Origin of the sequence: Arthrobacter sp. 9AX, from assembly GCF_902506095.1 — a bacterium.
Lineage (GTDB): Bacteria > Actinomycetota > Actinomycetes > Actinomycetales > Micrococcaceae > Arthrobacter.
Genome location: NZ_LR733293.1, coordinates 1416664 through 1473768, shown reverse-complemented (window position 1 = coordinate 1473768; position 57105 = coordinate 1416664). Strand labels below are relative to the sequence as shown.

The 57105-nt window shown below is 65.6% G+C and carries 48 protein-coding genes, 3 pseudogenes and 1 riboswitch (2 of these 52 cut by a window edge); of the genes and pseudogenes, 26 read left to right on the top strand and 25 right to left on the bottom strand.

All coding sequences use genetic code 11. The features are described from left to right. Positions 1–625: the 5' portion of an amidohydrolase gene (locus BACI348_RS06785; protein ID WP_159824525.1), read on the bottom strand. It extends 575 nt beyond the left edge of the window; 625 of the gene's 1200 nt are visible here — the first part of the coding sequence; its start codon is at positions 623–625; the stop codon falls past the left edge of the window. Between the two features lie 75 nt (positions 626–700). Continuing rightward, complete coding sequence (locus tag BACI348_RS06780; protein WP_159824524.1) at positions 701–1834, bottom strand: mannose-1-phosphate guanylyltransferase; 1134 nt, start codon at positions 1832–1834, stop codon at positions 701–703. Between the two features lie 264 nt (positions 1835–2098). On the opposite strand from BACI348_RS06780, the gene sdhC reads away from it, so the two are divergent. From sdhC to BACI348_RS06755, 5 genes are all read left to right on the top strand, one after another. After that, on the top strand, positions 2099–2479 hold the full coding sequence (sdhC, locus tag BACI348_RS06775) for a succinate dehydrogenase, cytochrome b556 subunit (protein ID WP_015936418.1): 381 nt from the start codon (positions 2099–2101) through the stop codon (positions 2477–2479). Between the two features lie 3 nt (positions 2480–2482). Next, complete coding sequence (locus tag BACI348_RS06770; RefSeq protein ID WP_159824523.1) at positions 2483–2944, top strand: succinate dehydrogenase hydrophobic membrane anchor subunit; 462 nt, start codon at positions 2483–2485, stop codon at positions 2942–2944. A 108-nt stretch (positions 2945–3052) separates the two neighbouring features. Further along, positions 3053–4852, top strand: coding sequence for a succinate dehydrogenase flavoprotein subunit (gene sdhA, locus BACI348_RS06765; RefSeq protein WP_159824522.1), 1800 nt, complete (start codon positions 3053–3055; stop codon positions 4850–4852). Between the two features lies 1 nt (position 4853). Beyond that, entirely contained in the window at positions 4854–5636 is a 783-nt protein-coding gene (locus tag BACI348_RS06760; RefSeq protein WP_159824521.1) for a succinate dehydrogenase iron-sulfur subunit, read from the top strand. 165 nt (positions 5637–5801) lie between these two features. Next, positions 5802–6572, top strand: coding sequence for an alpha/beta hydrolase family protein (locus BACI348_RS06755; RefSeq protein WP_159824520.1), 771 nt, complete (start codon positions 5802–5804; stop codon positions 6570–6572). A 21-nt stretch (positions 6573–6593) separates the two neighbouring features. Here the strand turns inward: BACI348_RS06755 and BACI348_RS06750 are convergent, their stop codons facing one another. From BACI348_RS06750 to glyA, 10 genes and pseudogenes are all read right to left on the bottom strand, one after another. After that, the gene (locus tag BACI348_RS06750) at positions 6594–7568 is read right to left on the bottom strand and encodes a YihY/virulence factor BrkB family protein (protein ID WP_159824519.1); all 975 of its coding nucleotides are present in this window, start codon (positions 7566–7568) and stop codon (positions 6594–6596) included. 58 nt (positions 7569–7626) lie between these two features. Further along, positions 7627–8328 (bottom strand): 2'-5' RNA ligase family protein, encoded by a 702-nt coding sequence (locus BACI348_RS06745; RefSeq protein ID WP_159824518.1) that lies wholly within the window; start codon positions 8326–8328, stop codon positions 7627–7629. 4 nt (positions 8329–8332) lie between these two features. Next, positions 8333–9376: a tryptophan--tRNA ligase gene (gene trpS / locus BACI348_RS06740; protein ID WP_159824517.1), complete on the bottom strand. Its 1044-nt coding sequence runs from the start codon at positions 9374–9376 to the stop codon at positions 8333–8335. A gap of 20 nt (positions 9377–9396) precedes the next feature. Further along, positions 9397–10230: an exodeoxyribonuclease III gene (locus tag BACI348_RS06735; protein WP_159824516.1), complete on the bottom strand. Its 834-nt coding sequence runs from the start codon at positions 10228–10230 to the stop codon at positions 9397–9399. 10 nt (positions 10231–10240) lie between these two features. Further along, the gene (locus tag BACI348_RS06730) at positions 10241–10798 is read right to left on the bottom strand and encodes a hypothetical protein (RefSeq protein ID WP_159824515.1); all 558 of its coding nucleotides are present in this window, start codon (positions 10796–10798) and stop codon (positions 10241–10243) included. Positions 10799–10939: 141 nt separating this feature from the next. Further along, entirely contained in the window at positions 10940–11773 is an 834-nt protein-coding gene (locus BACI348_RS06725; RefSeq protein WP_159824514.1) for an ABC transporter permease, read from the bottom strand. Then, a pseudogene (locus tag BACI348_RS06720) lies at positions 11770–12521 on the bottom strand (ABC transporter permease). The gene BACI348_RS06725 and the pseudogene BACI348_RS06720 overlap by 4 nt, the downstream one beginning before the upstream one ends. A gap of 97 nt (positions 12522–12618) precedes the next feature. Then, a complete protein-coding gene (locus BACI348_RS06715) occupies positions 12619–13536 on the bottom strand; it encodes an ABC transporter ATP-binding protein (protein WP_201298495.1) in 918 nt (305 codons plus the stop codon). A gap of 191 nt (positions 13537–13727) precedes the next feature. Continuing rightward, positions 13728–14627: a bifunctional methylenetetrahydrofolate dehydrogenase/methenyltetrahydrofolate cyclohydrolase gene (locus BACI348_RS06710; protein ID WP_159824512.1), complete on the bottom strand. Its 900-nt coding sequence runs from the start codon at positions 14625–14627 to the stop codon at positions 13728–13730. 3 nt (positions 14628–14630) lie between these two features. Then, positions 14631–15929: a serine hydroxymethyltransferase gene (glyA, locus tag BACI348_RS06705; protein WP_159824511.1), complete on the bottom strand. Its 1299-nt coding sequence runs from the start codon at positions 15927–15929 to the stop codon at positions 14631–14633. A gap of 149 nt (positions 15930–16078) precedes the next feature. Continuing rightward, positions 16079–16164: riboswitch (ZMP/ZTP riboswitch) on the bottom strand. A gap of 43 nt (positions 16165–16207) precedes the next feature. Between glyA and purU the strand changes: the two genes are divergently transcribed. The 3 genes from purU to BACI348_RS06690 are packed head-to-tail and all read left to right on the top strand — an operon-like array spanning position 16208 to position 18302. After that, on the top strand, positions 16208–17068 hold the full coding sequence (purU, locus tag BACI348_RS06700) for a formyltetrahydrofolate deformylase (protein ID WP_159824510.1): 861 nt from the start codon (positions 16208–16210) through the stop codon (positions 17066–17068). Positions 17069–17111: 43 nt separating this feature from the next. After that, positions 17112–17774, top strand: a complete 663-nt coding sequence (locus tag BACI348_RS06695) for a class I SAM-dependent methyltransferase (protein WP_159824509.1) — start codon at positions 17112–17114, stop codon at positions 17772–17774. Between the two features lie 9 nt (positions 17775–17783). Then, positions 17784–18302, top strand: a complete 519-nt coding sequence (locus BACI348_RS06690) for a gamma carbonic anhydrase family protein (RefSeq protein WP_159824508.1) — start codon at positions 17784–17786, stop codon at positions 18300–18302. 31 nt (positions 18303–18333) lie between these two features. On the opposite strand, the gene BACI348_RS06685 is transcribed toward BACI348_RS06690, so the two are convergent. Together BACI348_RS06685 and BACI348_RS06680 are read right to left on the bottom strand one after the other, a co-directional pair. After that, entirely contained in the window at positions 18334–20070 is a 1737-nt protein-coding gene (locus tag BACI348_RS06685) for a flavin monoamine oxidase family protein (protein ID WP_201298390.1), read from the bottom strand. After that, positions 20067–21606: pseudogene (locus tag BACI348_RS06680) on the bottom strand (amino acid permease). The gene BACI348_RS06685 and the pseudogene BACI348_RS06680 overlap by 4 nt, the downstream one beginning before the upstream one ends. A gap of 108 nt (positions 21607–21714) precedes the next feature. Between BACI348_RS06680 and BACI348_RS06675 the strand changes: the two are divergent. Further along, positions 21715–23358, top strand: coding sequence for a PucR family transcriptional regulator (locus BACI348_RS06675; RefSeq protein ID WP_159824507.1), 1644 nt, complete (start codon positions 21715–21717; stop codon positions 23356–23358). Here BACI348_RS06675 and BACI348_RS06670 read toward each other — a convergent pair. Further along, positions 23337–24179: a nitrilase-related carbon-nitrogen hydrolase gene (locus tag BACI348_RS06670; protein WP_159824506.1), complete on the bottom strand. Its 843-nt coding sequence runs from the start codon at positions 24177–24179 to the stop codon at positions 23337–23339. The two genes, BACI348_RS06675 and BACI348_RS06670, sit on opposite strands and share 22 nt — an antisense overlap. Positions 24180–24339: 160 nt before the next feature. Between BACI348_RS06670 and BACI348_RS06665 the strand changes: the two genes are divergently transcribed. The 11 genes from BACI348_RS06665 to BACI348_RS06615 all read left to right on the top strand — a co-directional run bounded on the left by BACI348_RS06665 (position 24340) and on the right by BACI348_RS06615 (position 38081). Next, on the top strand, positions 24340–25530 hold the full coding sequence (locus BACI348_RS06665) for an ROK family transcriptional regulator (RefSeq protein WP_159824505.1): 1191 nt from the start codon (positions 24340–24342) through the stop codon (positions 25528–25530). A gap of 132 nt (positions 25531–25662) precedes the next feature. After that, entirely contained in the window at positions 25663–27219 is a 1557-nt protein-coding gene (gene mmsA / locus BACI348_RS06660) for a multiple monosaccharide ABC transporter ATP-binding protein (protein ID WP_159824504.1), read from the top strand. Positions 27220–27264: 45 nt separating this feature from the next. Then, complete coding sequence (gene mmsB, locus BACI348_RS06655) at positions 27265–28548, top strand: multiple monosaccharide ABC transporter permease (RefSeq protein ID WP_159824503.1); 1284 nt, start codon at positions 27265–27267, stop codon at positions 28546–28548. Between the two features lie 51 nt (positions 28549–28599). Continuing rightward, positions 28600–29697, top strand: coding sequence for a substrate-binding domain-containing protein (locus BACI348_RS06650; RefSeq protein WP_159824502.1), 1098 nt, complete (start codon positions 28600–28602; stop codon positions 29695–29697). Positions 29698–29948: 251 nt separating this feature from the next. After that, positions 29949–31415 carry an ABC transporter permease gene (locus BACI348_RS06645; RefSeq protein ID WP_159824501.1) on the top strand — a complete coding sequence of 489 codons (1467 nt, stop codon included), beginning with the start codon at positions 29949–29951 and terminating at the stop codon, positions 31413–31415. Between the two features lie 2 nt (positions 31416–31417). Continuing rightward, a complete protein-coding gene (locus tag BACI348_RS06640; RefSeq protein ID WP_159824500.1) occupies positions 31418–32122 on the top strand; it encodes an ABC transporter ATP-binding protein in 705 nt (234 codons plus the stop codon). Between the two features lie 84 nt (positions 32123–32206). Then, positions 32207–33286 (top strand): Gfo/Idh/MocA family protein, encoded by a 1080-nt coding sequence (locus tag BACI348_RS06635; RefSeq protein WP_159824499.1) that lies wholly within the window; start codon positions 32207–32209, stop codon positions 33284–33286. A 184-nt stretch (positions 33287–33470) separates the two neighbouring features. Further along, entirely contained in the window at positions 33471–34406 is a 936-nt protein-coding gene (locus BACI348_RS06630; protein WP_159824498.1) for a hypothetical protein, read from the top strand. Positions 34407–34494: 88 nt separating this feature from the next. Then, complete coding sequence (locus tag BACI348_RS06625) at positions 34495–36066, top strand: LPXTG cell wall anchor domain-containing protein (RefSeq protein WP_159824497.1); 1572 nt, start codon at positions 34495–34497, stop codon at positions 36064–36066. Between the two features lie 294 nt (positions 36067–36360). Next, positions 36361–37578 (top strand): serine/threonine-protein kinase, encoded by a 1218-nt coding sequence (locus tag BACI348_RS06620; RefSeq protein ID WP_159824496.1) that lies wholly within the window; start codon positions 36361–36363, stop codon positions 37576–37578. Between the two features lie 5 nt (positions 37579–37583). Then, a complete protein-coding gene (locus BACI348_RS06615) occupies positions 37584–38081 on the top strand; it encodes a hypothetical protein (RefSeq protein ID WP_159829871.1) in 498 nt (165 codons plus the stop codon). Positions 38082–38222: 141 nt separating this feature from the next. Here the strand turns inward: BACI348_RS06615 and BACI348_RS06610 are convergent, their stop codons facing one another. Continuing rightward, positions 38223–40442 (bottom strand): NADP-dependent isocitrate dehydrogenase, encoded by a 2220-nt coding sequence (locus tag BACI348_RS06610; protein WP_159824495.1) that lies wholly within the window; start codon positions 40440–40442, stop codon positions 38223–38225. A gap of 627 nt (positions 40443–41069) precedes the next feature. On the opposite strand from BACI348_RS06610, the gene BACI348_RS06605 reads away from it, so the two are divergent. Together BACI348_RS06605 and BACI348_RS06600 are read left to right on the top strand one after the other, a co-directional pair. Beyond that, complete coding sequence (locus tag BACI348_RS06605; protein ID WP_159824494.1) at positions 41070–42047, top strand: trypsin-like serine peptidase; 978 nt, start codon at positions 41070–41072, stop codon at positions 42045–42047. After that, positions 42025–42204, top strand: a complete 180-nt coding sequence (locus tag BACI348_RS06600) for a hypothetical protein (RefSeq protein WP_159824493.1) — start codon at positions 42025–42027, stop codon at positions 42202–42204. The genes BACI348_RS06605 and BACI348_RS06600 overlap by 23 nt, the downstream gene beginning before the upstream one ends. 87 nt (positions 42205–42291) lie before the next feature. On the opposite strand, the gene purH is transcribed toward BACI348_RS06600, so the two are convergent. Further along, positions 42292–43977, bottom strand: coding sequence for a bifunctional phosphoribosylaminoimidazolecarboxamide formyltransferase/IMP cyclohydrolase (gene purH, locus BACI348_RS06595; RefSeq protein WP_159824492.1), 1686 nt, complete (start codon positions 43975–43977; stop codon positions 42292–42294). Between the two features lie 141 nt (positions 43978–44118). On the opposite strand from purH, the gene BACI348_RS06590 reads away from it, so the two are divergent. Next, on the top strand, positions 44119–45471 hold the full coding sequence (locus BACI348_RS06590) for an MFS transporter (RefSeq protein WP_159824491.1): 1353 nt from the start codon (positions 44119–44121) through the stop codon (positions 45469–45471). A 134-nt stretch (positions 45472–45605) separates the two neighbouring features. Here BACI348_RS06590 and purN read toward each other — a convergent pair whose 3' ends face one another. Next, positions 45606–46196 carry a phosphoribosylglycinamide formyltransferase gene (gene purN, locus BACI348_RS06585; RefSeq protein WP_159824490.1) on the bottom strand — a complete coding sequence of 197 codons (591 nt, stop codon included), beginning with the start codon at positions 46194–46196 and terminating at the stop codon, positions 45606–45608. Between the two features lie 39 nt (positions 46197–46235). Here purN and BACI348_RS06580 point away from each other — a divergent pair, with 39 nt between their 5' ends. Further along, the gene (locus tag BACI348_RS06580; protein ID WP_159824489.1) at positions 46236–46667 is read left to right on the top strand and encodes a hypothetical protein; all 432 of its coding nucleotides are present in this window, start codon (positions 46236–46238) and stop codon (positions 46665–46667) included. 10 nt (positions 46668–46677) lie between these two features. Here the strand turns inward: BACI348_RS06580 and BACI348_RS06575 are convergent, their stop codons facing one another. Next, a complete protein-coding gene (locus BACI348_RS06575) occupies positions 46678–47991 on the bottom strand; it encodes a cell division protein PerM (RefSeq protein ID WP_159824488.1) in 1314 nt (437 codons plus the stop codon). Between the two features lie 142 nt (positions 47992–48133). On the opposite strand from BACI348_RS06575, the gene BACI348_RS06570 reads away from it, so the two are divergent. Further along, positions 48134–48595 carry a DUF4383 domain-containing protein gene (locus BACI348_RS06570; protein ID WP_159824487.1) on the top strand — a complete coding sequence of 154 codons (462 nt, stop codon included), beginning with the start codon at positions 48134–48136 and terminating at the stop codon, positions 48593–48595. Between the two features lie 270 nt (positions 48596–48865). On the opposite strand, the gene BACI348_RS06565 is transcribed toward BACI348_RS06570, so the two are convergent. The 6 genes from BACI348_RS06565 to BACI348_RS06540 form a co-directional block, all read right to left on the bottom strand. Next, complete coding sequence (locus BACI348_RS06565; RefSeq protein ID WP_159824485.1) at positions 48866–49708, bottom strand: PRC and DUF2382 domain-containing protein; 843 nt, start codon at positions 49706–49708, stop codon at positions 48866–48868. A gap of 223 nt (positions 49709–49931) precedes the next feature. Next, complete coding sequence (locus BACI348_RS06560; RefSeq protein ID WP_159824484.1) at positions 49932–51389, bottom strand: L-fucose/L-arabinose isomerase family protein; 1458 nt, start codon at positions 51387–51389, stop codon at positions 49932–49934. Between the two features lie 85 nt (positions 51390–51474). After that, positions 51475–52533, bottom strand: a complete 1059-nt coding sequence (gene rhaS, locus BACI348_RS06555; protein ID WP_159824483.1) for a rhamnose ABC transporter substrate-binding protein — start codon at positions 52531–52533, stop codon at positions 51475–51477. Positions 52534–52605: 72 nt separating this feature from the next. Continuing rightward, the gene (locus BACI348_RS06550; protein WP_159824482.1) at positions 52606–53706 is read right to left on the bottom strand and encodes an ABC transporter permease; all 1101 of its coding nucleotides are present in this window, start codon (positions 53704–53706) and stop codon (positions 52606–52608) included. Further along, positions 53699–54748 (bottom strand): ABC transporter permease, encoded by a 1050-nt coding sequence (locus tag BACI348_RS06545; protein ID WP_159824481.1) that lies wholly within the window; start codon positions 54746–54748, stop codon positions 53699–53701. Before BACI348_RS06545 ends, BACI348_RS06550 begins: the two co-directional genes overlap by 8 nt. Then, positions 54745–56289, bottom strand: coding sequence for a sugar ABC transporter ATP-binding protein (locus BACI348_RS06540; protein ID WP_159824480.1), 1545 nt, complete (start codon positions 56287–56289; stop codon positions 54745–54747). Before BACI348_RS06540 ends, BACI348_RS06545 begins: the two co-directional genes overlap by 4 nt. A 235-nt stretch (positions 56290–56524) precedes the next feature. On the opposite strand from BACI348_RS06540, the pseudogene BACI348_RS06535 reads away from it, so the two are divergent. Continuing rightward, a pseudogene (locus tag BACI348_RS06535) lies at positions 56525–57105 on the top strand (glycosyltransferase family 4 protein) (it continues 594 nt past the right edge of the window).

Genomic DNA, 57105 nt, shown 5'->3' with positions numbered 1-57105 from the left:
GCGAGGTGTGGCCGCCGCGGCCGGAAAGTTCGATCCGGATGGTGTCCGAGGCAGAGGTGATGGCGCCGATGCGCGTACCGATCTTGCCCACTTCAATGCGGGGATCGCAGTGCAGGGCCAGGATGCGGGGAACGCCGTCCAGTACGCCCTGCTCGATGCAGGAGTGTGCACCGCCGGGCATGGTTTCCTCGGCGGGCTGGAAGATGATGCGGATGCTGGCGCCGAGCGGTTCCTCCTGGTGCATGCGGTGCAGCACCAGGGCGATGCCCAGCATGGTGGTGGTGTGGACGTCGTGCCCGCAGGCGTGCGTTACACCGTGGTTTTTCGAGGCGAACGGCAGGCCGGTCTCTTCGATGATGGGCAGCGCATCGATGTCGCCGCGCAGGGCGGTGGCGATGGGCCCCTCCCCCACGTCCACGGTGAGCCCGGTGCCTTCCAGGCGCCGGGGCATGAGGCCTGCGGCTTCGAGGCGCTCTGCCAGCTTGTCAGTGGTGCGGAATTCCTTGAAGGACAGTTCCGGGTGCGCATGCAGGTCCCGGCGGAATTCGATCAGTTCCGGCAGGAGCGGTTCAAGCCAGGGTGCCACCAGTGCGGTGGGCTCGGCTTCCGTAGTGTAATTGCGCACTGCTTCACTCTAGCGAGGGTCGCGGTATTACGGGCATCGCGGTCCCCGCGTTACATCGGCGGGGACCGGTCCGGCCTAGAGAACGTCCGTGTCTCCGCTGGCCTTCAGGGCGTCGACGGCGGCCTTGACCCGCTGCGAGTTGGCCATGGTGGTCACCAGCAGGGCATCAGGGGTATCGACGATCACAACGTCCTGGATCCCGATCAGGGCGATCACCCGTTTGGTGTCGGTGACCACCACGCCGCTGGAGTTCTCCGTGAACACCCGCGCCCCTTCGCCGAGCACGGTGACGTCGTCCACTTCCTTGGCACTGTTGAGCCGGCCCACGGAAGCGAAGTCACCGACGTCATCCCAGCGGAAGGAGCCAGGTACGACGGCGACGTCCCCGGCTTCGGCGGCAGGCTCGGCCACCGCGTAGTCGATGGCAATCTTGGGCAGGGTGGGCCAGACGCGGGCCGTGACCTCGTCGCGGGCGGGGGTGTCCCAGGCGCGGGCGATTTCCTGAAGGCCCTGAAACAGTTCGGGCTGGTTGGCCTCGAGGTGCTTGAGCAGGAGGGCAACGGGGGCGACGAACATGCCGGCGTTCCACACGTAGTTCCCGCTATCCACGTACTGCTGAGCCACTTCCTCGTTCGGCTTTTCAACGAACTCCACCACATCCTGGGCGCTGGGCGCACCATCGATGCGCAGGCCCTGGCCCGAACGGATGTACCCGAACCCGGTGGAGGGGTGGGTGGGCTTGATGCCGATGGTGACGATCTTGCCGGCAGCGGCGGTATAAATGGCCTCGCGAACCGCCTCCTGGAAGAGGCTGTCCGGGCTGATCACATGGTCCGCGGCGAAGGAACCCATGATGGTGTCCGGGTCGCGTTCGTGCAGGATGGCTGCGGCAAGGCCGATGGCCGCGCCGGAGTCCTTGGGCTCGGATTCGAGGACCAAGTCCGCGTCCGAGACTTCCGGAAGCTGCCGGCACACAGCTTCACGGTGGGCCTGCCCGGTAACCACCAGGACCCGCGTGCCGGCCAGCGGCTGCAGGCGGTCATAGGTGGCGCGCAGCAATGTGCTGCCCGAGCCGGTGAGGTCATGAAGGAACTTGGGAGCTGCGGCTCGCGACAGGGGCCAAAGGCGGGTCCCCACTCCGCCGGCCGGGATCACCGCAATGAAGCGGTCAAGGGGTGAAACCGGGCTTGTCACTTTGTCTGTACTCATCAAGGCCTACTTTAGCCGACCACCCGCAGCAGCCCCCTTTCGGCCCCTTTCCGGAGCAACCAGACTTCATCAGGGCGCGCGATTGTGGCGTTTGTCTCATTAATCAATGAAATCCTTGCCGTTGCTGGGCACCAAGGAGTTCCTAAATTGAATAAGCTGTGAGCGGAGCCTAGATTTAGGCCTGAGCTACGAGTGCTCTCGCAGCAGGCGTTCCCCCCGCGTGGATCTCATGCCAGCGCCGCTGTGTTGCAGGGAGGTTTATCAGTGCCGACAAAACCAGCTGGCACCTTGTACCGCGGCCGTGAAGGCATGTGGTCCTGGGTAGGACACCGTATTACCGGTGTAGTGATCTTTTTCTTCTTGTTGGTCCACGTTTTGGACACCTCCTTGGTGCGTGTGTCTCCCGAGGCCTACACCGCGGTGATCGGTGCTTACAAGAACCCCCTCATGGCCCTGGGTGAGACCGGCCTTGTTGCGGCCATCGTCTTCCACGCCTTCAACGGTCTGCGCATTATTGCGGTGGACTTCTGGAAGAAGGGCGCAAAGTACCAGCGCCAGATGCTCTGGGCAGTCCTGGGCCTCTGGGTGGTCACCATGGTCGCCTTCTCCATCCGCCACCTGTCCCTCGCGCTCGGAGGTCACTAAGCCATGTCCGCAACGATTGAGAGCCCGCGCAGCGGGCGGATCGCGCCCCAGTACCGCCGCAACGGCGGCAGCCGTGGCAACTTCGAAATGATCGCCTGGTTGTTCATGCGGTTGTCCGGCGTGGTGCTTGTGGTCCTGATCTTCGGCCACCTCTTTGTAAACCTCATGGTGGGCGAAGGCATCCACGCCATCGACTTTGGTTTCGTGGCCGGCAAGTGGGCCGACCCGTTCTGGCAGTTCTGGGACCTCGCCATGCTGTGGCTGGCCATGCTGCACGGCACCAACGGCGTCCGCACCATCATCAACGACTACGCCGAGAAGGACTCAACCCGCCGCTGGCTGAAGACCGTCCTGTACTCGGCTACGGTCGTCATCATTGTCCTGGGCACCCTGGTGATCTTCACCTTCAACCCCTGCCCGGTGGTGGACGGCGTTCCCCTGCCCGGCGGCTTCTGCCCTGCCTAGCACCGGCAACTTCCCGGGCCCGCGGGTACAACCGCGGGCCTTGTTTTGCGGAGCAGGCAACGCCCGCCCGTTGTTTTATTGCGAATTTTGAGAGAAAGAGCGTCTGGTATGCAGGTCCATAAGTACGACGTCGTCATCGTCGGTGCCGGTGGCGCTGGCATGCGCGCGGCGATCGAATCCGGTCAACGCGCCCGCACAGCAGTACTGACCAAGCTCTACCCCACCCGCTCGCACACCGGTGCGGCACAGGGTGGCATGTGTGCAGCACTCGCCAATGTCGAGGAAGACAACTGGGAGTGGCACACGTTCGACACCGTCAAGGGCGGCGACTACCTGGTTGACCAGGACGCCGCGGAGGTGATGGCCAAAGAGGCCATCGACGCCGTGCTGGACCTTGAGAAGATGGGCCTGCCGTTCAACCGCACGCCCGAGGGCCGCATCGACCAGCGCCGTTTCGGCGGCCACACCCGCGACCACGGCAAGGCACCTGTCCGCCGCGCCTGCTACGCAGCTGACCGCACGGGACACATGATCCTGCAGACGCTGTACCAAAACTGCGTCAAGCACAACGTTGAGTTCTACAACGAGTACTACGTGCTGGACCTCCTTACGGTCGAGGAAGACGCCGTCCGCGAAGACGGCACGCCGTACAAGCAGAAGCGCGTGGCCGGCGTCGTGTCCTATGACCTCGCTTCGGGCGAACTGCACGTCTTCCAGGCAAAGTCCGTGGTGTTCGCCTCCGGCGGCGCCGGCAAGGTCTTCAAGACCACCTCCAACGCCCACACCCTCACCGGTGACGGCATGGGCATCGCCTTCCGCCGGGGCATCCCGCTGGAGGACATGGAGTTCTTCCAGTTCCACCCGACCGGCCTCGCCGGCCTGGGCATCCTCCTCTCCGAAGCCGCCCGCGGCGAAGGCGCCATCCTGCGCAACTCGGAGGGTGAGCGGTTCATGGAACGCTACGCGCCCACCATCAAGGACCTGGCGCCGCGTGACATCGTGGCCCGCTCCATGGCCAACGAGGTCCGTGAAGGCCGCGGCTGCGGCCCGAACAAGGACTACGTCCTCCTGGACCTCACCCACCTGGAGCCGGCGCACATCGACGCCAAGCTCCCGGACATCACCGAGTTCGCCCGTACCTACCTCGGCGTGGAGCCCTACACCGAACCCGTTCCCGTGTTCCCCACCGCGCACTACGCCATGGGCGGCATCCCCACCAACATCACCACCGAGGTCCTGCAGGACAACGACACCGTGGTCCCCGGGCTGTATGCAGCCGGTGAGGTTGCCTGCGTGTCCGTCCACGGTTCCAACCGTCTGGGCACCAACTCCCTGCTGGACATCAACGTGTTCGGCAAGCGCGCCGGCATCGCTGCAGCCGAGTACGCCAAGACTGCCGACTACGTGGAACTGCCGGAGAACCCCCTGGCGTACACCACCGAACTGCTGGACATTGCCCGCAACGGCACAGGCGACGAAAAGGTGGCCCAGATCCGCAAGGAACTGCAGGACACCATGGACGCCAACATGCAGGTGTTCCGCACCGCGGACACCCTGAACCAGGTCCTGCGCGACATCGCCTCCTTCGAGGAGCGGTACAAGCGCATCAATGTCCAGGACAAGGGGAAGCGCTTCAACCTTGACCTGCTCGAGGCCGTTGAACTCGGCTTCCTGCTGGAGCTGGCCAAGGTCATGACCGTAGCAGCCCTGCACCGTGAGGAATCCCGCGGAGGACACTTCCGCGAGGACTTCCCGGACCGCGACGACGAAAAATTCATGAAGCACTCCATGGCGTACAAGGACGACCACGCCCCGGCGGACGGATCGGCAGAAGCAATTGCCGGAATCCGTCTGGCCACGAAGCCGGTTGTCTTTACCCGCTACGAGCCGATGGTGAGGAAGTACTAAGATGACCGCTGAAATCGCTGAGCCAGCCTCAAAGGTTGAACTTCCTGCCAGCGTTGGCGGGGGCGGGGAAATCCCCACGTTTGATGTGCACATGCGCGTCCGCCGCTACAACCCGGAAGTTTCGGGCGAGGCCACCTGGGACGACTACCACCTGACCATGTACGGCACGGACCGCGTGCTGGATGCCCTGCACAAGGTCAAGTGGGAGATCGACGGCAGCCTCTCCTTCCGCCGTTCCTGCGCCCACGGTGTGTGCGGCTCCGATGCCATGCGCATCAACGGCCGTAACCGCCTCGCCTGCAAGACCCTCCTGAAGGACCTGGACACCTCCAAGCCCATCACGGTGGAACCCATCAAGGGCCTTCCTGTGGAGAAGGACCTGATCGTGGACATGGAACCGTTCTTCCAGTCCTACCGGGAGGTCATGCCGTTCCTGATCAACAAGGGCCACGAGCCCACCCGGGAACGCCTGCAGTCCCCCGAGGACCGTGAGCGCTTCGATGACACCACCAAGTGCATCCTCTGCGCTGCCTGCACATCCTCCTGCCCGGTGTTCTGGACCGACGGCCAGTACTTCGGCCCTGCCGCGATCGTCAACGCGCACCGCTTCATCTTCGACTCACGCGATGACGCCGGCGACATGCGCCTGGAGATCCTCAACGACAAGGAAGGCGTGTGGCGCTGCCGCACCACCTTCAACTGCTCCGAAGCTTGCCCCCGCGGTATCCAGGTGACCCAGGCGATCGCCGAGGTCAAGCAGGCCATCCTCTCCCGCAAGATCTGACCAAGGATCAAGCAGACGACGGCGCCGTCCCCACCTGAGGGGGATCGGCGCCGTCGTTGTTTCACCAGTTGAGCACCTCCGCACGAGCTGTCACCCTTGGTCCCAACCCACCGGTTTCGGGAACCAAAAATGGCAGGGCATCCGCATCAAACGAAAGGGGACAACGTGTCCCGCTCCGAAAAGGTCTCGTTCGCCGGGTCGACCGGCGAAATGCTCTCCGGCATCATCGACGTTCCGGAAGGCCCGGTCAAGGGCTGGGGCGTCTTCTCGCACGGATTCACGCTGGGCAAGGACGCACCCTCGGCCTCACGGATGTGCAAGGCGCTGGCGGACAGCGGCGTGGGCATGCTGCGGTTCGACAACCTGGGCCTTGGCGGGTCCGCGGGCGAGTGGTCCGCGGGCTCCTTCAGCCACAAGGTGGCGGACACCGTCAAGGCGGCCGAGTTCATGCGCGCCCAGGGGAAAGCGATCTCACTGCTGGTGGGCCACTCCTTCGGCGGCGCAGCCGTGCTGGCCGCCGCGCGGGAGATCCCCGAGCTCGACGCCGTCGCCACGGTGGGGGCGCCTTTTTCACCCAAGCACGTGGCGCATGTGTTTGACGCGGCCCTGGACAAGATCCTGAGCGAAGGCAGCGCGGAGGTGGACCTGGGCGGGAAGCGCGTGGAGATCCGCAAGCACTTTGTGGAGGACCTGGAAAACGCGGACCTGACGGACTGCATCAAGCAGCTGCACAAGCCGCTGATGGTGCTCCACTCCCCCACCGACAACACCGTGGGGATCGAAAACGCCAGCACCATTTTCCAGACCGCACGGCATCCGCGGAACTTCGTCTCCCTCGAAGGCAGCGACCACCTCCTCACCGGCAAGGGCCAGGCGGCGCGGGCTGCCAGGATCATCGCGGCCTGGGCCGACCAGTACCTCGACGCCGGGCAGTAGCGGGAGCCCCTGTTCGCCCGGTCAGGTATGCGGCGTGGTGCGGCGCGAGCCGAGGATTGTTTTGTGCGGGGTCTCGCCGCCCTTCAGGTCCGCCTCCCGGATGGCGGCCCAGCCCGCAGAGACGAGGTAGACCTGGCTGACCAGGTTGAACCAGATCAGCAGGCCGATGATGATGGCGAACGGCGCCAGGATGGGATTACGGCCCGCGCCGGCGAGCAGTTCGGTGCTGAAGATCTGCAGGATGGTGGTGCCCAGTGCCGCCAGGATGGTGCTTTCGAGCAGCGCACGGCGGGACAGCTTCAGCCCGGCGGCCAGCCGGAACATAATGAGCGCGGTCACCCAGCTCAGGACCAGCGGGACCGCAATCTTGATGGACGTGGTCAGCGGACCCGCCACGGCGTCGTTGAGCCGCAGTGCGTCCGCCACCCAGCCGGCGGCGGTACCAAACACCAGGGAAGCTCCGGCGCTGATCACCAGGGCGACGCCCAGCAGGAGGAGGGTGCCGGCGTCGCGCAGCTTCATCAGGACAGGGTTGACCACCAGCGGCGGCAGCTGCATCACTCCGCGCACCCCGTCCCGCAAACCGGCAATCCAGCCCAGCGATGTGATGACCGTGACCACGGCGGCGACGAGGGCCGTCAGACCCAGGCCGTCCGGGTTGAGCAGGTCCTGCGGGTCCACCAGGCCTTCGCCGCCGTTCACCTTCAGCAGCCCGGGCGCGCTTTGTGCCACGCTGGCGACGATGGTGTCCAGAAGCGCCGGCTGGCCGCGCAGCACCAGGCCGGCGATGGAAAAGCCGGTGGCCAGCAGGCCCGTGATGGAGAAGAACATGTTGAAGCCGATGCCGGCACTCATCAGCGGGCCGTGCTGGAGCGTGTAGTGCTTGAAGGCGCGCATGGGCCGGAAGGCATTAAGCCTGGCGAGCAGCCATTGGACCGTGGCCATCACGGTGGCGAAGAAGCCCCCGCCTGACCGGCGCACCTTGCCCAGCTCCATCCGCTTCTGGATGACGGCAAGCTTGAGCCGGGCTTGTTCCGTGGGAAGTGGCTGCTGTTCAGCCTGCTTCGGATGCTGTGTCCGCGCCGGCGTCCGTGAATCGGGTGCCGGCGTCGTTGTCAGTTTCGGTCCCAAAGTCCAGCTCTTCCCGTAGCTGCCAGATGCCGTCCGCATCGTGCTCGTAGAGTCCCATGCTAACCACGGGGAAGGTGGCTCTGTAGTTTCTGAGTACCGTTTCGGCCTCATCGAGGCTTTCCGGGGCGACGTCGTGGGCGATGGTGACGTGCGGATGGTAGGCGAAGGGCAGGTCACGCTGGAGGGGACCCTGCTGGAGCTTTTCGTGCAGCTCGACGCACGCTTCAAAGCCTTCCGCCACGTTAATGAAGACCACGGGCGAGACCGGACGGAATGTCCCGGTCCCGGCGATGGTGACCATAAAGGGGCTTTGGCGGCGGGCCACGTCCCGCACGTGTTCCAGGGTGGCTTCCCAGTCCCGGGTAGGCGTGGTGGTCACCAGTGTGATGTGGGCCGGCACCACGCCCGCCTGCGGATCCCCGAAGGAAGCCCGCCACCGCTGCAGTTCCTCGGCCACCTCCGGCGGGAAGCCCAGGATGACGCCTACGCTGACGTTTTCCGTCCTTGAGGGGCCCTGTCCGGCCGGGCCGGTGTCCTTCGCTGGGTCGCCTGGGGGGTTACCGGGCCTGCCCGCTGCCTGAATGGAGCGGGAGCCTTCCCTTGCGGTGACTTTGCTGGATGGCATGGCGCTAGCGGACTCCAGCGAGGGAGAAGGACGGCAGGAAGCCCATGCGCTCATACACCTGGCCAAGGGTCACCGACGCTATTTCACGCGCCCGCTCGGCGCCGTGGGCCAGCAGCCGGTCCAGTTCCGCCGGGTCCTCCATCAGCTCGTTGGTGCGGTCCCGCAGCGGCGTCACGAACTCCACCACTACCTCGGCGAGGTCCACCTTGAGGTGGCCGTACATCTTGCCCTGGTACTCGGCTTCGAGATCTGCCACGGACTTGCCCGTGAGGGAGGAGTAGATGGTGAGCAGGTTGGAGATGCCTGGCTTTTCCTCTTGGTCGAACCTGATGTCCGTGCCCGCATCGGTCACTGCGGACTTGATGCGCTTGGCAGCCACCTTGGGATCCTCCAGCAGCTGGATGGCGCCGTTGGGCGATTCCCCGGTCTTGGACATCTTGGCGCTGGGGTTCTGGAGGTCGTAGATCTTGGCGCGTTCCTTCACGATGGTGGCTTCCGGGACCGTGAAGGTGGGGCCGAACTTAGTATTGAAGCGCTGGGCGAGGTTGCGGGTCAGCTCCAGGTGCTGGCGCTGGTCCTCCCCCACCGGCACAAGGTCGGTCTGGTACAGGAGGATGTCGGCGGCCATGAGCGTGGGGTACGCGAACAGTCCCAGGGTGGCGGCGTCGGCGCCGGACTTCTGGGTTTTGTCCTTGAACTGGGTCATCCGGGACGCTTCGCCGAAACCGGTGATGCAGTTCAGGGCCCAGGCCAGCTGCGCGTGTTCGGGCACGTGGGACTGGACGAAGAAGATGCTTTTGTCCGGATCGATACCCGCTGCGATGTACTGGGCTGCCACGATGCGGGTCCGCTTGGCCAGTTCGGCGGGGTCGAAGTCCACGGTGATGGCGTGCAGGTCGGGGATGAAGAACACAGCATCGTACTCGGCCTGCATATCCACCCAGTTGCGGACGGCACCGATGTAGTTGCCCAGGTGCAGGGAGTCTGCCGTGGGCTTGGCGCCGGAGAGGATGCGCTTTTTGGGTGCAGGGGAAGTCTGGCTAGTCATGGGGATGAAACCTTCGGGGCTTAGAGCTGGTAGTCCACTACAAGCGGTGCATGGTCGGAGAAGCGGGTGTCCCACGAGGCTGCCCGGTCAACAACCGCCGAGATGGCGGCCGAAGCCAATTCCGGCGTGGCCAGGTGGTAGTCGATGCGCCAACCTGTGTCGTTGTCGAATGCCTTGCCGCGCTGGGACCACCAGGTGTAGGGACCGTCGACGTCGCCGGCAAGGTTGCGGTGGACGTCCTGCCAGCCGATTTCCTCGCCGAAGAACCTGTCGAAGTACGCACGTTCCTCCGGCAGGTGGCCCGCCTTCTTGACGTTGGGCTTCGAGTTCCGGATGTCCCGGGGAGTGTGGGCCACGTTGAGGTCGCCCACCACCAGTGCATGGTCGCTGTGCTTGGTCAGCTCCGGCAGGCGGGTGCTCATCGCGTCGAGGAACCGGAACTTGTCATCCTGCTTGGGGGTGCCCACCTCGCCGGAATGGACGTAGGCGCTGGCCACCGTGAGCTGGACCGGGTGGCCAACAGCGTCGGCGAACCGGAAATCGGCCTCCACCCAGCGGCCTGCGGTGGCGAAGTAGTCGTCACCGATGCCGTTCCGGGTTTCCAGGGGTTCCTCGCGCGAGGCGATGGCGACGCCGGCGCGGCCCTTCGCCTCTGCCTCGGCGTGCAGGATGTGCCACCCGTCGCCCAGCAGCGCACGGACGATTGCGTCCGGCGCGCGGACTTCCTGAAGGCAGAGGATGTCCACTTCGCGCGGCTCAAGCCAGGCCGCCATACCGTTCTTGTAGGCAGCCCGAAGGCCGTTGACGTTAACGGATGCGATGCGAAGGTGGTCCTTCTTCAATGCCGAGCTCACCCGCTCCACTCTAGTCGATGATGGTTCCGGTGACCGGCTCTCCATTGCCGGAGGACTTGATCATGTCCCTGGCGTTCGTCGCGGTGATCTCGATGGTTTCAAGGGCCCGGTTGATGGTGTCCTGGTTGGCAGCAGCACCCTTGGCGCGCTCCTCCTCCACCACCCGGATCTGCACCTGGACAATCTTGAAGGAGTGGTCCAGCTTGAGGTCGCGGATTTCGTCCGCCTGGCTGCGTTCGGCCACTACCCGGGTTCCGCCCTGGTCAGCCCCCGCGTAGGGGCCGCGCCCGGCAGCGGTGGTGAAGGCGTTCTGGGCTTCCGTCAGCTTGGCTCCGGCCTTCTTGGCGGCCTTCTGGATGCTGAAGACCACAAAGGACGCAAGGGCCAGCCAGAAGAAAGCGATGGCGGCAACCACCCAGCCCACCACGTCGTTCTGGTTGGCCGCGAAGATCACGGCCACAACGAATGCGGTGACCAGGACCATCAGTCCCGGCCCGCTGATGCGGAACATGGAGAATCCGCCCCTGGCGGGTTTGGAGGATGACGTGGAGTTGCCCAGTGATTGCATGCACCCATTCTCTCAAACGCCCGAGTATGCTCCGGCCGCCTTCCACCCCGGGCGAACAACCCGTTCCCTCTCCCAGGCAGGTAGCGCCACGAGTCCTTTTGGAGCCTCAACACGGCACTTGGCGCTACCCGGTTGGTCGGGCTACTTCAGGAACAGCTGGCGCAGCCGCGTGGTGGTGAGCAGCATCCCGGCGGCGGTCATCACCAGGTAGTAGCCGATGTGGATGGCGGTGGCCGCAGTGAACGTACCAACGCTGATTTGGCGCAGCAACTCCACCCCGTGCCACAGCGGCATCGCCTGGATAAGCCATTGGATTGCCTGCGGGTACACACTCAGCGGGTAGAACGTTGCGCTGAACAGGAACATGGGCAGCATGATGAAGTTGATCCAGTCCATCTGCTGGAAGGTCTTCAGGAAACTCGTGATGCCCATGCCGATGCTGGCGAACCCGAAGGCGATCAACACGGACGCCGGGACCATGAGCAGGGCCCAGGGCGTGGTGATCAGGCCCATCACCCCCATCACGGCGGTGAAACCCAGGGCGTAGAGGAGCCCGCGCAGCAGGGCCAGGAAGATCTCACCCAAGGCAACATCCAGGGGGCCCAGCGAGGTATAGAGCATCCCCTGGTAGAGCTTGGCGAAGTTCATCTTGAAGAACACGTTCCAGGTGGAGTCGTAGACCGCCCCGTTCATGGCGGAAACGGCCAACAGCGCCGGCGCGATGTAGGCCGCGTAACTGATGTCCCCGCCATCAGGCCCCTGCACCGATCCCACGACCGCCCCGAGCCCCACACCCATGGAGATCAGGAACAGGACCGGTTCGAAGAAGCCGGAGAGCATCACGAGCCAGTTGGTGCTCCTGGTGGCCAGCAGTCCACGCGAAATCACAGCCCTGGCGTTGCGTGAGTAGAGCGGTCCGAAAGTCCTGTTGCGGGCCGCCTCCGGAGCACCGCCCCTTTCAAGGTCCACGGTCATCGCCCCATCCTCGCTGCGAACTGCCGCCGCGTCAGGAACCAGCCCACCACCGCCAGCCCCACCAGCACCACAACGTGCAGGACGGTCAGCAACGGGGGCTCCTGGTAGCCGTAGGTGAAGACTCTTCCCAGCTCGGTGCCATGCCAGATCGGGGAGATCCAGCCGATCCACCGCACGGCAAGCGGCAGGCTGTCCAGGGGAAAGAACGTTCCGGAAAACAGGAAGAGCGGCATCACGATGAAACGCATCACCAGCGCAAACTGGCCTTTGTCCTCGGTGATGGACGCCGAATAGGCCATCAGCGGCAATCCGAATGAAAGCGCCGCCAGCGTGGCCACCAGGATGGTTACCCAGCCCCACCCGCCGGGTGCGGCGCCAAACAGGGCAACGGCAGCAAAGTAGATGGCCGACTGCAGCAGGAACCGCAGGGTCACCGCCATGATGTGCCCGGCCGCGATCTGCTGGGGCGTCAGCGGCGAGGCGTGCGGGCCGTAGTAGGTCCGGCGCCACTTGAAGCCGCCCATCACGGGAAAGGTGAATTCGTTGGCTGCCGTCATCACCGCCGCCGAGACCAACAGTGCGGGCGCCACGTCACGTATCCCACTCCCCCGAAGGCTCCCCCGCCCTGCGCGTCCACCAGGGTGGCCAGGCCCACGCCCATGGCGAAGAGATAGGCCACCGGATGGCCCACACTGTACATCAGAAGGGACCAGCTATACCCCTTCATGACCCGGAGCACATGCTCCATGTAGTAGAAAGCACCCCAGCGGCGCGCTTTTGCCGCTGCCTCTTCCGGGCCGTGGGGGACGGAAAAGCGGCGGGTGGCCGGGCCGGCCAGCGTCTCGTCAGTCAACGAGGCTCCTGCCGGTCAGCCGCAGGAACACGTCTTCCAGCGAGGACCTGCGGACCAGCGAGGTCAGCGGCCTCAGGCCGCGGGACGCCACCTGTTCAAGGGCTGACTCGCCGTCGTGCGCGTAAATCAGAACCCGGTCCGGCAGCACCTCAAGCCGTTCCCCGATGCCGTCCAGTTCCGCGGCGATGGTGGTGTTCCGCTCGGAGCCGAAGCGCAGCTCCACCACTTCCCGGGTGGAGTGGCCGCGGATCAGCTGGGCTGGTGAGCCCTCGGCCATGATGCGGCCCTTGTCCACCACGATGAGCCGGTCGCAGAGCTGCTCGGCCTCGTCCATGTAGTGGGTGGTGAGGATCAGGGTGACACCCTGCTCCTTGAGCCGGAAGAGCCGGTCCCAGAGGATGTGCCGGGCCTGCGGGTCCAGGCCCGTGGTGGGTTCGTCCAGCAGCAGGATCTGCGGCTCGTTGATCAGCGAGCGGGCGATGGTCAGGCGCCGTTTCATGCCGCCGGACAGCGCGTCCACTTTGGACTTCGCCTTGTCGGTCAGCTGTGCGAACTCGAGCAGTTCATCGGCCTTTGGCTTGAGGTAGCTCATGGGCAGGCCAAAGTACCGGCCGTAGACCAGCAGGTTGTCCCGGACCCGGAGTTCCTCGTCCAGGTTGTCCTGCTGCGGCACCACGCCCAGGTGCGCACGCACTTCCGGTCCGTACGAATCGGGGTCAAGGCCCATGATATGGAGGTTGCCGGACGTGCGGCCGGTGACGCCGCCGATCATCTTCATGGTGGTGGACTTGCCGGCGCCGTTGGGTCCCAGCAGGCCGAAGGACTCCCCCGCCGGGACGCTGAAGGAAATGCCGTCCACGGCGGTCACGTCGCCGTACTTTTTGGTGAGGTTTTCGGCGGTGATGACCATGCGGGGCGACTTCCGGCCGCCCGCCCGGGATGTGGAGGGCAGGATGGCTTCGTTGTGCACCCTCCGCAGACTAGCCCGGCCCGGGGACAAACGGTAGTACCGTCCTGCTTAACCCAGGCGGGTTAACTACGACGGCGGCAGGTGCCTTCGCTGGAAAGGGCACCTGCCGCCGTCGTACTTTTGCCCGGAGACTAGGCGATGCCCGCCTTGCGCTCCGCGGCTTCCACCACGTTGGTCATCAGCAGCGCCACGGTCATCGGACCGACGCCGCCCGGGTTCGGCGAAATCCAGCCTGCTACCTCGGCAGCGGCGGGATCGATGTCGCCGTGGACGCGGCTCTTGCCGGTCTCGGGGTCCGTTTCGCGGGTAACACCGACGTCGAGCACGGCTGCGCCGGGCTTCACGTCAGCGGCCTTGACGATGTGCTTGGCACCCGCCGCGCCGACGATGACGTCCGCCTGGCGCAGCAGCTCCGAAAGGTTCTTGGTTCCGGTGTGCGTCAGGGTCACCGTGGCGTTCACGGCCCGCCGCGTGAGCAGCAGGCCGATCGAGCGGCCGATGGTGACGCCGCGGCCAACCACCACCACGTGCTTTCCCTTGAGGCTGTAGCCGTTGCGCTCCAGGAGCTCGATCACGCCGCGGGGCGTGCACGGCAGCGGAGAAGTGATCTCCCCGTTGACGTTGAGCACCAGCCGGCCCAGGTTGGTGGGGTGCAGGCCGTCGGCATCCTTGGCCGGGTCGATGCGCTCGAGGATGGCGTCCGTGTCGAGGTGCTTGGGCAGCGGCAGCTGCACGATGTACCCGTGGCAGGCAGGGTCTGCGTTGAGTTCGTCAATGAGGGCCTCCACCTGTTCCTGGGTGGCATCGGCGGGCAGCTCGCGCTGGATCGAGTTCATCCCGATCTCCTCGGACTGCCTGTGCTTCATGGACACATACAGCTGGGAGGCCGGGTCCGCGCCCACCAGCACGGTGGCGATGCCGGGGGTGATGCCGCGGGCTTTCAGTGCCGCCACACGCTCGGCCAGCTCGGATTTGATGGCGCCAGCGGCTGCCTTGCCATCGAGGATCCGGGCAGTCTTGGTTTCAGTCATGGATCACCACTGCTCGTGGGTGGGGTACAGCGGGAAGTCAGCGGCGAGCTTGTCCACGCGGGTCTGCAGGGCTTCCACGTCGGCGCTGTTGCCGGCCTTGAGCGCGGTGGCGATGATCTCCGCAACCTCTGTGAACTCGGTGGCGCCGAAGCCGCGGGTGGCCAGGGCCGGGGTGCCGATGCGCAGGCCGGAGGTGACCATGGGCGGGCGGGGGTCGAACGGCACAGCGTTGCGGTTGACCGTGATGCCCACGGAGTGCAGGAGGTCTTCCGCCTGCTGGCCGTCCAGCTGGGAGTTGCGCAGGTCAACGAGGACCAGGTGCACGTCCGTGCCGCCGGTCAGGACGGAGACGCCGGCCTCGGCGACGTCTGCCTGGTTGAGGCGGTCGGCGATGATCCTGGCGCCTTCAAGGACACGCTCCTGGCGCTCCTTGAATTCCACGGTGCCGGCGATCTTGAAGGCCACGGCCTTGGCCGCAATGACGTGCATGAGCGGGCCGCCCTGCTGGCCAGGGAAGACGTTGGAGTTCAGCTTCTTGGCCCATTCCTGCTTGGCCAGGATCACGCCGGAGCGGGGACCGGCGAGGGTCTTGTGCACCGTGGAGGTGACGACGTCGGAGTGCGGCACCGGGCTCGGGTGCAGGCCGGCGGCAACCAGGCCGGCGAAGTGCGCCATGTCCGTCCAGAGCAGTGCGCCCACCTCGTCCGCGATGGAACGGAAGGCTGCGAAGTCCAGATGGCGCGGGTAGGCGGACCAGCCGGCGATGATGACCTGCGGCTTCTCGGCGATGGCCTGCTCACGCAGCTTGTCCATGTCGATGCGGAAGTTGTCTTCCTCCACCTGGTAGGCAGCCACGTTGTACAGCTTGCCGGAGAAGTTCAGCTTCATGCCGTGGGTCAGGTGGCCGCCGTGGGCCAGGGACAGGCCCAGGATCTTGTCGCCAGGGGTGATCATGGCGGAGAGTGCAGCGGCGTTGGCCTGCGCACCGGAGTGCGGCTGGACGTTGGCGTACTCGGCGCCGAAGAGGGCCTTGACCCTGTCGATGGCCAACTGCTCGGCAACGTCAACGTATTCGCAGCCGCCGTAGTAGCGGCGGCCCGGGTAGCCTTCGGCGTACTTGTTGGTCAGGACGGAGCCCTGGGCTTCCATCACAGCGCGGGGGGCGAAGTTTTCGGAAGCAATCATTTCCAGGGTGCCGCGCTGGCGGCCGAGCTCCTGGTCCAGGACTGCTGCGATTTCGGGGTCAAGCTCAGCCAGCGGCTGGTTGCTGACGGCGGTGGTTGAAGTGGCTGTAGTAGTCACGAAGAACTCCTGGCTAGGGATACGGGCACTGCTTAGGTCAGGCTACCGGCTGGCGCACCCGCACACCGCCTTGTGACAGGACGGGGTGGAAGCGCGTGTATGGTGCTGCAGTTCTAACGCGGGTGCAGCCCCAATTCCGGCAAGACATGACCCTCGGCCCAGGCGTACGATCCGTGGTCTTCGTGATTGCCGCTCCCTGGTGGTTAGCCACCCAACGCCAGTTGCGACCTCCCCAGCGTACCAAATCCGGCCCCTGCTGCGCGGGTAGGCTTGTACGCGTGAGTGAAGAGCAGCTGAACCAAGCGTACGTAGTAACACTGTCTTGCCCGGACCGGCCCGGAATCGTCCATGCGGTGGCCGGCGCCCTGCTGGTGGCGGGGTGCAACATTACGGATTCGCAGCAGTATGGCAGCCCCGCCACGGGCAACTTCTTTATGCGCGTGGAGGTTACGACGACGGCCACCGCCGCCGGGCTTCGGGCCGCCCTGGAGCCTGTGGCCGGCGCTTTTGGCATGGAGTGGAGCCTCAACGCCGTGGGCCAGAAGGTCCGTACGCTGGTGATGGCCAGCACGTCCGCCCACTGCCTGAACGACCTTCTGTTCCAGCAGCGGTCCGGAACCCTTCCCGTTGAGATTCCCGCCATTGTGTCCAACCACCGGGATCTCGCCGGGCTGGCCGAATTCTACGGCATCCCGTTCCACCACATCCCTGTCACCCGTGACACCAAGGACCAGGCCGAGGACAAGCTCCGCGCCATCATCGCCGAGCACGATATCGAGCTGACGGTCCTGGCCCGGTACATGCAGATCCTTTCCGACGAGCTCTGCACCGAGCTCACCGGAAAGGCGATCAACATCCACCACTCCTTCCTGCCGTCCTTCAAGGGCGCCAAGCCGTACCACCAGGCGCACGCCCGCGGCGTGAAGCTGATCGGTGCCACGGCCCACTACGTGACCGCCGCTTTGGATGAGGGCCCCATCATCGAGCAGGAGGTCATCCGCGTTGACCACGCCCGCACTCCCGAGCAGTTTGTCCAGATGGGCCGGGACGTGGAAGGCCGCACGCTCGTCCAGGCGGTGCAGTGGCACGCGGAGCACCGGGTGCTGCTTGATGGCAACCGGACTGTCGTCTTTAACTGACGGCTGCATTAGCCAAGGCTGGAACCGGCCGCCGGGAGGCGCCATGGAAGCGGAAACGGACGGCGGCGAGCAGCGCCTCGCCGACTTCTACAACCGCCGCGCCGCAGCCGGCGTCGACCATCCGCCGTCGCTCAACCGCGCGGAGCAGCGCGAACGCTTCATCGCACTGCTGAAGTCCGAGGGACGCCACGCCATCCTTGAAATCGGGACGGGGACGGGCCAGGACGGGCTGAAGTTTGTCCGCGCCGGCATCCGCTATACAGGTGTTGATATCGCCGAGGGGCAGGTCCGGCGGGCGCGCAGCCGCGGCCTGGAGGTCTCGGTTGCGAGCGCCCGGCGGCTGCCCTTTCCGGACGGCTCGTTCCCGGCACTGTGGTCCATGAGCACGCTGCTGCACGTGCCCGCCAGCGGCATCGATGCGGTGCTGGCCGAGTTGGTGCGTGTGGCGGCACCCGGTGCGCCGATCGCCGTCGGCCTGTGGTCCGGCGGAGATGAAGAGGTGCTGAACCCGGAGGACGACGTCGAGCCACGCTTTTTCTGCCGGCGCAGCGATGCGACGGTCCGGTCAGTCTTTGGGCGCCACGGCACCATCGAGGAGTTCGTGACGTGGCAGGAGGGAACCGGCACCGAGTCCGGGCCCGGCGCCGGGCACTGGACCCAGCACTACCAGTTCCTGGTCCTCCGCACCCCCGGGTCCGTGTCCTAGGCTTGGCCCATGGCTCCTCTTTACCCTTTCGCCGGGAACACCCCGGCCGTCCATGAATCCGCGTTTGTTGCCCCCACGGCCTCGATCATCGGCAACGCAACCTTGGCTGCGGATGCCAGCGCGTTCTACGGTGTCTCCGTACGCGCCGATACCGCCGCCATCACGGTGGGTGCGGGCAGCAACCTGCAGGACAACGTGGTGCTGCACGCCGATCCCGGCTTCCCCTGCACGGTGGGCGAACGGGTCAGTGTGGGGCACGCCGCCGTCGTGCATGGCTGCACTGTGGAGGATGACTGCCTGATCGGCATGGGTGCCACCGTACTCAACGGAGCAGTAATCGGCGCCGGCTCGCTTGTGGCGGCCGGCGCCGTGGTGCTCGAGGGCACCATTGTCCCGCCCCGCTCGCTCGTGGCGGGCGTCCCGGGCAAGGTGCGCCGCGAACTCACCGATGAGGAGTACGACGGTGTCCGGTCCAACGCCGCCCGCTACGTCGAGTTGGCCAAGGCGCACCGGGAGCTGCACGGCTAATCGGGCCGCGCAGCTCCCGGTTGCGGCAGGCTCAACCATCGAGGCTGATCGGTCCCATTTCGTCCAGCAGCTCGCCCGGGCCGGGATTGTCCGGAGCCGAGGAGCCACCCAGGTGGTTCAGCACTCCCCAGACAGCATTCAGTCCGGTGGTCACGGCGCCTTCCGCCCAGCCGGCGGTGAACGAAACGTCGTCCCCGGCCAGGAAGATGCCCCGCTGGGCTTCGGGCAGCTTGTCCTGCTTGAAGTGGGTGAAAAGCCGCTGCTGGTACCGGTAGTGCCCCGGCAGGTTGGCCTTGAAGGCGCCCATGAAGTTGGGATCGGCCTCCCAGGAGACGGTGATGGGCTGGCCCACGATGTGGCCGGCAATGTCGACGCCGGGATAGATCTGCTCCAGCGAATGCAGCATCAGTTCCACACGCTCATCCGCGTCCAGCGCCAGCCACTTCAGCGCGTCGTCGTTCCAGGTGTAGGAGAGCAGGATGACGGCGGGCTGGTCCGGACCGTTGTCCAGCAGGTACGTGGCGCGGTTCAGCCGGTCCGTGAGGGTCATGGACAGGACCTCATTGCCGGTGTCCGGGTCGATGTCCTTCCAGAACGGCCGGTCCACCATCACAAACGTTTTGGAGGACTGCATGTAGTGCGAGCGCTCAATGGCCGTCCACAGCTCCGCCGGGAACAGAGCTTCCTCGGTGTGGATCCGGGTTGACAGGAGCCAGGACTGGCAGGTGGTCACCACCGCCGGATAAGTGGCTTCGCGGCCCCAGCGTTCACGGAGCCGCAGGTTGCCGTCCGGGTCGCGGCTGATCCTGCCCACCGCGCCGCGGGGCGAGCCGGAGTGCAGCGATGCCAGCGAGGTGCCGTCCGGCCAGTGGGCCATGCCCGACGGCGCGTGCTGCCAGAGTGCCTCGGGCAGCCTCTGCGCTCCCCCGGTGATGAGGCGGTGCTGATCGTCGGCGTCCGTGTAGACCACCCGAAGGATTTCCAGGATGGAGTTGGGGAAGTCGGTGTCCCAGCCGCCGGTGCCGAAGCCCACCTGGCCGAACGCTTCCCGGTGCGCGAAGCCGGCTTTTTTAAAGGACTCGCTGGCGGCGATGAATCCGTAGAACGTCTGCTCATCCATCAGGGGCAGCAGGTTGTTCCACAGCTCCTTGATCCGGCCGGTGTCCCTGGCACGGATGGCCTGCTGCATCTCAACGAACTTGGCGCCGTCGTTGACCGCAGCCTTCCACGCGTCAGCCACTTCGCGGAAGAACGGCGGAAGGTCGCCGGGCTTTTCCGCGTAGTGCTTCTGCCCTGCCAGTTCGATGACAGTGCTGGAGGTGGCCGGGGACAGCGGGTTGGGGAACTCCTCGGTTTCCAGCCCCAGCAGGTCCACGTAGTGGTAGAACGCCTTGCCGGATTCCGGGAACCGCATGCCGCCGAGGTCCGCCACCACGCCGGGCGCCGCGGGGAACGAGGCGGTGCGGAGCCGCCCGCCGATCCGGTCGGCTTCGTACACCACCGGCCGCAGCCCCAGCTTCATCAATTCGTAGGCTGTCACCAGGCCGGATAGCCCTGCCCCGATAACGGCCACCTCGGTTCCCAGCAGTTCGGGCGGGACGGACCCCAATCCGCCCGGGTGTGCGAGGTAGTGGTCGTAGCTGAACGGGAAGTCCGGGTTCAGCATGCTGATGGAACCCGGGACGGCGCCACCTGCAGCCGGCCCTGCTGCCGGGGTTGCTGAGGTGCTCGAGGGGTCCGAGGCCGGAAGCTCGGTGGCGATGGTCATGGAAGTTCTGCCTTCGTTGGTTCGGGGTTGTTCTGGGTTGAAAGGTTCGGTTCGGAGAGCGCGCGGTATTCCTCGCTGCCCAGCGCTGCCACGCGGGAGTTACGGCGTCCGTAGCCAAAGTACGCCCCAATGCCCACCAGCATCCAGAGGGCGAAGACCACCCACGTGTCAGCACCGAGGTTCGCCATCAGGTAAGCGCACATTGCGGCGCCCAGGATGGGCGTCATCGGGAAGAGGGGCACCCGGAAGGTCCGCTCCAGCCCGGGCCGGGTGCGGCGCAGGTGGATCACGGCCATGTTCACCAGCGCGAAAGCGAAGAGGGTGCCAATGCTGGTGGCGTCCGCAAGGGCTCCCAGCGGCACCAGTCCGGCGGTAAGCGCGACGGCGGTTCCCACCAGGAGCGTGCCGGCCACGGGGGTGCCGGTCCTCCGGGAGACGCGGCCGAAAACCTGCGGAATGAGGCCGTCGCGGGACATGGACAGCAGGATGCGGGTCTGTCCGTAAAGCACCGTGAGGACAATGCTGGCAATGGCCAGCACGGCGCCCACCGCGAAGACCAGGGCGATCCACGGCTGGCCGGTGGTTTCCTCAAGGATCTTCACCAGGGCGGCCTCAGTACCGTCGAACCAGCCCCACGGCCGGGGCACCAATCGCGGCGACCGCCACCAGGACATAGATGGTAGTGACAATCAGCATGGACAGCATGATGGCCCTGGGCAGATCACGCTTGGGATTGCGGGCTTCCTCACCGGCGGTGGACGCGGCGTCAAAGCCAATGTAAGAGAAGAACACCCGGGAGGCCGCGGCTGAGACACCGGCCGCTCCCATGGGCAGCAGGGGTTCGAAGTTTCCGGCGTTGAACGCAGTGAAGGCCACGGCGCAGAAGAACAGCAGGATGCCCACCTTCACGGCCACAATGGCGGTGTTGATCCAGGCACTCTCCTTTGCCCCGCGGACCAGGAGGACGGTGGCGAGCAACACGATGACCATGGCGGGGATGTTGACCATGCCGCCGTCGCCCGGCGGTTGGGACAGGGCGTCAGGAAGGACGGCCCCGAAGACGGCAAGGGCTTCGTTCACGTATTGCCCCGCACCCACCGCAACTGCCGCAACGGACACCGCGTACTCCAGCACCAGGCACCAGCCGCAGATCCACGCCATCCCTTCACCCATGGTGGCGTAGGTATAGGAGTAGCTGGAGCCGGCCACGGGCACCAGCCCGGCCATCTCCGCGTACGAAACCGCTGACAGCAGCGCGGCCAGGCCGGCGATGGCGAAGGATATCCAGATGGCGGGTCCGGCCAGCGGTACGGATTCGCCCAGGATCACCAGGATCCCCGTCCCCAGCGTTGCACCCACGGAGATCATGGTCAGCTGGAGGACACCAAAGCTGCGGACCAGGCGGGGGCCGCTGCCGGCACTTTCCGCTTCGCTGACCATCTGTGCGATGGGCTTGCGGCGCAGGAGTTGGGCGCCCAGGGCGGGACGGGCGGCCGGCGCGGCGGCTGTCCCGCCCGAGAGTGTAGGCACAGTCATCGTTGACGTCCGTTCTGTTGGTTGGCGGCTTGAACTGGTTTCCCCTCACTCACAGTAGGGCTGTGAGCCGCATCTCACGCAGTGCAAAGTGACCTATAGTGATGCTTCATGAGACGCAATGCACCAGCAGCGAGCATCACGGAGCAACTGGACGCTGTGACGCTCGGCCAGTTTCTGCAGGCTCTGCCGCCCGAGGTGGCAGTGGTCCACAACGCCGGGAACGGCAACGTGCCGCTGCGCTGGGTTGAGCCGAGCGAACTGGAGGACCCCACCCCCTACCTGCTCGACGGCGAATTTGTCCTCACCGCCGGCCTGCCGTTCCGCGACGAAGGGACCGGCGGTAACGGCCAGGACAGCGGCCCGGCCGCCAAGGCGCGGGCTGACGAATATGTCCGCCGGCTCGTGGCGGCAGGCGTGGCCGCGCTGGGCTTCGGACTGCAGCCCTATTACGACGCCGTGCCGGACCACGTGCTGGCAGCTTGCCGGCAGCAGGGACTCACCTTGGTCGAAGTGCCCGCCAGCGTCCCTTTCGCGGCGTTGGGGCTGGAGTTCTCCAAGCTGCTGGAGTCAGGAAATGCCCAGGCCGTCCGCCAGCTCGCCGAGACCAACCGCCACCTGATGCGGGCCGTACTGTCGGCCAGGCCCGAGCATGAACTGCTGGCAGCCCTGACACAGCGCGTGCCAGTGTGGGCTGTCCTGTTTGGCACGGACGGGCGCGTGCGCGCCCGGGCGGGTGCCGCCGTCGAACCCTCCCGGCTGCAGCCCGTCCTGAAGAGGCTCCTCTCGGGGAGCGGACCCCGGGTGGAAACCGAAACCTTCGATGCCCCCGGCTCGGCGTTGGTGTTCGGCCATCCCCTCCGCAGCAGCAAAGACGCCACCTTGGGCGGCCTGGTGGTTGGCGCGGACAAGTCACTGACTCCCGCGCAGAACAGCGTGGTCTCGTCCGTCGTGGGACTCCTGGAACTGCTGGTCCGCCAACGCACCAGCGGGTCTCTGGCCCCGAGCCAGCTCGCCACTGCACTGCTGCTTCATCCCGAAACCGCGGCGGGGGGCAGCACCCGCCAGCTGAACGTGCTGAAGGATCTGCTGGCGCAAAGCGTCGCGGGAACGCGGTCCGGCCAGGTCCGCGTGGTGCAGGGAGTGCGGGCAGCGGCTGCCCCTGCCGCCGATGAGGGGCCGGTCCGGGAAATGCTCCAGTGGCGGCGGCTGTTCGACAGCAAGATGGTGGAGCTCACCGATTACGGCTTCGCGGCCGTGACCCGGCTGAAGGTCGATGACCAGCTGGTGGCCGAGGTGGAGCAGCTGGGGTGGCGCCTGGTGGTGGGTGAGCCGGCGGAGCTGCCTGGCCTGCCGGAGGCGTACCGCCGCGTCTCGTCGTTGCGGGCGCGGGCGGTGGCGTCAGGCAAAAGCGTCCGCATGGAGGAGGTGACCTGGTCCGTGACCGGCCTGCTCGGCAAGGACGCCGGCAGCATGCTGGCGGCCAGGCTCCTGGCGCCAGTGCTGGAACTGGAACCGGAGCGCCGTGATACCCACCTCGGCGTCCTGCGGTCATGGCTGGCGGCGAACGGGAGCTGGGATGCCACCGCGAAGGATCTGGGCCTGCACCGGAACAGCGTGCGCCGGCAGATCAATTCCATCGCTGACCTGCTGGGCCTGGATCTCGGCCAGGCGCAGGCCCGGGCCGAGCTGTGGATTGCCCTGCAGTACCGGGAGTTTCTGCCCGGATATGCTCAGGAGTCCCAGGAACGGTAGACGTCCGGCCGGCGTTCGGCGAGGTAGGGAATTTGGTTGCGGGCACGCGCGGCTGCCCCTTCATCCACCTCGGCGTAAACGAGCCGGGGATCCGCCCCGGCCCCTGCCAGCAAGGTGCCGTCCGGGCCCGCGATGACGCTGCCGCCAAGGAACCGGCACCCCTCTTCGACCCCGGTGTGGTTCGCGTAGGCGATGGTCAACTGGCTCTCCAGTGCCCGTGCCCGCAGGAGTACCTGCGGAACGTCGTCGAATCCGTGCGCCAGCGCGGTGGGAACCAGGAGCAGCTCAGCACCGGCAACGGCAGCGGCCCGGACTGACTCCGGGAATTCGACGTCGTAGCAGATCACCATGGAGGTGGGGATTCCCAGGAAATTTACGACGGCGGGAGGCCGGGCCGCCGGATGGAACGCCGCGCGCTCGTCAGGGCCGAAGAGGTGCACCTTGTCGTAGGTGAGGAGGTTGTTGCCCGCGGCATCAACGAGGGTGGCGCTGATGTGCCACTCCCCCTGTGTGCTGACGCGGGGAAGGCTGTACACCAGGCCGATCCCGTGGCGCCGGGCGATGCCGGCAAGTTTCGCCCGGATCCCGGGCAGGGCAGCGGGCTTCAGTTCCGCACGGACCCGGCCGGGAGCGTAGCCGGTGGGAAAAAGTTCGGGGGTCAGCAGGACTGCCGCCCCGGCTGCAGCGGCGGCCCCGGCCGCCTCGTCGATGGCGGCGCAGTTGGCATCCACATCCATCACCAGAGCATTTGCCTGCAGGAGTGCCAGCAACACCGCGGCCACCTTCCCTCGTCGGAGCAGCCTTCCGGAAGCGGAAGGCATGACACCAGACTAGCCACCCCGGGAGGCACGCTTTGTGGTCCATTTGCACCGCGCGCCCCCGCCCCGGGGGCAGATCGTCCCGTCATCCTGCTCGTTGCTCCAAGGCCTCATTGCGTTAACTTCTTGACTACAAGAGTTCGGATGGGGCAATCTTCTAATCATGCCCGCAACTTCGCGCTCAACGAGGAGCAAGCCTAAGAATCCCGGCTCACAATCCGCGCTGCGGCAACTGAACCAGCAACGGATCATCGAGTCACTGATGGGCGGTCCCTCCACCCAGGCGGAGCTGGCCCGGCAGACCGGGCTCTCCACCGCAACGGTCTCCAACATTGTCAAAATCATGCTCGACTCGGGCCTGGCATCGACCGAACCGATCACCAGCTCGGGCCGCCGGGCACTGAACGTCCGGCTCAACAGCAACGGGGCCGTGGCGGTGGGAATCGATTTCGGCCGCAGGCACCTCCGGGTGGTCCTGGCTTCGCTCAGCTACCACGTCATCGCCGAGGAATCAGTAGCCCTGCCCCTCGGCCACCAGGCCGAGGAAGGCATCCAGGCCGCCGTCGACCTGCTGGCGAAACTCCTGGACGAAAGCGGCGTCGCGCGAACCGCCGTGGTGGGTGCCGGCGTCGGAATTCCAGGGCCGATAGACCGGCGCTCCGGCACCGTGGCCCAGGGCGCGATCCTCCCCGAATGGGTGGGCATCAACATCCTCCAACACCTGGAGGAAAGGCTCAAAATCCCCGTATTTGTTGACAACGACGCAAACCTCGGGGCCTGGTCCGAGGTGACCTGGGGCCAGCACACCGGCGTCAGCAACCTGCTGTTCCTGAAGATTGGGTCCGGCATCGGAGCGGGCCTCATCCTCAACGGCGCCCCCTATTACGGCAACGTCGGAATCACCGGTGAGATCGGCCACGCCACCATCCACGAACAAGGGCTGGTGTGCCGGTGCGGGAACCGCGGCTGCCTCGAAACGATCGCTTCCACCACCACCATGATCGAGCTCCTGAGCCGGGGCGAAGACCGGCCCTTGACCCCTGCGGACATCGTCAGGAAGGCCCTCGCCCGGGACTCGGCAACGCTTCGGGTGCTGGACGATGCAGGGCTTGCCGTGGGCCGTGCGCTGGGTAACGTCGCCAACCTCATCAACCCCGAGGTGATCGTGGTGGGCGGGCCGCTGGCAGGCCTGGGGGACCTCTTCCTGGACCCCATCAGGAGGGGGCTTGTCCGGCACGCCGTACCTGTCATCGGCGAGACCACCAAGCTTTCCATGTCCTCCCTGGGCGACCGCGCGGAAGCTTTGGGAGCGGCCGCCCTGGTGTTCCAGCATGCCGGGATCCGCAAAACCTAGACCGTTTCGTTATCCGGGATATGCGTTAAAGACTTGACGACAACCGGAGTGATCCAGTTTACTTTTGCATCAGACGGCCCTGCGCTTTGCCGGCCGGACAAAGAAGTCATTGCATTGGAGGGTTAGGGCAATATGACGTCCCAGACCACGCAGACGGACCCGGTCATCCTTGAGATGCGGTCCATCACCAAGGAGTTCCCCGGCGTTAAAGCGTTGGATACCGTAAGCCTGCGGGTGAAGGCTGGTGAGATCCACGCGATCTGCGGCGAGAACGGCGCCGGCAAATCCACCCTGATGAAGGTTCTCTCCGGTGTCTACCCCTACGGAAGCTACGACGGGGATATCGTCTACCAGGGCCAGGTCCAGCAGTTCCGGGATATCCGGGCCAGCGAACACGCCGGCATTGTGATCATTCACCAGGAACTGGCACTGATCCCCGAGCTGTCCATCATGGAGAACATCTTCCTGGGCAACGAGCCCACCAAGCGCGGCGTCATTGACTGGGGCGAAGCCCGGCTGCGGTCCCTGGACCTGCTGGCCCGTGTAGGCCTGCGGGATGACCCGGATACCCCCATCAAGGAAATCGGTGTCGGCAAGCAGCAGCTGGTGGAAATCGCCAAGGCTCTGAACAAGTCCGTGAAGATCCTCATCCTGGACGAACCAACGGCCGCACTGAACGAGTCCGACTCCCAGCACCTCCTGGACCTGATGCTCGGGCTTAAGGCCAAGGGCATCACGTCGATCATCATTTCCCACAAGCTAAATGAGATTGAGCAGATCGCCGATTCGATCACCATCATCCGTGACGGCAAGTCCATTGAGACGCTGGACGTCAAGGCGGACGGCGTGGACGAGGACCGGATCATCAAGGGCATGGTGGGCCGGACGCTGGAATCCCGGTTCCCGGACCACACCCCGAAGATCGGCGAAGTGTTCTTCGAAGTTAAGGACTGGACGGTGGGCCACCCCCAGGTCCAGGACCGGCTGGTCTGCAAGAACTCGAGCTTCTTCGTGCGCCGCGGCGAGATCGTGGGCTTCGCCGGGCTGATGGGTGCCGGCCGGACCGAGCTTGCCCGGTCCGTGTTTGGCCGGTCCTACGGCCGTTTCATCAGCGGCCACGTTTACAAGGACGGCAAGGAAGTAGTCCTCAAGAATGTCCGCCATGCCATCGACGCCGGACTGGGTTACGTCACCGAGGACCGCAAGTCGCTGGGCCTGAACCTGCTTGATGACATCAAAACCACCACCGTGGCGGCGAACCTGCGCAAGATCAGCCGCAACTCCGTGGTGGACCCGAACCAGGAATTCACCGTCGCTGAGCAGTACCGCAAATCGCTGCGGACCAAGACCCCGTCCGTGGAGGAGGGCGTGGCCAAGCTCTCCGGCGGCAACCAGCAGAAGGTGGTCCTCGCCAAGTGGATGTTCACCGACCCGGACCTGCTGATTCTGGACGAACCCACCCGCGGCATTGACGTCGGCGCCAAGTACGAGATCTACGGAATCATCCAGCAGCTGGCCAACCAGGGCAAGGGAGTGATCGTCATTTCCTCGGAGCTCCCCGAGCTCCTGGGCCTGTCCGACCGTATTTACACGATCTTCGAAGGCGCCATCACCGGTGTCCTGAACAAAGACGAGGCAAGCCAGGAAAGCCTGATGAAACTGATGACCTCCGCCCGCAAAGCGGCCTGACCCTCTGGATCATCCCAGAACCTTCCGGACACAAGGACTGAAACAATGAACGCCCTCAAGAAGCTCTTTGGCGGAAATACCCGCCAATTCGGCATGATCTTTGCCCTGGTGGCCCTGATCGTCTTCTTCCAGATCGCCACCAGCGGCCGGACCCTCACGCCCGGCAACGTCATCAACCTCTTCAACGGCAACTCGTACATCCTCATCCTGGCCATCGGCATGGTGCTGGTGATCATCGCCGGGCACATCGACCTCTCGGTCGGCTCGGTGGCCGCGTTCGTCGGTGTGACCGTTGCCCTGGCCATCCGCGACTGGGGTATTCCCTGGTGGGCCGGTGTGCTGCTCGGCCTGGCGCTTGGCGCGGTGATCGGAGCATGGCAAGGCTGGTGGACGGCGTACGTGGGGATCCCCGCCTTCATCGTCACCCTGGCAGGCATGCTGCTGTTCCGCGGCTTCAACCAGTTCGTGGGCAAGTCCAACACCATCCCTGTCCCCAATGACTTCCAGTACCTGGGCTCCGGCTACCTCCCGGAGGTAGGCCCGAACACCGGCTTCAACAACCTCACGCTCCTGCTGGGCATCGCCGCCGCAGCCTTCGTAGTGTGGGGCGAACTCCGCTCCCGTGCACGCGCCAAGGCCCTCGGTGCTGAGGTTCCGGAAATGTGGGTCACCGCGCTGAAGCTGGTCCTGGTGTGCGGCGCCATCCTCTACGCCACCTACCTCTTCGCCACGGGCCGCCCCGGAACGTCCTTCCCCATCCCGGGCCTGATCCTGGCCGTCCTGGTCCTGCTGTACGGCTTCATCTCCTCCCGCACCATCCTCGGCCGGCACGTCTACGCCGTCGGTGGCAACCGGCACGCGGCCGAACTTTCCGGCGTGCAGTCCAAGAAGGTCAACTTCCTGGTCATGATGAACATGTCCATCCTGGCCGGCCTGGCGGGCATGATCTTCGTTGGCCGCTCCACAGCCTCAGGTCCGTTCGACGGCGTCGGCTGGGAACTGGACGCCATCGCCGCAGTCTTCATCGGCGGCGCGGCAGTCACCGGCGGCGTCGGGACCGTTGTGGGCTCCATTATCGGTGGCCTGGTGATGGCAGTCCTGAACAACGGCCTGCAGCTCCTGGGCGTCGGCGCCGACCTCACCCAGATCATCAAAGGCCTTGTCCTCCTGATCGCCGTCGCCTTCGACGTCTACAACAAGACCCAGGGCAAAAAGTCGATCATCGGCCTGCTGACCAGGAACATGGGCCGTCCTTCCGGAGGCCCCAGCACCCCGCTCCAACCCGACGAGACCACCTCCACCAAGGAAGCGATCGCCAGGGAAGCCTGAGCTCTACTGCCTGAATAGGGTTACACCACCACAAAGAAAGAGAAACCAACAATGCGAATGATTGGTAAAGCAGGGAAGGCCGCAGCGGTAGCTGCAATCGCAGCACTGGCGCTGACAGGCTGCGGCCGCTCGGAAACCCCTTCGGGCGGAGCGAGTGGAGGCGCAGGAGGATTCGAACAGAGCTCCTCCATCGGCGTCGCACTTCCGCAGAAGACCAGTGAAAACTGGGTCCTGGCGGAGAAACTGTTCAATGACGGCCTTAACGGGGCTGGCTTCAAAGCTGACGTGCAGTTCGCCAACGGCGGCGTGTCCGAGCAGCAGAACCAGATCAGCGCCATGGTCACCAAGGGCGCCAAGGTCATCATCGTCGGCGCCATCGACGGCTCGCAGCTTGGCACCCAGCTCAAGCAGGCCAAGGACTCCGGCGCCACCATCATCGCCTACGACCGCCTGCTGCTGAACACCGAGAACGTGGACTACTACGTGGCGTACGACAACTTCAAGGTGGGCGAACTGCAGGGCCAGGCCCTGCTGGAAGGCCTCAAGGCCAAGAAGCCCAGCGGCCCGTACAACGTGGAACTGTTTGCCGGTTCCCCCGACGATGCCAACGCCAAGGTGTTCTTCGATGGTGCCATGAGCGTCCTGAAGCCTAAAATCGACGACGGCACCCTTAAGGTCCTGTCCGGCCAGACCAGCTTTGAACAGGCTGTGACCCAAGGCTGGAAGGCTGAGAACGCCCAGCGCCGCGCCGACACCCTGCTCACGGGCAGTTACACCAGCGCCTCCCTGGACGGCGTCCTCTCCCCGAACGACACCCTGGCCCGCGCGGTACTGACCTCGGTCAAGGCCGCTGGCAAGCCGCTCCCCGTGGTCACCGGCCAGGACTCCGAAGTTGAGTCCGTGAAGTCCATCATGGCAGGCGAGCAGTACTCCACCATCAACAAGGACACCCGCAAGCTCGTTGAGCACGCCATCACCATGGTGAAGGACCTCCAGGCCGGCAAGACGCCTGAGATCAACGACAAGGACTCCTACAACAACGGCGTCAAGACCGTTCCGGCCTACCTGCTGGAGCCGGTCATCGTCACCGCCGCGAACGTGAAGACCGCTTACACTGACGATCCGGTCCTCGGCCCGATCACCAAGTAGTCGATCCCCACGCAGGCAATCTGGTCCGGCAACAACCGGACAAGGATGAGCCCGGTCCCCATTGCGGGGGCCGGGCTTTTCCGTGCCTGCCGGTCCTACTGGTTCACGGCCAGTACCTCTGGTCCGGTGAACTGGAGCGCGTGGTTCTTCACAGCTCAAACACAGCTTCACCCCGTTGCCTGCACAGGCTGCCGCACCAGAGTGGACCCGAAGCCAGCCTGCCCGGCTGGCACCGGAACCATAGGAGTAACGTGAGCGTCCTTGCCCGCAGTGTAGGCAATGCCTTCAGAAACAAGGTCCGCACGGCAGCGGTTGTTGCCGTGCTGGCTGTTGCGATCGGTTTGGCCCTGGCCATGCTGGTGGCCAACCAGGCCGTCGGAGCCAAAGTCCAGGAACTTAATGCCTCCGTCGGCACCGTGCTGACCGTCAACCCAGCCGGCGGGCAGGGCTTCGAAGGCGGCGGTGAGCCGCTCACGGCCGAGCAGGCAGCAACTGCCGCCGCCGTCCCCAACGTCAGTGCCGTCGTCGGAACCCAATCCCTGCGCCTGCGCAACGCCACCGAAGCTGCAGCCCAGGCCGCCGCCGGAACCGCTGGAGGTCCCGGTGGCGGGCAGGGCGGTCCCGGCGGCCAGTCCTCGGCCACCCTCACTACGAGCCTGACCGCCGCGGTCGACGCCGGAACGCTCGGCGGCCGCAACCAGGCCGCGAACGGCACCACGGGAACTGCCGGCACTACCCCGCCCGCCCGGTCGCTCCCGATCACCGCAACGGGCATCGGAGCAGAGGTGGACACCACCGGTAAGGCACTGGCAATCACCGAGGGCACAGGCCTGGGTGATTACACGGCCGAATCCACAAGCGCCCTGCTCGGCACCACGCTGGCGGAGAAGAACAGCCTCACCGTCGGGTCCACCTTCACCATCAACGATCAGGCCTACACAGTGGCAGGCCTGTTCGACGCCGGCACCGCGTTCGGCAACAACGCCGTTTACGTCACACTCCCCACGGCCCAGACCCTCGCCGGACTTCCGGGGGAGCTGTCCAGCATGATCGTCACCGTGGACTCGCTCGAAAACGTTGCGTCCACCAAAACTGCCCTCGAAGGGGCCCTCGGCCCCGACAATGCCGATGTCACCCAGGGTCAGAACCTCGAGACCGCGCTGGGCTCGCTGGGCAGCGTCAAGAACATTTCCTTGATCGCTTTCATCGCAGCCCTCGGCACGGCCGGCCTGATCATCCTCCTGATCATGGTGATGCTGGTCCGTGAACGCCGCCGAGAAATCGGTGTCCTGAAAGCCATCGGCGCCCCCAACCGCACCATCGGCCTGCAGTTCGTCCTCGAAGCCCTGGTCCTGGCTGCCCTGGGCAGTGCCGCAGGTGCCGCGATCGCTTCCTTCGCCAGCGGCGGGATCGCCTCGGCACTGATCAGTACCAACAGCACCAGCACGACGGCGGCTCCCACCACGGGCCGTGGCGCCGCCATGGCCGGCGCTGCCGGAGGCGCCGGCCTGCCGGGCGGCGGCGCCGGCTTCCCCGGCGGGCAGGGAGGACCCTTCGGCGGGGCCGCCCAGCTGGTCACGTCCGTCACCGCCAGCGCGTCCCCCGGCGTCATCGCGGCGGGCATCGGCGCCGTCTTCGGCGTCGCCATCATCGGCGCGCTGGTCCCGGCGCTGCTTACTGCACGTATCCGCCCCATCGAAGTCCTGCGAGGAGAATAGCCATGATTGAAGTCAAGAACCTGGTCCGCACTTTCAACTCCGGCGACCGCACCATCAAGCCGGTCAACGACGTCAGCTTTGAACTGGAGCAGGGCACCCTCGCCTCTATCGTCGGTAAGAGCGGCAGCGGCAAAAGCACATTGTTGTCCCTCCTCGGTGCCCTGGACAAACCCACCAGCGGAGACGTCGTCGTCAACGGAGTCAGCCTTGCCGGCATGCCCGACGCGAAGCTCACGGAGTACAGACGGCGTGACATCGGTTTTGTGTTCCAGCAGTTCAACCTGATCCCAAACCTCTCCGCAGTGGACAACGTGATGCTCCCGATGGAGTTCGCGGGCATCCGCAAAGCCGTCCGGCTGCAGCGCGCCAAGGACCTCCTGGTGCAGGTCCAGCTGGATCCGGAAAAGCACGACCGGCGCACCAACCGGCTGTCCGGCGGCGAGCAGCAGCGCGTGGCGATCGCCCGCGCGCTGGCCAACGAGCCCCAGCTGATCCTCGCCGATGAGCCCACCGGAAACCTGGACGAGCAGACCGGTGACCACATCATCGAGCTCCTCAGCTCGCTCAGCCGGAACCACAACACCACCATCCTCGTGGTCACGCACGACCGCGCCCTGGCCAACAAAACGGACCGCCGCTTCCGCCTGCAGCAGGGCAAACTGACCGAGGAACCTGCGAGCAGGCCGGTGGTGGCCGCCTCCGCCTAAGTTCACCGAGCCGCCGGCCGGGGCGTCCGTCCACCCCGGCCGGCCCAAGAGGTGAGGCCGGCAGGCCTGTGACAGGATTGCTCCATGAGTGCGCCCCTCGCCAAGCCGTGGCTGTCCAGCCAATCCGACCAGGACCCCCGCTCTGCAACAGGAGCCCCGCTTCGCTGGGGCGTCATTGCCACCGGGGGCATCGCACGTTCGGTGTCGCAGGACCTGGCACTGCTCGCCGACGCCGAACTGTACGCTGTCAGCTCCCGGGGCCAGGACACGGCGGACGCCTTTGCCGTTGCCTACGACTTTGCCAGGGCGTACGGGGACGACGGCGGTGTCCCCGGCTACCAGCGGCTGCTTGCCGATGAAGCGGTGGACGTTGTCTACGTGGCAACGCCCCACGCGCAGCATTACGAAATCGTGCTGGCCGCGCTCACCGCGGGCAAACACGTCCTCTGCGAGAAGGCCTTCACCGTCAACGCCCGGGAAGCGGCGGAGCTGATCGATGTCGCCAGGAGCCGCCAACTGTTCCTGATGGAAGCAGTCTGGAGCCGTTTCCTGCCCAGTATGCAGCGGGCTTTTGAGATTGCCGGCTCCGGCGAGATCGGCGACATCCACTGGGTCACCGCCGATCTCGGGTTTCCTGCCCCATATTCTCCGACTGCCAGGCTGTGGGCCAGGCAGGACGGTGGTGGTGCGTTGCTGGACCTTTCCGTCTACCCGTTGCTCTGGGCGCTCGGCACCCTTGGGTTCCCGCAGACTGTCAGTGCCACAGGCTTCGTCAACGACGACGGCGTGGACGCACAAAATGCCATGACGCTTGGTTATAGCCACGGCGCGCAGGCACAGCTGACGTCCTCGCTCCTGGCACATGGTCCGCGCATTGCCACCGTTGCCGGCAGCAACGGCTTTCTGCAAAGTATCGGATCCATCAATAACCCCCGTGAACTGATGGTGGGCTCCGGGTGGGACGAGCGGCGTGTTGAGTCATTTGATGTGGTGGGCCGCGGATACACGTATGAACTGCGGGAGGTAACACGGTGCATCCAGCAGGGCCTGACGGAAAGCCCGGTGATGCCGCTGGAGGACTCCTTGAATGTGATGCGCCTCTTCGACGGGGTCCGTGCCCAGCTCGGAGTCAGTTATCCGAACGACGAACGGCTGGGGCGGTGACAGGGCTGTAAAAGGCAGCGGACCCTGGTCAAAGCTGTGACAGCGCTGGCTCACTTGGTCATGTCTTGAAGGAAAGCTTCGTCGCTGTTTGTCGATTTGTTGTTCGAATTGTCTGGACTCCTGCAAAATTCAGTCTTAGGCTGTAGGCATCGTCGAATGCAACGATACCGGGGGGGTGATACGCATGGCTAAGACTCGTTCTCCATGGCGTGCCCTGCGTCCCGTGTTCCTTGCCGGCGCAGCGACCCTCACCTGGCTGGCCCTCTCCACGACGGCCGCCTCGGCGGATACGCTCTCGGACTCATCGTCGCTGCTCGGCGGCCTCACCAGCCCGGTATCTTCGGTAACGGGCAAGCTGGCCGCTCCTGCACCCACTGTTCCTGCTCCGCCTCCCGCTGCCACAGCGCCTGCCGGACTGCTCAAGCCCGTTGCGGCCCAGGTTTCGGGGGTTGCGGACAACATTGTTTCTGCTGTCCCGGTTGTGAATCGAGTGGTTCCTGCCGGCACTGTCACGGCTGTGGCCGCTCCGATCGCCCAGATGGCGGATGGGGCAACCGCAGCAGTTGTGGAAGTTGTTGTTCCGCCGGTTGCTGAGTCCTTTCCGGTGCTGGAACCGGTCCTGCAGCCCGTATCCGGTGTAGTGACCGGCACGGCGCCGCTGCCGGTTGAGCTTCCTGAACTGGCTCCCGTGGTGGTTGAGGATGTCCCTGCAACAGCCGCTATCGTCCCCGCCGGGACTTCTGCCATCGCGGAACCGGCACCGGCTGAGAACCTGGCAGCCTCGGAATCACCCGTTACGTCGGCGGATACTGCGGCTTCCCCTTCCAGTGCGCTTGCCTTCGCGGGAACTGCTGGGCCCCAGTGGGCTGCGTTCAGCATCCCTGGCGTCGGCCATGAGCAGCCACTTACGGCGGATCCTTCACCGGCCAATACCCAGGCCCCTGCTGCCCCCGGCTCCGGCACAGGAAGCGGAGCCGCCTCGGCCGGCTCCCCAGGCTCGGCTGCGTACCTGAGCCCCTTCAACTTTGACCTTCCACTTGCCGGTGCTGTCTGCGCCGGTGAGGCCTCTGAGCATGCCCCTGCACCGGTGTCATTCGACCCCGGTTCTTCTCCTGACTAGTTGAGACCCGTCTGCCCTTTCGCGGCAGAAACGCGGCCATTCGGGTTGCTGACAGGCACCCCGCTCAACTTTCTCAGGAGACATCACCATGAGTTCCAACCTTCGCAGGGGGATGCTTGGCACCCTCTTTGCCGGTGGGCTTTTAGCCCTCGGCTGCACCGCGGCAAACGCCGCGGACACCACCAGTGGATCGGATCTATCCGCATCTGCCCTCATCTCGGCGGCGGCGTCCGCTGACTCGGCGTCGTTGGGCCTGCTGGGTGACCCAACGCCGTCCGATTCAACGGCCGTCGCCGCCGTAGTGGATGCCGCGGTTAACCTCGGCGCCACCTCCGGAACCGGTCAAACCGCCAGCCCCGATCTCGCCGCAGCAGCGGTCGTGGACCTCGGTCTGGGCAGCACCGGCACCAACGGAACCGAAGCAGCAGCGGCCGACCTCGCTGTCGCAGCAGACGCCGTCGTGGACCTCGGTCTGGGCAACACCGGCACCAACGGAACGGAAGCAGCAGCGGCCGACCTCGCGGTCGCAGCAGACGTAGCCGTCGACCTGGGCACCGGCAATAACATCACTGACACATCAGCGACCGACCTCGCAGTCGCAGCAGACGCCGTCGTGGACCTCGGTCTCGGCAACACCGGCACCGACACGTCAGCGGCCGACCTCGCAGTCGCAGCGGACGCCGTCGTGGACCTCGGTCTGGGCAACACCGGCACCAACGGAACGGAAGCAGCAGCGGCCGACCTCGCTGTCGCAGCAGACGTAGCCGTCGACCTGGGCACCGGCAATAACATCACTGACACATCAGCGGCCGACCTCGCAGTCGCAGCAGACGCCGTCGTGGACCTCGGTCTGGGCAACACCGGCACCGTCACCGACGGCACCACCGGCGGACTCAACGCCGTCGTAGACGCAGTCGTAGACCTCGACCTCGGCAACACCGGCACCGTCACCGACGGCACCACCGGCGGACTCAACGCCGTCGTAGACGCAGTCGTAGACCTCGACCTCGGCAACACCGGCACCGGCACCGACGGCACCACCGGCGGAATCGGAGCCGTCGTAGACGCAGTCGTAGACCTCGACCTCGGCAACACCGGCACCGTCACCGACGGCACCACCGGCGGACTCAACGCCGTCGTAGACGCAGTCGTAGACCTCGACCTCGGCAACACCGGCGGTAACGGCGGAGTGGATGCCGGGATCGACCTGGGCGTTGACCTCGGCATCGGCCTGGGCGGCGATGACAACGGCACCGAAACCCCGGGCACCGAAACCCCAGGTACCGGTACTCCGGGAACAGAAAACCCGGGCACTGAGAACCCCGGCGACGGCAACACGGGAGGCACCGGGACGGTTGACCCCGGCACCACCACTCCGGGTGCAACCACCCCTGGCACCGGCGGCACCACCGGCGGTAAGAACGGTACCGACGCAGGCACCGCCGGCAATGGCGGGGTCTCAGCAGCCCCGGCCGGTTCCACCGCGGTGGGCGGCGCCATCGGAATCGATACCAGCGTAAGCACCGTTGCCCAGGGCGGAACTGCAAAGGGCAGCGCCGCACTCGCCAACACGGGCATGGATGCTTCGCTCGTCCCGCTTGCCGTGCTGCTCCTGGTGGCCGGACTCCTGGTCCTCATCCGCAAGCGCAAGGTGTCCTAGGCGCCCCATGCTTGCGTGACCGTGCCTGCACCATGCGCCTGAAGCGGCAGCAACACGCAGGCTGAGGGAAGGGAGGACCCCGCAAAAGACAAGTCGAAAACACTCAAATTCACGCAAACATGTCATCAGCACACATGTCCTTGTGGCCGGTGGTCCGGCGGCGAAAGCTAGAGGTTCGCCGCCGGGCCGTCGGCGCGTCCGCCGAATGAAAGGCGCAGCGCAATCGTCCTATTACTCCACCCCCCGTATAATTTGAGGTACGACAGTGCCGCAACGCACCGGGAGGGAACGGTCATGGTGGCGGAATCGCCTAGCTCCATCAAGAATGAAGTGGTCGGCGGACGTTATCGGCTGGGTGAGGTCATTGGCCGCGGCGGAATGTCATCTGTCTATTGCGCGCGGGACGAGAACCTGGGCCGCGACGTTGCCCTGAAGCTCTTCGCCCCGCAGGCCCCGGACGCCGATGAACTAAAACGGCAGGAAGCCGAAATCCAGCTGCTCGCCACACTCAACCATCCCGGTCTTGTGACACTTTTCGACGCCGGCATCGACGACCGCATTGTCGACGAGCCCCGCCCGTTCCTCACCATGGAACTGGTGGAGGGGCAGGACCTCCGCGCCCGGATCCGGCACAGCCGCGTCCCCCTGGAGGAACTGTCGGTAATCGGCGCCGGCATCGCCGACGCTCTGGCCTACGTTCACGGACTCGGGATCATCCACCGCGACATCAAGCCCGCAAACATCCTGCTGGTCCAGATCAGGCCCGGTGAACCGCTGCGGCCCAAGCTCACCGATTTCGGTATCGCCCGGATCGCAGACTCCACCCGGCTGACTGCCACCGGGACCATGGTGGGCACAGCCGCCTACCTCAGCCCCGAGCAAGCGCTCGGCCAGCCACTCTCCCCTGCCTCGGACATCTACTCGCTGGGACTCGTGCTCCTGGAGTGCATCAAGGGCACAGTCGAATACCCGGGTGGTGCGGTGGAATCGGCCGTGGCACGCCTCCACCGCGCACCGGAAATCCCCGAAGACTTGCCCAAGGAATGGGCCGACCTGATCCGCTCCATGACAGCCATCGAGCCGCTGGAACGCCCCGCGGCGGCGGACATCGAAACCGCCCTGCGGCAAGCATTGGTTTCGCCAGCGTCCACGCCGGGAGAGCTCGCTCCCGAATCCACCAGGGTCCTGCCGGCCATGCCATTCCGTCCTCCGTCCATCACGGCCGAGGAGTCGGTGGATGAACTCCGTGAAGCAGCAGGGCCCCTTGACGAGGTCTCTCGGCCAGCAACGGCGGGCAGGGGCAAACAGGCAAAGGGGAAGCTGTCAGCGATCTTCGGCCGCAGGCGGATCTGGCTGGGGGTGCTCCTTGCCGTCGTGGTGCTGGCAGCTGCTGTAGCGGCAGTGTTGGTGAGCCTGAACGCCCAGTCCACGCCCGACGTCGTGCCCTACCCGGCCGTCACCGGCGTCCTGGGTGACCATCTGGAGGAACTCCAGAAGAGCGTGGAACCTTGAGCCGGGTGAACGCCGGCCGGCGGCAATCGCAGGCCATCCGGTGGACGGCCGCTTTGCTCGCGGCCGGGCTGCTTGCCGGCTGCGGCACCAACAACACCGGCCTGCAGCCCAGCGCTGCCCGGCAACTCCAGGCACGTGTCCTGGAGGTTAGCGAAGCCTCCTCGCGCAACGATGCCGCTGCCGCCCTGAAGGCTCTGGAGAGCCTCGAGGCCGAGCTGGCGGCTGCGCAGAGCAAGGGGCAGGTTTCCGAAGAACGGCGGCAGACCATCACCACCATCGCCGCTGCCGTCCGGGCCGATCTCAATAATGCTGCTGCTGCCGCGGCGGCAGCAGCAGCAGCGAAGGCAGCGGAGGACGCCCGCATCGCTGAGGAAGCTGCTGCCGCCCAGCAGGCCTCCCAGCAGGCCGCCCAAACGCCGGCGCCGGCACCAGCCCCTGCCCCTGCCACCGGCAACGGGGAGAACAAGAAGGGCAACGAGGACAAGGGCAAAGGTAAAGATTAGCTCGGGCGCCTTAGGCAGGGCGCACGACGGCGGCGGCCCAGGTGTGTGCGCCCACGGCTCCCAGCCGAACGACGAAGAGGCGGTGCCCCGGAAAACCCGGGACACCGCCTCTTGACGTCTATTCAGCTGAAGCATTGACCCTTAGCTGAGGGTGGCGAGAACCTTGTTCAGCGTGGCCGACGGGCGCATCACAGCGGAAGCCTTCGCGTCGTCCGGGTGGTAGTAGCCCCCGATGTCCACCGGGGAGCCCTGGACCTCGGCCAGCTCGCCCACGATGGTCTCCTCCTTGGAGGAGAGCTCGTCGGCGACCGTGCTGAACGCGGCGGCCAGGTCGGCGTCGTCCGTCTGCTTTGCCAGCTCCTCTGCCCAGTAGCGGGCCAGGTAGTAGTGGCTGCCGCGGTTGTCCAGCTCGCCGGCGCGGCGGCTCGGGGACTTGTTCTCCAACAGGAAGGTTCCGGTGGCGCGGTCCAGGGTGTCGGCCAGGACCTGGGCGCGGGCGTTGCCCGTGGTGGTGGCCAGGTGCTCGAAGCTGACGGCCAGGGCCAGGAATTCACCCAGGCTGTCCCAGCGCAGGTGGTTTTCCTTGAGCAGCTGCTGGACGTGCTTCGGGGCGGATCCGCCGGCGCCGGTTTCGAAGAGTCCGCCGCCGTTCATCAGCGGGACGATCGAAAGCATCTTGGCGCTGGTGCCCAGTTCTAGGATGGGGAACAGGTCCGTGAGGTAGTCGCGCAGCACGTTGCCGGACACCGAAATGGTGTCCTCGCCCTTGCGGATGCGCTCCAGGGTGAACGCAATTGCCTTCACCGGGGACATGATGCGGATGTCCAGGCCCTCGGTGTCGTGGTCCTTGAGGTACTCGTTGACCTTGGCGATCAGGTTGGCGTCGTGGGCGCGTTCCTCGTCCAGCCAGAACACTGCCGGGGTCTGGGAAGCGCGGGCACGGGTGACGGCCAGCTTGACCCAGTCGCGGATGGGCAGGTCCTTGGTCTGGCACGCGCGCCAGATGTCACAGGCGGAAACCTGGTGCTCGATCAGGACCTTCCCGGAACCGTCCACGATCTGCACCGTGCCGGCTTCCTGGATTTCGAAGGTCTTGTCGTGGCTGCCGTATTCCTCGGCGGCCTGCGCCATGAGGCCCACGTTGGGGACGGTGCCCATGGTGGTGGGGTCGTAGGCGCCGTTGGCGCGGCAGTCGTCGATGACCACCTGGTAGATACCGGCGTAGGAGCTGTCCGGCAGTACGGCCAGGGTGTCTGCTTCCTGGCCGTCCGGGCCCCACATGTGGCCGGAGCTGCGGATCATGGCGGGCATGGAGGCGTCCACGATGACGTCGCTGGGGACGTTCAGGGTGGTGATGCCCTTGTCCGAGTCCACCATGGCCAGCGCCGGGCCATCTTCGAGGCCCTTCTTGATGAGGGACTGCACGCCTTCGCGGACGTCCGCCGGCAGGTCTTCAAGGCTGCTCAGGATTGCTGCGAGGCCGTTGTTGGGGCTGATGCCGGCGGCCGCAAGCTGCTTGCCGTAGGTCTCGAAGAGCTCGGAGAAGTAGGCCTGGACCACGTGGCCGAAGATGATGGGATCCGAGACCTTCATCATGGTGGCCTTGAGGTGGGCGGAGAACAGGACGCCCTCTTCCTTGGCCCGGGCAACCTGGGCCTTGAGGAACTCGTCCAGGGCCGCTGCGCGCATCACGGTGCCGTCGATGACTTCGCCGGCCAGCACAGGGAAGGCCTTCTTCAGGACCTTAACGGAGCCGTCTTCGCGGACCAGCTGGATGGCGATGGTGCCCTCGGACTCGATGACCACCGACTTCTCGTTGGAGCGGAAGTCGTCCTTGCCCATGGTGGCCACGTTGGTCTTGGACTCCGGGGTCCAGGGGCCCATGGAGTGCGGGTTCTGGCGGGCGTAGTTCTTCACGGACAGGGGTGCGCGGCGGTCAGAGTTGCCCTCACGCAGGACGGGGTTCACGGCGGAGCCCTTGATCTTGTCGTACCGTGAACGGATGGCCGTCTCCTCGTCCGAGGAGGGGTTGTCCGGGTAATCCGGAAGCGCGTAGCCCTGGCCCTGAAGTTCTGCGATGGCTGCCTTCAGCTGCGGGATGGAGGCGCTGATGTTGGGCAGCTTGATGATGTTGGCTTCCGGCGTCTTCGCCAGCTCACCGAGTTCAGCAAGGGCGTCACCGATCTGCTGCTCGGGGGTCAGGTAGTCACCGAACACGGCGATGATGCGGCCGGCGAGCGAGATGTCGCGGGTCTCCACCTCCACACCTGCAGTCGAAGCGAACGCCTCGATGATAGGCAGGAACGAATAGGTAGCCAGCATCGGCGCTTCGTCGGTGTGGGTGTAGATAATCTTGGACATGCGCGGGCGTCTCCCTGTGGGTCGGCTTGGTTGTGAATCCGGTCTATTCACCATCCCTTAACTTACCCGAGGACGCGCCCGCGAACCGTACCGGATGCTTTGGATTACTTGCCGGCCCGGCGCCTGCGCTGCGGGACGTCACTGGGCCAGATCTGTGCGTACCGCGCATCCTGCCGCCGCAACTCCGCCGTGGCCGTGAACGTGTGCACGGGGTCCAGGTCCCGAAGCCGCCTAGCTTCGGCAGATGCGGCTTCATCGCGTGCGGCCTGGTCTGCCCCTTCGCCGGGCCCTGGGCTGCCGCCGCGTCCGGCCGGCTTTGCGGATCTGCGGAAGGAAAACATCGCGGACTCTCCCTCTCTCGGTGCCCCGAGCCCAGCCGGACGCGTCATTTGTTGCTCCCACGGTAATCCGGCCAGGATGCGCCGCGGCCGCTTTCGCCCCGGTTCTGCGGGAATTATGTGGACAGGGAGGGGTTCCCGCAGGGGTCCCCAAACCTCCGCGGGGTAGCCCTGTCTGGTACCCGAGAGGGCACTCCTGTATATACAAACTTCTTTGATGCCGATAAATTCGTTGGGTCACAGGGAGGGCTTGACTTTAGCCCTCCCCCACCCGTTAGGACAGGACACCATGACACGCACCAGGTCCCTGGCTTCAGGCCTTCTGAGTTTCTCGGCGGCAGCCGTTCTGGCTCTGACCACAGCCGGCGGAGCCTCCGCGGCGCCGGCCCCTTCGACCGCTTCCGAAGACAAGCTTCTTCCTTCGATCGTGCGCCTCGCGGTGAATGGTGCCGGAGCCGCCGACTATTGGACCTCGGAGAGGATGCAAAACGCGGTTCCGGGTGATGTCCTGGCCGGACAAGCACTGGAAAACGGCACCCGCTCCAACCCTGCCGTGATTGAGAAGGGCAAGAAGACCAAGGTCAAGGCCGCCAAGGCTAAGGCTGCCACCCCGGGAACGGTGAACCATGTCGGCAAGGTGTTCTTCACCATGGGAAACTCCAACTACGTCTGCTCGGGCAACGCCGTGTCCTCCGACAACAAAAGCACTGTAGCCACTGCCGGACACTGCGTTTTCGGCGGCCCCGGCCAGGAGGCCACCAACTTCACGTTCGTGCCGGCCTACAACAACGGAGCAGCACCTTACGGCAAGTGGGCGGCCAAGGCTCTTTACACCACCACCGGGTGGAGCAGTGCGGGTGACCTTAACTACGACACCGGCTTCGCGGTGATGGAGCCGCTCAACGCCAACCTCCTCACGGACGTGGTGGGCGGCTCCGCTGTGGCCTTCGGCCAGGATCGCGGGCTGTCCTACACGGCCTTCGGCTACCCGGCAGACAAGCCGTTCACCGGTGAGGCGCTCAAGAGCTGCGCCGGCACTGCCAGCGGAGACCCGATCAACCCCAAGTTTACGACCCAGGGAATTCCCTGTGACATGACGAGTGGATCCTCGGGCGGTCCGTGGTTCATTGAATCCGGCCTCGGCGAGGGCTCCGGAGGCGTGCAGAACTCCATTAACAGCTACGGCTACAGCGGCTCGAAGGTGATGTACGGGCCGTACTGGGGCGACGCCATCAGAGAGGTGTATGACGTTGCCTCAAAGCCCTAGCGAAGAAACCCCCGCCAACCGCTCCGTCACCCGGATAGAGGTGAACCAGACCCAGGAGGAAATCCTCGAGTACTGGACCGAGGAGCGCATGGCGGAAGCAAAGCCCCGGGAGCTTCGGCGTCCGGAGCAGGGCCCGCCTCCAGGCAAGCAGGACTAAGCCGGCAAACAACGACGGCGCCCGTCCCCTTTAAGGGAACGGGCGCCGTCGTTCGTTAACGCATTGAGGGAGTGATCCCTCCAGGGATCAGTGGAAGAAGTGGCGGGCACCGGTGAAGTACATGGTGATGCCGGCCGCGTTTGCTGCCGCTATGACTTCCTCGTCCCGGACCGAACCGCCGGGCTGGACCACGGCGCGGACGCCGGCGTCGATCAGGATCTGCAGGCCGTCAGCGAAGGGGAAGAACGCGTCCGAGGCTGCCACGGCGCCCCGGGCACGCTGGGGTGCGCCGGCACCGCTGGTGTTGGTGGCACCGCCGGCACCTTCGACGTCGGACTCCACCGTCACGCCGAGGGTGTTGGCCCGTTCGACGGCCAGGCGGCAGGAGTCCAGGCGGTTGACCTGGCCCATGCCGACGCCAACGGCTGCGCCGTCCTGGGCGAGCAGGATGGCGTTGGACTTGGCTGCGCGGCAGGCGGTCCAGGCGAAGGCGAGGTCGGCGAGGGTCTTTTCGTCGGCGGCCTCACCGGCAGCCAAGGTCCAGTTGGCAGGGTTGTCGCCGTCGGCATCAACCTTGTCGGCAACCTGGACCAGGACGCCGCCGGAAACCTGGCGGAATTCGGTCGGGTAGCGGCCGTAGCCGTCGGGCAGGGCGAGCAGTCGGATGTTCTTCTTCTTGGAGAGGATCTCCACGGCCTCCGGCTCAAAGCCCGGGGCGATCACAACCTCCGTGAAGATGTCCTTCACGGTGTTGGCCATGCCTGCGGTCACCGTGCGGTTCGCGGCGATAACCCCGCCGAAAGCGGAGACGGGATCGCAGGCGTGTGCCTTGCCGTGGGCGTCGGCGATGGGGTCCGCAGCATCCCTGGAGCCTACGGCCACGCCGCAGGGGTTGGCATGCTTGATGATGGCGACGGCAGGCTCGCTGAAGTCGTAGGCCGCGCGGAGAGCGGCATCGGCGTCCACGAAGTTGTTGTAGCTCATGGCCTTGCCGTGCAGCTGGTCGGCCTGCGCGATGCCCGCCGGGGCAGCCTTGTCAACGTACAGCGCTGCCTGCTGGTGCGGGTTCTCGCCGTAGCGCAGCACCTCGGAGCGTTCGAGGGAAAAGCCGGCGTAGGCGGGCCAGTCGATGACGCCGTCGCCGTCCTCGTCCAGGAACTGGCTCGCGGTCCAGGTGGCTACGGCGTTGTCGTAGGAAGCAGTGTGGGCGAACGCCTTGGCGGCGAGCCGGCGTCGGGTCTTCAGGTCAAACCCGCCCTCGGCGGCAGCGGCGACTACCTGGCCGTAGAAGGAGGGGTCCACCACGATGGCGACGGCGGCGTGGTTCTTTGCCGCGGAGCGCACCATGGCGGGGCCTCCGATGTCGATCTGCTCCACCACATCATCCTGGGCAGCGCCGGACTTCACGGTCTCCACGAACGGGTACAGGTTGACCACCACCAGGTCGAACAGCTCGATCTCCATTGTGGTGAGCGTTTCCATGTGCGCCGGGACGCGGCGGTCGGCCAGGATGCCGCCGTGCACGCGCGGGTGCAGCGTCTTCACCCGGCCGTCCAGCATTTCCGGTGAACCGGTGACTTCCTCGACCTCCTGGACGGGAATGCCGGCCGCGGCGATCTTCTTGGCCGTGGACCCGGTGGATACCAGCTTCACTCCGGCTGCATGCAGGCCCTGGGCGAGTTCCTCCAGACCGGTCTTGTCGTAAACCGAGATGAGGGCCCGGCGGATCGGAACTCGGTCAATGGATACGCGCTCATGCTGCGTGAAGCTCACAAATGTCTCCGTCTTATGTCGCGGAACAACGCCGCGGTTGGTGGGGATAGTGCCAGTTTATCGCGAAGTGCAGTTTGCCCCCGGCGCAGGCGGAAGTGTGAACGTCAGCGGGCCGGGCTAAAGTTCTTTCAGGAGGCTGCGATGAATACTTACACCACTGTGCCGAGCGGCGAGCAGGTGGTCCAGGAACTGCCATGGCGATGGAAAGTCCAGGGCAGGATCTTCCTGATCGGCGGCCTCGGTTTTATGTTCGACGCCTGGGATGTCACCCTGAACGGCATCCTCATCCCGCTGCTCTCCACGCACTGGGCCCTTACGCCCGGGGAGGTCGCCTGGGTGGGCACTGCCAACCTGATCGGGATGGCCGTGGGTGCTTTTGTGTGGGGCACCATCGCTGACACGATCGGGCGCAAGAAGGCCTTCACTGCCACCCTGCTGATCTTCTCCCTGTTCACCGTGCTGGGCGCTTTCTCCCCCGACTTCATCCTGTTCTGTGTGTTCCGGTTCATGGCGGGCTTTGGCCTGGGTGGTTGTATTCCCGTGGACTATGCCCTGGTGGGTGAGTTCACGCCCCGCAAGCAGCGCGGCCGGGTCCTCACCGCGATGGACGGATGGTGGCCGGTGGGCGCCGCCCTGGCCGGCTTTGTCTCCGCCGGGCTTGTGGCCCTGTACGGCGACTGGCGGCTGACCATGCTGGTGATGGTCCTGCCCGCACTGCTGGTGTTCTGGGTCCGCCGCAGCGTGCCCGAGTCCCCGCTGTTCCTGATCCGCAAGGGCCGCCGCGAGGAGGCAGCCAAGGTCATCGACGATCTTGTGGCGGCAACCGGGGCGGAATCCCGCGCCTACAGCCTGCCGGACGCCAAGGAAGTGCCGCGGCTTTCCGCCGGCAGCGCCTGGCACCAGCTTCGCCTCGTGTGGCAGTTCAACTGGAAGATCACCGCCGCGGCCTGGTCCCTGTTCTTCACCATCCTGCTGGTCTACTACCTGTCCCTGACCTGGATGCCGCGGATCCTCATCGGGGCCGGCTTTGCAGAATATAAGGCGCTCGTCACCACCGCGTCGATGGCGGCCGTAGGGCTTCTGGGCGTTGTTGTCGCGGCCCTGCTGGTGGAGCGGGTGGGCCGCAAGTGGATCCTCGCCATCACCGGTCCGTTATCCGCGCTGACCCTGGTGATCGTGGCCATCGTGGTGGACATCCCCACGGCTGCAGTGTTCTGGCTGCTGGTGTTCGGGTTCGTGGTGCAGGTGGCCATCCCGGTCCTTTACGCCTACGTCTCGGAGCTCTACCCCACCGAACTGCGCGGCACGGGTTTCGGGTGGGCCTCCACGTTCTCCCGGCTGGGCGCCGGCTTCGGCCCGCTCATTTTCGCGAACTACTTCTGGCCCGAACTTGGCCTGGCCACGTCCTTCGCCCTGGCCGGCGGCCTGGTGCTGCTCGCGGTGTTGTGGATGGCGTTCTTCTCCCCCGAAACCAGGCAGCGCCGCCTCGAGTAGCACGGCGGCGAGCGACGCGCTCGTGCGATTCCGCTACCGAGGTTCGATGGCGCGGCCCGTATGTCAACCGCGCCAGCGAATTCGCGCATCGACAACGATTACGCGCCCCGGAATCAGAGCGACCAACGGCCGGGTCACGAGGGCTGGCGGGTGCGGGCGGCGTGGGCGGCGGCGAGGTTTGCCAGGGTGGATACCAGCAGCCGGCGCTCCACCACCTTGATGCGCTCGTGCAGGGTTTCCTCGGTGTCGGACTCTTCGATGGCTACTGCTTCCTGCGCGATGATCGGTCCGGTGTCCACCCCGGCGTCGGCCCAGTGGACGGTGCAGCCGGTCACCTTCACGCCGTACGCCATGGCGTCACGCACACCGTGCGCGCCGGGGAAGGCCGGGAGGAGGGCGGGATGGGTGTTCAGGTACCTGCCGTTGAAAGCATCGATGAACTCCGGGCTCACGATCCTCATAAAGCCCGATGACACCACCACATCCGGCTCAAAGGCGGCAACGGCCTCGGTCAGTGCGGCATTCCAGTCGGCCCGGTCCGCGTAGGCCTTGAAATCCACCACGAACGTGGGAATGCCGGCGTCAGCGGACCGTTCCACCCCGTAGGTCCCCGGCCGGTCGGCTCCGACTGCAGCGATTGCGACGTCGAGATCCCCTGCCTGCACCGCGTCTATAACTGCCTGGAGATTGGACCCGGTTCCGGAAACGAGGACTACGATGCGCATGCGTCTAGCTTATGGGCAGGCTCGCGTAGGCTGGAAAACATGAACTCCACTCCGCAACCGGCTGGGCAGCAGCGCACAAAACCGCCGCTCAACGAGGCAGCCAAAGCCTCGCTCGCCAAGACCCACACCCTGTTTCGGATCTTTGTGGTTTCGGTACTCGGCGCGTTCTTCGTCTACCAGCTAGACGTGGGCTACCTCTGGCTAACGGCCCTGCTGACGGTGGCTGGCCTGGCCCTCGGCGTGATGCTCCTGATCAGGGCTTCGCGGCTCAGAGAATCAAGACTTGTCCTCATCGGCACCATCTCCGGCCTGGTGGTATCGGCAATCATGGTGCTGCTGATCCTGGTCACAGCCCTGTTCTTCGACGAAGTCCGCGAATACCAAGCATGCGTCGGCCGGGCTTTGACGGACCAGGCACAATCAGCTTGCCGCGTGCAGCTGCAGGAGTCGCTGCCCGCCAAACTCCCCTAGCCATCAAGCCTTACCGGACCAGCTCGGCGTCCTCGTCCTTCACCGCCTGCTCGCGTTCCAGCCAAGGTCCGGCCGCGTAACCAATTACGACGCCGGCAGCCACTTCCGCAGCCACCCAGACTGCCGTCCAGAACGGGTCAGGACCAATCGAGGTAAGGCGTCCGATCCCCGCCGAGCCACGTGCCAGCCAGGCCAGGCCGGCGGTCAGCAGGCCGGCGGCCAGCCCGCACAGCACCCCCAGGACCAGGGTGGAAACCGTGGCGGTGAACCAGCGGACATGGATCTTGATGGAGAGCCACTCATCGAAATGGTTCTCCCCTTCCCGCAGGAACCACCAGCCGGCCAGGGCACCCGCAAGGACCGGGACGATCATGGCAACAAAGGCGTACTCCAGCGGACCGGCCGGGATGGCGGCCAGCACCGGGATGGACGGCAGCGGACCCACGGCGGTGCCGAGCGGACCCACCTGGGAACCGACGCCCATGGCAAAGCCCGGGCCCGACACCCATGACAGGGCAAACACCACCAGGTTGGGCAGGAATCCAAGCTGCGCAATGGTGAGGGCGGCACCTCCCACGGCGCCGGCGTCGAGCGCTTCATAGACCGCCACCACAAGGTTCCAGTGAATAAACAGGTCAACAGCAAGCAGCAGGGCAGCCAGCGCCAGGGCGGACAGCACCGCCACAAAGCCTGCTTTCGCCGCCGAGCCGAGGTAGGACCCAGCCCAGCGCGAGTGCTGGCTGGTGCGGGAAATCCAGTCCACGGCGTCGACGCCGATGAGCCGGCTCCAGGAGCCTGCCTCGCGCCGTGCGCCGATCACCATGCCCAGGGCGTACGGAATCAGGGGGATAAACATCGCGTGCCAGGGATTGATGACAACGTCCGGCGTGCGGCAGACGAAGCCCGTCGCGGTTCCGAACGCCGCATACACCACCCAGGAACCAAGGAGCGCCTGCCACAGCTGGTCCGTATAGGAGGCACGGGCCAGCCGGCGGCCTGCCCGCCAGGCCAGCAGGAACGGGATCAGGGTAAGGCCCAGCGGAATAAGCGTGAGCAGCCCGGACCCGGTGTGGGATGCAACGGCCGAACCGGCCGCCTTGAGTTCCAGCGGCACGCCATGGACCAGCAGCCAGGACTGGCCGGCCAGCCGGGCCAGGAAGTCGAACGCGCCGTCATGAAAACCGGCGGTGGCCCACACGGCCAGGACCGGCGCGATCACCACCAATGCCGAAATGGTGGCTGCCTGGGCCGTTTCAAGGGCACCCTGCAGCCACAAGGGCATGGGAAGGCCACGGTCTCCGGTCTGATCAGCGCGCAGTTTCATCGGTTTCCATGGTGTCACGGCGGTGCCGTCCGGTCCGTGACCGACAGGCGCAGGGCACCTGCTCAATGACCACTGCAACGGCGCTTTTCGCAAAGGTCAGCCGTAAAATTGAACTGTCCACATGAGTGGTTGGAGGCAGAGAATGACTACCGCATCCCCACATGCCCACGGCGTACACTTTGGCCGGGCAGACGTCCAAAACGCGGGCATGGGAGTGGGAATTGTTTTGATGCTGGTGGGTGTCCTGGGCTTTATCCCGGGCGTCACCACCCAATACAGCGAACTGATGTTCCTCGGACCGGCTTCGCATGCCATGTTCCTTGGTTTGTTCCAGGTATCCATGCTGCTCAACATCGTGCAGCTGGCTATTGGCGCAACCGGTCTGGCAATGTCCCGTACCGAGCATGGCGCCCGCAATTTCCTTCTCGGAGCGGGTGCGTTGTACATCGTCCTGGCTATCTTCGGGCTGATTGTCGGCGTTGATTCGGCGGCGAATTTCCTGTCGCTGAACATGATGGACAACTGGACCCACCTGGCACTGGGCGCAGTGATGATTGTTGCTGGCTGGCTGTTCTCCAGGAACATGGCGCCCGACAGGACATAGCCCGGTATCCGTAACCCGGGAAAACAGGAGCCGCGAATGGGAGAAGAACACTAAGTTCTGAAGATATTCGTCCTACTGGCTGGTGCAGTTGCCGCTCCGGCGCCGGCTGCACCAGCATTCCGCGGCTGGCCCGCCCCCAGCAGACCGGTCCGGCAGGAGAACAAGTAGTTCCGCATGCACAACGGCGCCGGGAGCCCTCACGTGGACTCCCGGCGCCGTTCGCTGTGGCCGCCACAGTGCCGTCCGGGTCAGGACGGCATCAGCAGGACGTCAGCGGCGCGGGTTGCGGTCGACGCCGTCGGCCTCGATGTGCTCCTTGCGGACTTCCTCGTTGATCGTGACGTCATCCTGGACCACGTCCTTGTCGAGGCGGACCCGTTCCACCGGAACGGTTTCCTTCTCCACCACAGGGCGTTCCTCATGCAGGATCACCTCATGCTCTTCCTCGCTGATGTCCGGGCCGTCCAGCGCCGCGCCACGGTTGGCGTCCGTGATGGGCTCCCGCTCCAGGCGGACCTCCTCGCGCTGCACCGGGACAGTCGTGGTGACATTCTCCGTAGTGACATACTTCCGCAGCCTGGCCCGTCCGGCGGTTTCCCGCTCAGTGCCGACGTTCAGACGCTCCTCCGAGCGGGTCATGGCGTCGTCCGTGGTGGGACCGGAGGTGTCGTGGCCAACAGTGCCCCCGGAAACCGCGCCTGATGCGTACCCGTCCGTACCCGCGCTCGGAGTACCGGCGTTCAGGTCGGCGTCGCCCTGCAGGTCGACTTCGTCCCTTGCCTCCGAGAAGGTCCGTGCGCCGCGCTCGTAGTAGGTGTACAGCTGGTCTTCCTCCTCAGGTGTGAGGTGTCCGTCCACATCCACGCGAGGTGCATCCTTGACGTGGTCCTTGGTGTACGGAACCACCAGGTCGTCACCTTGCGTGTATGCCCCTTCGACCGGCACAAAGGACTGCGACGTGCCGAAGAGACCGGTCTTGACGGTGACCCATGTGGGTTCGCCCGTGTCATCGTCCGCGTAGAGCTGCCCGATCGAGCCGATCTTTTCGCCGTCGGAACCGATGACGTTGCCACCCTTGTTGAGCAGGCTTTCAATGTTTTCCCTGTTGAGCATGACGTCTCCTTGGATGTGTCGTTGCGCTAGGTCAAGCCAGCATGGATGTCCCGGCACCGGGGTTTCCCCCGCGCACGGCCTCCGCCCCCTTTGCTAGAGGCATCGCGCTGACTGCCCGTCTACAGTAAGCATGCTTAGCATCAAAAGGGAAGGTTACTTAGTATTTTTTTCGCTTCCTCATTGCCAATCCCCATGTGACCAGCCGTTTTGTCCTAAAAATCATTCACGCCTGCGCGAGTGAGACGTGCCGGTGGTCGATGCCCAGCAGCGATGCGGCGGCCTTGATGTCGGCAGCCCGGTGGCCCAGGCACAGAGCCCAGTGGTGGCCGGTTCCGGTCTGGCTCCACCTGTCGACCCAGAGGCCCGGATCACCGCCGAAATCCACGCGCGATGTGGTGTTGCCGATGGCCAGGAGCGGCCCGGGCACCACCTCTCCTTCGGAGGTGGCAAAGACGTAGCTGCCGTCGGGGTCCTGGCCGAGGGCCAGGGTGGTGACCGGACCGGGCCTGACGTCGAATTCGACGGACACCCCCCACCCCCGCTTGCCGTGGTACACACCCAGTCCGCGCAGCAGCGGGTCCTGCGCCGAGACGGCAAGGTGCGCAGGCCCGTCGTGGCCCATCTCCACCACGTTGTCAAAGAAGTTCAGGGTCTGGATTTCGGTGAAGGAACCTCCGGCGCCGATGGCCTGGGCAGTCAGCATGGCAATGGAGGTCCGCAGCTCATACTCCCCCGCCATGGGGATTCCACGCGCCGTGAGGATGGAGGAGCCCAGGATCATCCCGGCACCCAGCCGCTCATGCTGTTCTCCTGCCAGGCCGCGGTGGTAGTAGGCCATTGAGTCCAGGTCGAAGTCCTTCACCAGCCGGTCCAGGCCCACCGAAACCCTGGCACCCCAGGCGAAGTCGTCGTCGTTCACTGACTCATCAAGCACAAAAAGTTCCCGGGCCAGGGCAAGGCGCTCGGACACCTCGGAGTCCGTGACGGCTTTGACGCGTTCGCGGAGGTCATCGAATTCGAGCACCTCCACGTGGGATCCGAAGGTGGTGGAAACAGTGGTCAGGTCGGTGGCAACGTCCAGCATGCCCGGATAGAGGTGGCCCATGAGGCCGTGCCGCGCGTTCCGGAGCCGGGCCCGGACGCCGGCTGCGTTCACCCACTGGCTGATCCGTTCCCACGCGGAATCCTGCGTCATGTACCCGGAGACGGACCGGAACTCGATACCCGCCCGGCGGAAGACGTTGGCTACCTCGGGCACCGGGCATTGGCCGCAGTAGGCCAGCCAGGCCCCGGTATCGAAATTCGCGTGGTCCATGGCCTCGGTGGGTTGGAGATCGATGACCAGCACAGGGCTGCCGGACCGCTGGGCCACCGGCAGGACCATCGACGACGTCAGGTAGGTGGCCAAAAAGATGACGATGAGGTCACAGTCGGCCAGCCGCAGCTTTTCCCCCGCAGCCACGGCCTGGCTGGCATCGGAGATGAACCCGGCATCGATGACCTCGGCGTCCATCTCCTGGAAGCGTGACGTGACGTATCTGGCCGATTCCTCAAGCTGCGGCAAGAGCTCCGGAAACTGCGGCCAGTAGGCGCCCAGCCCGCCGGACACCAGGCCGATCCGGGTGGGCCGGCTCTTGTGGGGTTCCAGCAAGGCAGCGGCAGACTTCTTGGTGGGCGGCATGGCCAGCCTTTCCACGCATCAATCCAGCGCAGGGCACGGAAGGCCGGGCGGGAGGAAGCTGCCAGCCCGGCCAAATCCCGCGGCGCTAGAAGTTGTACTTGTCGATGTTGTCCGTGCTGAAGACGGTGGGCGGGCCCACAATCACCTTGCCGCCCTCCTCGACGGTGCGGTCGCCCAGGTTGCCGGCCGTGAAAGTGTCGCCGGCGGCTCCGGTGATCTTCCCTTCAACGAGGGCCTTCCCTGCGAAGGCCGCAACGTACCCCAGCTGGGCGGGGTCCCAGAGCGCGAACTCCTTGACCGTTCCGTCCTTGACGAAGGGCCGCATCTCGTTCGGCAGGCCAAGCCCGGTCAGCGCAACCTTGCCCTTGTAGGCGGAGGTGGAGAGGTACCTGGCGGTGGCGGCAATACCCACGGTGGTAGGCGAAATGATGCCCTTGAGGTTGGGGTGTGCCTGCAGCAGGCCCTGGGCTTCCTGGAAGGACTTGGTGTCGTCGTCGTCGCCGTAGACCTTGGCCACGAGCTTGATGTCCTTGTACGCCGGGTTGGAGGCCAGGTCCTCCTCCATGAACTTGATCCACTCGTTCTGGTTGGTGGCGTTTGCCGTGGCCGAGAGGATGGCGATCTCGCCGGATCCGCCGATCTGCTCGGCGATCAGCTTGGTCTGGATCAGCGCCACGTCCTTGGCCACCACCTGGCTGATGAACACGTCGCGGCAGTCGGGGTTGGCGTCCGAGTCAAACGCGACGATCTTGGCGCCGGCGGAGCGCGCTTCACCCAAGGCCGTGCAGACGGCGTCGGGATCGTTGGCCGCGATGACAATAACGTTCGTTCCCGCCTGGGTTTCAGCGTTGATGAAGGAGACCTGGCTCGACGCCGATGCCTCCAGGGGGCCGACCACTTGGGAGGAGGCGAAGCCTGCTTCCTGCGCACCGGTCTTACCGCCGCCCAGGACCACGTCGGTATAGGGGTTGTTCAGCTGCTTGGGGATAAACGTGATCTTCTGGTCCTGCACGGCTGCTGAGGTCTCCCCCGAGGTTCCCGAGCCGCCGCTGCACGCCGTCAGGGCCAGCGCTGCGGCGGCCGTGACGGCGACCAGCGGGGCCAGGTGGGGGCGCCGGCCGGGGCTTTTTCGGTTCAACATCATTGTTTCCTTCTCCCTTGTTGTGGTCCGTCTCATTGGTCCTGCGTGGCGGCTTGGTCCTGCATGCCGGCCGGTTCAGTGGACCTTGTCAGTTGACGTTCCCTGGCTGAAGCTCCGGCGTACCCGGCGGACATGCTGCCATTCCCGGACGGCGGAACCGATGCTCGGCGCCACCACGGAAAAAATGAGCAGCAGGCCGGTGACGGTGATGAGGACGACGTCGGACACCCTCCCCAGGCGCAGGGCGTAGTTCAGGCAGCCGATCAGCAGGACGCCGGCCACCACACCGGGAATGGTGCCCTTGCCGCCGAAAATCGAAACGCCGCCCAGCAGCACAGCAGCGATAACGGCCAGTTCCAGCCCGGAGGCGTTGTCGCTGCGGGCGCTGGTGTAGCGCAGGGTCCAGTAGATCCCGGCCAGGGCCGATACGGCGCCGGAGGCCAGATAAAGCCAGAATTTGCTGCGGGCCACGTTGATGCCCACGAAGTTGGCCGCCTCCTTGCTGTAGCCCATCGCGTACAGGCCCCGCCCAAAGGGCGTGAAATGGAGCAGAATCCCAAAAAACAGGACAATGAGGACGACGCCGACCATCACCGTGGGAATGCCGGTGGCGCCCAGCTTGGAGGTGAAGAAGGCCGTCAGCGGCTTCGGGAAATTTGCTACGGCATTGTCCCCGATGACCACCAGTGCCAGGCCCCTGAAGAGGGCCAGGGTGCCGATGGTGACGGCGAGCGACGGCAGGCCAAGGACGGCAATCAGGAAGCCGTTGAACATGCCGGCACCGATTCCCGCCAGCAGGCACAGGGCCATTACCAGCCAGATGTCCAGGCCACCGGCCCAGAGCACGCCCATCAGGGCACTGGTCAGGCCCGCGATACTCGCCACGGACAGGTCGATTTCACCCGTGACGATGATCAGCGTCATTGGCATGGCGATCAGCAGGACGGGGATGACGTCCAGCAGCAGGAACCCGGTGGTCACCGGTGAGGCGAAGCGCGGGATGGCGATGGCGGCGAAGACCAGGAACGCGAGCAGGGCGTAGATGGTGATGGCGTCGCGGCTGCCCAGGATGCGGGCCGCACCGGTTCTTCCTTTTGGCTCGATGGCCAGCGGCTTGGTGCTGTCGGCCACGGGCACGTCCGCGGGGGCGCTGCCCGGGGTGGTGGTCTCAGACATTCCGTGCCTCGCTTATCCGCAGTTTCCGCGCTGTCCGCAGGCTGGCCAGGCGGTCGATCACAATGGCCGTCAGGATCAGGATGCCCACAATGGCCTGCTGCCAGAATTTGTCCACCCGAAGGGCGGTCAGCGAACTGGTAATGGTCGTCAGGAGCAGTGCACCCAGGGCCGCCCCGGCCACCGTCCCGCTGCCGCCGAAGATTGCCACCCCGCCCACTACCGCCGCCGCCACGACATCCAGCTCCATCCCGGTCCCGGTGGTTGCGCCCACCGAGTTGAAGCGGCTGGCGTAGAGGACTCCGGCGAGGCCGGCCAAGGCGCCGTTGGCCAGGAAGGCCAGGAACACCCGCTGGGATACCTTGATGCCCAGGACTTTCGCCGCTTCCGGGTCTGATCCGATGGCGTACAGGTCCCGGCCGGGCCGGGTGCCCGCCATGTAGACGGCCACGGCGGCCACCACCACGATGGCCAGCAGCGTGATGATCGGGAAACCCAGCACAGTGTCCACGGACAGCGCACCGAATGCCTCCGGCCGGTCCCCCGCAAAGTATTGTTTTCCGCCGGCCCAGGCGTTGTTCAGTCCGCGGAACACGTACAAAGTGCCGAGGGTGATCACCAGTGCCGGCACCTTGGCCACAGTGACCAGGAACCCGTTGAACGCTCCCAGCAGGGCGCCGAAGGCCATGCCGAGGAGCAGCACCACAATAATCGGCAGGCCGGGCATGGCAACGAAGATGGAGCCGGTGCCGAAGGCGACCAGCCCCAGCATTGAGCCGACGGACAGGTCGATGTTCCGGGTGATGATGAGCAGGGTCTGTCCGGCCGCCAGGATCACGATGATCGTGGCGTTCAGGAGCAGGTCCTTAACTCCCTGCGGGGACAGGAACAGCGGGTTGTTGAGGTAGGTGATGAGCACCAGGAGCAGCAGCGCGACCAGGACGGGGAGTTCGCGCAGGCGCAGCAGTGCACCAAGGCCGCCGCTGCCGCCCGGGGCGAGTGCCGGCGTCGTGCCTTTTTCCCCGTGTTTGACCGTGGAACTCATTCCATCACTCCTGCCGGGGAGGTTGCCGCGTGCATGACCGACTCGGGATTGGCGTCCGCCCTGTCGAACTGCGCAGTGATCCGGCCCTCGCGCATCACGAGGACCCGGTCCGCCATCCCCAGGACCTCGGGCAGCTCGGAGGAGATCATCAGGATGGCGATGCCCCGGCCGGCGAGGTCCGAGATGAGGCGGTGCACTTCGCTCTTGGTGCCCACGTCGATGCCGCGGGTGGGCTCGTCGATGATGAGCAGCTTGGGGTCGGTGGCCAGCCACTTGGCCAACACCACCTTCTGCTGGTTTCCGCCGGACAGGGTGGAGACTGCGTGTTCCTGGCTCCCGGCCTTGACCTGCAGCCGCTTGCTCCACTCCTCCGCGGCAGCGCGTTCCTTGCCGCCGTTGATGAGCCCGGCCGTCACGAACTTGTTCCGCAGGGTGAGCGTCACGTTCCGGGCCACCGAAAGGTTCATCACCAGCCCCTGCTTGCGGCGGTCCTCGGGCACAAAGCCCAGGCCGGCAGCGATCGCGGCCTGCGGGTCACGGGCTTTGAACGGCTTCCCCTCCACCTGGATCTGCCCCGAATCGTAGGCGTCGATGCCGAACACGGCCCGGGCAACCTCGGTCCTGCCGGCACCCACCAGGCCGGCGAGCGCAACGATCCCGCCGGAACGGACTTCGAAGCTGATGTCCCGGAAAACGCCGGACCTGCTGAGCCTGTCCACCTTCAGGACCGTATGCCCGATCTCCGCCTCGGCCTTGGGGAACAGCGTTCCGATGTCCCGGCCCACCATTTCCCGGACAATGTGGGCCACGGTGACATCAGCGGTGCGGTGCGTGGCGATGTAGCGGCCGTCGCGCATCACCGTGATCCGGTCGCAGAGATCAAACACTTCATCGAAGCGGTGCGAGATGAACAGGATGCCGGTGCCCTTGTCCCGCAGGGAGCGGGCCACGGCAAAGAGCCGGTCCACTTCCACGCCGCTGAGGGCGGCCGTGGGTTCGTCCATGACCAGCACCTTCGCGTCGAGCGAGATGGCCTTGGCGATTTCGATGATCTGCTGGTCGGCGATGGACAGCCCCTCCGCCACACGGGACGGATCGATGGGCACGCCCAGCCGCTGGAAGAGCTCAGCGGCCTGCCGCCGCATCTGGGTGCGGCTGATCAGCCGTGACCGCCCCTTGGGCTGGCGGCCGATAAAAATGTTCTCAGCTACTGTGAGGTCCGGGAACAGGGTGGGCTCCTGGTAAATGACCGAGATTCCGGCAGCCTTGCTTTCCGCCACATTCTTGAAGTGGACCGGTTCGCCGCTGAGCCGGAAGTCCCCCGAATCCGGATGGTGCAGGCCGGCGAGGATTTTCACCAGGGTGGATTTGCCTGCGCCATTCTCACCCACCAACGCATGGATTTCGCCGGCCCGGATTTCCACTGTGCCGTCGGCGAGCGCCACCACCGGACCGAAAGTCTTGGCGGCACCGGCCAGCGACAGCAAGGGCTCGCCGTAGGCGCTCCCGGGCTCCGGAATTTCATTGCGTTCCTGCTGCATAAATGAACCGCACCTTTGGGGTCTATGCCAAAATAATGAATCGTTTCACAACATCTGAGTGGTTTGAATCATAAGTCCGCTGACCAGCACGGTCAATAGAAGCGGGGGCCGTCCGAACATTCGTGACTGATTTCTGTTCAGCTGCCCGCCGACGCGGCCTGGTGTTTCCCTAACCTTTCCCCGCGCGCCATATCCGGTCCCCCGCCCGGCAACACCGCCCGCCCACCGTGGAGGGGTGAGGATCGCAATTGTTGCTGAATCATTCCTGCCCCTGATGAACGGCGTCACGCACTCCATCCTGCGGGTGCTGGAACACCTGGAAGAGCGGGCGATGACGTCCTGGTCATCGCCCCCTCCACGCAGGACGCGGAGGCGCCCGGCCACGTCAAGGGCGCCCAAATCCACCGACTGCCGGCAGTGCCGCTGGCGGGCTATACGAACGTCAGGGTTGCGATGGGCGGTGTGTACCGGGTCAAGCGAATCCTTGCCGACTACGCACCGGACGTTGTCCATCTCGCCTCACCGTTCGTTCTGGGCTGGCGGGCCGCCCAGGCGGCCCATCAGCTGGGGATACCGGCCGTGGCCATCTACCAGACCGAGGTTCCCGGCTACGCGGCGCGGTACGGCGTCCCGTTCCTGGAGAACTGGGCCTGGAACCGCGTGGAGAACATCCACCTGCTCGCCACCCGCACCCTGGCGCCGTCCACGTTCGCGCTGAACCAGTTGCGCGGACGCGGTATCCCCCGGGTGCAGATGTGGCGGCGCGGCGTGGACACGGCACGGTTTTCGCCGGAAAAGCGCGACGACGGCTGGCGG

What these genes read in the sequence shown, in the direction of transcription:
- BACI348_RS06745 (WP_159824518.1), bottom strand. Translation starts at nt 8,328, where the DNA reads ATGCCATCCAGCAAAGTCACCGCAAGGGAAGGCTCCCGCTCCATTCAG.
- BACI348_RS06695 (WP_159824509.1), top strand. Translation starts at nt 17,112, where the DNA reads ATGGAAGCGGAAACGGACGGCGGCGAGCAGCGCCTCGCCGACTTCTAC.
- mmsB (WP_159824503.1), top strand. Translation starts at nt 27,265, where the DNA reads ATGAACGCCCTCAAGAAGCTCTTTGGCGGAAATACCCGCCAATTCGGC.
- BACI348_RS06670 (WP_159824506.1), bottom strand. Translation starts at nt 24,179, where the DNA reads ATGCCTTCCGCTTCCGGAAGGCTGCTCCGACGAGGGAAGGTGGCCGCG.
- BACI348_RS06600 (WP_159824493.1), top strand. Translation starts at nt 42,025, where the DNA reads ATGACGTTGCCTCAAAGCCCTAGCGAAGAAACCCCCGCCAACCGCTCC.
- BACI348_RS06635 (WP_159824499.1), top strand. Translation starts at nt 32,207, where the DNA reads ATGAGTGCGCCCCTCGCCAAGCCGTGGCTGTCCAGCCAATCCGACCAG.
- mmsA (WP_159824504.1), top strand. Translation starts at nt 25,663, where the DNA reads ATGACGTCCCAGACCACGCAGACGGACCCGGTCATCCTTGAGATGCGG.
- BACI348_RS06640 (WP_159824500.1), top strand. Translation starts at nt 31,418, where the DNA reads ATGATTGAAGTCAAGAACCTGGTCCGCACTTTCAACTCCGGCGACCGC.
- BACI348_RS06545 (WP_159824481.1), bottom strand. Translation starts at nt 54,748, where the DNA reads ATGAGTTCCACGGTCAAACACGGGGAAAAAGGCACGACGCCGGCACTC.
- BACI348_RS06540 (WP_159824480.1), bottom strand. Translation starts at nt 56,289, where the DNA reads ATGCAGCAGGAACGCAATGAAATTCCGGAGCCCGGGAGCGCCTACGGC.
- purN (WP_159824490.1), bottom strand. Translation starts at nt 46,196, where the DNA reads ATGCGCATCGTAGTCCTCGTTTCCGGAACCGGGTCCAATCTCCAGGCA.
- BACI348_RS06715 (WP_201298495.1), bottom strand. Translation starts at nt 13,536, where the DNA reads ATGGTCATCACCGCCGAAAACCTCACCAAAAAGTACGGCGACGTGACC.
- BACI348_RS06690 (WP_159824508.1), top strand. Translation starts at nt 17,784, where the DNA reads ATGGCTCCTCTTTACCCTTTCGCCGGGAACACCCCGGCCGTCCATGAA.
- BACI348_RS06590 (WP_159824491.1), top strand. Translation starts at nt 44,119, where the DNA reads ATGAATACTTACACCACTGTGCCGAGCGGCGAGCAGGTGGTCCAGGAA.
- sdhA (WP_159824522.1), top strand. Translation starts at nt 3,053, where the DNA reads ATGCAGGTCCATAAGTACGACGTCGTCATCGTCGGTGCCGGTGGCGCT.
- BACI348_RS06630 (WP_159824498.1), top strand. Translation starts at nt 33,471, where the DNA reads ATGGCTAAGACTCGTTCTCCATGGCGTGCCCTGCGTCCCGTGTTCCTT.
- BACI348_RS06570 (WP_159824487.1), top strand. Translation starts at nt 48,134, where the DNA reads ATGACTACCGCATCCCCACATGCCCACGGCGTACACTTTGGCCGGGCA.
- BACI348_RS06580 (WP_159824489.1), top strand. Translation starts at nt 46,236, where the DNA reads ATGAACTCCACTCCGCAACCGGCTGGGCAGCAGCGCACAAAACCGCCG.
- BACI348_RS06610 (WP_159824495.1), bottom strand. Translation starts at nt 40,442, where the DNA reads ATGTCCAAGATTATCTACACCCACACCGACGAAGCGCCGATGCTGGCT.
- BACI348_RS06685 (WP_201298390.1), bottom strand. Translation starts at nt 20,070, where the DNA reads ATGACCATCGCCACCGAGCTTCCGGCCTCGGACCCCTCGAGCACCTCA.
- BACI348_RS06550 (WP_159824482.1), bottom strand. Translation starts at nt 53,706, where the DNA reads ATGTCTGAGACCACCACCCCGGGCAGCGCCCCCGCGGACGTGCCCGTG.
- BACI348_RS06560 (WP_159824484.1), bottom strand. Translation starts at nt 51,389, where the DNA reads ATGCCGCCCACCAAGAAGTCTGCCGCTGCCTTGCTGGAACCCCACAAG.
- BACI348_RS06605 (WP_159824494.1), top strand. Translation starts at nt 41,070, where the DNA reads ATGACACGCACCAGGTCCCTGGCTTCAGGCCTTCTGAGTTTCTCGGCG.
- BACI348_RS06730 (WP_159824515.1), bottom strand. Translation starts at nt 10,798, where the DNA reads ATGCAATCACTGGGCAACTCCACGTCATCCTCCAAACCCGCCAGGGGC.
- BACI348_RS06665 (WP_159824505.1), top strand. Translation starts at nt 24,340, where the DNA reads ATGCCCGCAACTTCGCGCTCAACGAGGAGCAAGCCTAAGAATCCCGGC.
- BACI348_RS06565 (WP_159824485.1), bottom strand. Translation starts at nt 49,708, where the DNA reads ATGCTCAACAGGGAAAACATTGAAAGCCTGCTCAACAAGGGTGGCAAC.
- BACI348_RS06725 (WP_159824514.1), bottom strand. Translation starts at nt 11,773, where the DNA reads ATGACCGTGGACCTTGAAAGGGGCGGTGCTCCGGAGGCGGCCCGCAAC.
- BACI348_RS06760 (WP_159824521.1), top strand. Translation starts at nt 4,854, where the DNA reads ATGACCGCTGAAATCGCTGAGCCAGCCTCAAAGGTTGAACTTCCTGCC.
- BACI348_RS06675 (WP_159824507.1), top strand. Translation starts at nt 21,715, where the DNA reads ATGAGACGCAATGCACCAGCAGCGAGCATCACGGAGCAACTGGACGCT.
- rhaS (WP_159824483.1), bottom strand. Translation starts at nt 52,533, where the DNA reads ATGATGTTGAACCGAAAAAGCCCCGGCCGGCGCCCCCACCTGGCCCCG.
- BACI348_RS06710 (WP_159824512.1), bottom strand. Translation starts at nt 14,627, where the DNA reads ATGACTGAAACCAAGACTGCCCGGATCCTCGATGGCAAGGCAGCCGCT.
- BACI348_RS06650 (WP_159824502.1), top strand. Translation starts at nt 28,600, where the DNA reads ATGCGAATGATTGGTAAAGCAGGGAAGGCCGCAGCGGTAGCTGCAATC.
- trpS (WP_159824517.1), bottom strand. Translation starts at nt 9,376, where the DNA reads ATGACTAGCCAGACTTCCCCTGCACCCAAAAAGCGCATCCTCTCCGGC.
- BACI348_RS06620 (WP_159824496.1), top strand. Translation starts at nt 36,361, where the DNA reads ATGGTGGCGGAATCGCCTAGCTCCATCAAGAATGAAGTGGTCGGCGGA.
- BACI348_RS06625 (WP_159824497.1), top strand. Translation starts at nt 34,495, where the DNA reads ATGAGTTCCAACCTTCGCAGGGGGATGCTTGGCACCCTCTTTGCCGGT.
- BACI348_RS06750 (WP_159824519.1), bottom strand. Translation starts at nt 7,568, where the DNA reads ATGGAGCTGGGCAAGGTGCGCCGGTCAGGCGGGGGCTTCTTCGCCACC.
- BACI348_RS06770 (WP_159824523.1), top strand. Translation starts at nt 2,483, where the DNA reads ATGTCCGCAACGATTGAGAGCCCGCGCAGCGGGCGGATCGCGCCCCAG.
- BACI348_RS06575 (WP_159824488.1), bottom strand. Translation starts at nt 47,991, where the DNA reads ATGAAACTGCGCGCTGATCAGACCGGAGACCGTGGCCTTCCCATGCCC.
- BACI348_RS06780 (WP_159824524.1), bottom strand. Translation starts at nt 1,834, where the DNA reads ATGAGTACAGACAAAGTGACAAGCCCGGTTTCACCCCTTGACCGCTTC.